Genomic DNA, 55,763 nt, shown 5'->3' with positions numbered 1-55,763 from the left:
CGTCGCAGGACGCCCCGGCGAGAACCGGCACGTCGCAGGGCACGGCGACACAGGTCACGCAGCAGGCCAGGGCGCTGTCCCGGGCCACCTCCGAGGCGACCGGGGACGCCACCCGGCTCGCCGACACCGGCAGCCCGGACACCACGCCGTACGTCGTCGCCGGCACCCTTTTCCTCGCGGTCGGCGCGGGCTTCGTGGTCTATTCGGTGCGCCGGGAGCGGCTGGAATTTTAAATCGCTTGACCCTTCTTTGACTCCGGTCCCAGAGTCCTGACCATGAAGAGATCCACGGGCGGGCGGGTCCGCGCCCTCGCCACCGGCGGCGCGCTGTCCCTCGCTCTCATCACGGGCTGTTCCGAAGGGAGTTCCCCGGACGCGGCCCCCGCCTCGGCCGCCGCCTCGGTGAAGGCGCTGAGCACCGGCCAGTTGCGGCAGCGGATCCTCACGCAGGGCGAGGTCGACGGCTACAAGGTCAACACGATCGGCGAGGCCGCCCCCGCCAGGAGCCGCGTCCGCAGCAGCGACGAGAGGTGCCGCCCGCTGGCCTACGTCCTCACCGGCCTCGCGCCGGCCGAGGCCGCCGCGGAGATCGGCCGCACGGTGACCGAGGCCAGGAAGGACCCCACCGACGACGCGACCTCCCTCGACGACCTGGCCGACGGCAGTTTCCAGGCCGCGCTCAAGGACTCGATGGACCTGGACGTCACCTCCCTCGACCTGTCGTCGTACGACGGGGACGGCGCGCGGCGGGCCATGAGGGCCCTGTCCACGGCGGTCGGGGCCTGCGCGTCCGGCTTCACGGGCGGCACGTCCGGCGACGAGCAGAAGGTCACGAAGGTGACGGCGGCCGAGCCGTCCGGCACCGGCGACGAGGCGGTCGCCTTCACCGCCGTCACCGCCACGGACGGCGACACGGCCCCCCTCCATGCCGAGGTCGTCCGCCACGGCAACACCCTCGCGACGTACTACACGATGAACATCGGCGCGATGATGGCCGACAAGACGTACACCGTGCCGACGGCGGTGATCGAGGCCCAGTCGGCGAAGCTGGGCTGAGCCCCCCTCAAACCGCGCACCCGGCCCACCCACCCGCACCGCACCCGCACCCGCACCCGCACCCGGCGCGCTACCGCAACGGCCCGGTCACCGTCTCCGCCGCGGTGACGACGGCACCGCTCCGCACGAACTCCTCCGCCGCGGCCAGGTCCGGCGCCAGGTACCGGTCCGGCCCGGCCCCCCGCACCCCCGCGGAGCGCGCCGCGCCGATCACGGCCAGCGAGGCCGGCGCCGGTGTCAGCCCCTCCCGCAGCTCGATCGCCCGGGTGGCCGCGTACAGCTCCACCGCGATGATCCGCGCCAGGTTCCCCACGGCCGTCCGCAGCTTGCGCGCGGCCGACCAGCCCATGGACACGTGGTCCTCCTGCATCGCCGAGGAGGGGATCGAGTCGGCGGACGCCGGAACGGCGAGCCGCTTCAGCTCGCTCACCAGCGCCGCCTGCGTGTACTGGGCGATCATCAGCCCGGAGTCGACACCGGCGTCGTCCGCGAGGAACGGCGGCAGCCCGTGGCTGCGGTTCTTGTCCAGCAGCCGGTCGGTCCGCCGCTCGGCGATGGAGCCGAGGTCGGCGGCGGCGATGGCGAGGAAGTCGAGGACGTAGGCGACCGGCGCGCCGTGGAAGTTGCCGTTGGACTCCACCCGTCCGTCGGGGAGCACCACGGGGTTGTCGACGGCCGAGGCCAGCTCCCGCTCGGCGACCAGCCGGGCGTGCGCGAGGGTGTCCCGGCCCGCCCCGGCGACCTGCGGGGCGCACCGCACCGAGTACGCGTCCTGGACGCGCGGCGCGTCGTCCTGGTGATGCCCGGTCAGCTGGGAGCCCTTGAGCACGGCGAGCATGTTGGCGGCGCTGTCGCCCTGCCCGGGGTGCGGCCGGATCGCGTGCAGTTCGGGCGCGAGGACCTTGTCCGTGCCGAGCAGCGCCTCCAGGCTCAGCGCGGCGGTGACGTCGGCCGACTTGTAGAGCGTGTCGAGGTCGGCCAGGGCCATGACCAGCATGCCGAGCATGCCGTCGGTGCCGTTGAGGAGCGCCAGCCCCTCCTTCTCGCGCAGTTCGACGGGCGTGATCCCGTGTTCGGCGAGCAGTTCGCCGGCGGGCCGGACCACCCCGTCCGGTCCCTGGGCGTCGCCCTCGCCCATGAGCGTCAGGGCGCAGTGCGACAGCGGGGCCAGGTCGCCGGAGCAGCCGAGCGAGCCGTACTCGTGGACGACCGGGGTGATGCCGGCGTTCAGCACGTCGGCCATGGTCCGGGCGACCTCGGGACGCACACCGGTGTGCCCGGAGCAGACGGTCTTCAGCCGCAGGAACATCAGGGCCCGTACGACCTCGCGCTCGACCCGCGGTCCCATGCCGGCCGCGTGCGAGCGGACGATGTTGCGCTGTAGCCGGGCCCGGAGCTCCTGGCTGATGTGGCGGGAGGCGAGGGCGCCGAAGCCGGTGCTGACGCCGTAGACGGGCTCCGGCTTGGCCGCCAGGGCGTCCACGATCTCGCGGGCCGCCGCGAGCGCCGTGACCGCCTCTCCCGACAGTTCGACGCGGGCGCCGCCGCGCGCCACGGCGAGGACGTCGGACGCGGTGACACCGGACGTCCCCACCACCACAGTGTGCATATCCATATTCAGGAGCGTACGCATTGAATGCAGCCGCTGTCACTACTGGGGTGCGGGTCCGCCCCTTACTTCTCCGTCACACACCCCCCGCGTCACAGGCCCCGGCGCCCGCGGAAGCTGCGCCGCTCGGCCCGTTCCGGCGGGGGCGCGTCGGCCAGCCGCACGACCGGGTCGTCGGGCCCCTCCCGCCCCGCCACCACGGGCCGGTCCGCGCGCAGCGCCTTCGCCCGGTACTGGGCCGCGTCGGCGAGCCGGAACAGCCGCCGGGCCGAGCGCACCGGACCGATCGGGTCGGCGGTGGAGGCGACCCCGCACGCGACCCCCTCCCCCAGCTCCAACTCGGCCGCCCGGCGGCAGAGTTCACCGGCCGCGCCGACCACCTCGTCGGCCGGCGGACCGACCGCCAGCAGACAGAACTCGTCCCCGCCGAGCCGGGCGGCGAGCGCGCCCGGCAGCATCGCGCCGCACAGCGACAGCACGGAGCCGAAGCGTTCGAGGAGCCGGTCGCCGACGGCGTGGCCCCGGGTGTCGTTCACCTTCTTCAGCCCGTTGAGGTCGCAGACGACGAGGCTCACCACGGCCCCGTCGGCGCGATGCCGCTCGATCGCCTCGTCGAGCCGTACGTCGACGGCACGGCGGTTGGCGAGCCCGGTGAGCGCGTCGGTGTACGCGAGCCGCCGGGCCTCCTCCAGCCGCTCGGTCTGGGCGATCCCGGCGGCGACCACCGAGGCGAGGACGGTGGCGAAGTCGGCGTCGGCGCGGCCGAAGACGGGGGCGTGCACGGCGCGGGCCACGTACAGCTCGCCCCAGGCCCTGCCGTGCAGCACCACCGGGGCGACCAGGCAGCAGCCGCGGCCCCGGCGGCGCAGGGCGTCCACCCGCCGGTGCGAGTAGCCGGGGCGCCCGGCGCCCGGCCCCTCGGCCGTCTCCACCCAGGCGTTGGGGCCGCCGCCGCCGGCCCAGCGCTCGTGCAGGAACTCGGTGATCTCCGGGAACTGGTGCACCGGGTAGGCCTCGGCGTCCGGGAACTCCTCCTCGTCCGGGGCGCGCTCGCCGACGTTCACGAGGACCCGCAGCCGGCCGAGCTCGCGCTCCCAGACGGAGAGCGCGGCGAAGCTGCCGTCCAGCGCGCGGCAGGCACCGGCCGCGGCGGCCTGCCAGCACTCGTGTGAGGTGTGAGCCGCAGCCATGCCCTGTGCCAGCGCCACGACGGCGGCCAGCCGGTTGTCCTCACCCATTACTCCAGGTTAGGGATGATTCAACCGATTCGGGACGTTGGTGCGGCGAACAGGTGTTGCGGCGGCGAGGCCGGCCGCGGCGCGCTTCACTCCCCGGGCCACCGCGGGCTCCGCTTCTCGTTGAAGGCCGCGACGCCCTCGGCCCGGTCCCCGGAGAAGGCCACCGTGCGCCACGCCGCGTCCTCGACCTCCAGGCCGGTCCTCAGGTCGAGTCCGTGCCCGAGCCGCAGCGCCCGCTTCGCCGCCCGCAGCCCGACCGGCGAGTTCGCCGCCATCCGCTCCGCGAGCGCCAGCGCGGCCTCCCGGTCCCGGCCCGGTTCCACCAGCTCGTCGACCAGGCCCAGCTCGCGCGCCTCCACCGCCTCCACCCGGCGCGCCGAGAAGATCAGCTCCGCCGCCCGGGCCGACCCCACCCGGCGCGGCAGCAGCTGGGTGCCCCCGCCGCCCGGGATCACGCCCACCGACACCTCCGGCAGCCCCACCACGGCCGTCCCGTCGGCGACGATCACATCGCAGGACAGGGCCAGTTCGAAGCCGCCGCCCAGCGCGAACCCGTGCACGGCGGCGATCGTCGGCATCGGCAGCTCCAGCACACCGGTGTAGGTGCCGCGCGACAGCGGCCGCGAGCCGAGCAGCTCCGCGTCGCTCATCGAGTTGCGTTCCTTGAGGTCGGCGCCGACGCAGAAGGCCCGCTCGTGCGACGAGGTCAGCACCACCACGCGCGCGTCCCGGTCGGCGCCGAGCGCGGCGCACGCGGCGATGACCGAGCGGGCCATCGCCACCGACACCGCGTTCATGGCCTTGGGGCGGTCCAGTACGAGTTCCGCGACGTGACCGTGCCTGCGTACCAGCACGAACTCCCCGTACCGCTCCTCGCTCATGTCACCCTCCGCTCGACGTGCCCATGCGTTAACGATGGTTAACCCTGCCGCCCCGATCATCGCAGCAGGGCCGGGCAGGGGAAAGGGGGGCACCGCCGTCCCCGGCCACACTCGTTCGAGTGACAACCCGGGAGACTCCGGGCGCACGCCGCACAGCAGCGCATACCGTGCGCTCGCCGTGGCGCACCGGGGGCGCGCGGCGGGGAGGGAGGCGCGTCATGACGGGAAGGGCCGGGATTCCGTCGCTGGGCGGCCGGGGACGGCACCGCAAGCCCCGGCTCCGCAGGGTGCTGCTCGCCACCGGGGGGCTCGCGCTGGCCGCCGGTGTGCTGAGCCTCGTCCGGATGACCCCGGAGGGCGGGACCGGCGCGCCCGGCACGGCGGAGGCGGAGCCCCGGCTCGATCCGACCGCGCACGCGACCGGCCTCCCGGCGCACACGCCCGCCAGCGCCGGCCCGCCCGCCACGACCACACCGTCGGCCCCCACCGCGACGGGCGGCGGGACCACGGCACCGCCCGCGGCCGCGCCGGCGCCGTCCGCCTCGCCGACCGCGCTGCCCGGCCGGACCACCGTCCCCGTCCCGACCACGATCCCGACGGACCGCACCCGCCGGACCACCACCGCCCCGGTCGCACCCGCCGCCACCACGCCCCCGCCGGCCACCGCACCCGCGGCCCCCGCCACCCACGAGCCCGGCCCTGGCGTCTGCCTGCCCGTCGTCGGCCTCTGCGTGGACCCGCTGTCGGCGGCCGGAGGCTAGGGCGCTTCTGATGAATCTCCGTGGAAGAAGGAGCGGCGTTCGCTGCTTGCCCTCGGTGTGCGGTGCGGAGGGTCATGCGGCGGAGCCACCTGGCCTTGCGCGCCGTGCGGCGAGGGTGCGTGCCGGGCGCCGCGGGGAGCCGTCGCGGGCGCCCCGGGGCGCCCGCGAGCCGTGGCGGAAGGCGCGGCGTGGGGTGTGTGCCGGGCGTCGCGGGGTGCGGCGGCCGGCGTGCGGGGCGGGGCCCTACGACTCCGTGTCGCGGCGGGTGAGGAGCCAGGGTTCCACGACGCCCAGGCCGCGTACCGGGCGCTGCCACATCGGCTGGAGGGCGAAGCGGTAGACGGGGGGCTCCTCGCCCTCCTTCTCCGCCGCGGCGGCGGCCTCCGCGGCCTCCGCCTCCGAGGCGGGGGCCTCGCCGGAGCGGATCAGCTCCTCGGCGAAGGCGGAGTCGACGAGCACGGCGTCACGGGGAGCTATCGAGGTCAGACGGGAGGCGAGGTTGACCGTCGTACCGAAGACATCGCCCATCCGGGTGGTCACGGTGCCGAAGGCCATGCCCACGCGCAGCTCCGGCATCGTCTCGTCGTTCGCCATGGTCTCGACCAGACGCAGCGCGATGTCGGCGGCGACACCGGCGTCGTCGGCGGCGTACAGGACCTCGTCGCCGAGGGTCTTGACGAGCCGCCCGCCACGGGCCGCGACCAGGTCGGCGGCGGTGGTCTCGAACGCCTCCACCAGCTCGCCGAGCTCCTCCTCCTCCATCCGGCGGGTCAGCCGGGTGAACCCGACGAGGTCGGCGAAGCCGACGGCCAGCCGCCGGTCCACCATCTCCGCGTCGTCGGCGGCCTGCACGACCCGGCCCGCCGAGGCGGCGAGCTGGCGGCGCCAGACGTAGACGAGGAACTCCTCCAGTTCGGGGAGCAGCAGTTCGACGATGGGGTACGTGACCTCGGTCCGGGTCATGCCCGGCTCCGGGGGCTCGGTCAGGCCCTCCAGGAAGGAGTCGATCTGCCACTCGGCCAGACGGGCGGTGGTCTGCCCGGTCGACCGCGCGACCTGCACCGCCATCGCCTCGCTGAGCAGGCCCGCCTCGACGAGACCGGCGAGCCGGCGCAGGGCCAGCACGTCGGCCTCGGTGAGCGCCTTGGCCTGCCCGATGTCGGCGAAGCCCATGGCGCGCCAGAACCTCGACGCCAGCTCCATGGAGACACCGGCGCTGCGAGCCGCCTGGAATGGGGTGTAGCGGCGCTCGGCGCCGAGGATCAGGCCTTCGAGGCGCAGCGCGAGGGGGTCCTCGCCGGAGTCGGCGGCGTCCGCGCCCTCGCCGGAGCCCGTGTCGTCGACGGTCACGCCTGCTGCCCTTCCGATCTGCCGCGGTCACATACCGACCGGCCTCAACTCTACGGCAGCTGTGCGGTAGCTCACTTCGTGAGGTGGGCCGGAATCAGGGGGCGGGAGGAGGCGAAAGCCCCTCACGCCGGTCGCAGGTGGACGATGTCGCCCGCTCCCACCGGCTCCTGCACACCCTCCTTCGTCGCGATCACCAGGCGCCCGTCACCGTCGACGGCCACCGCCTCCCCGGCCAGCGACCGGTCCCCCGGCAGCTCCGCCCGCACCGACCGCCCCAGCGTGGCGCAGCCCGCCGCGTACGCCTCCTGGAGCCCGCTCGCGCCCGGATCGCCGCCCGCCGCGCGCCACCGGCCGTACCAGTCCTCCAGGGACCGCAGCACGGCCCGCAGCAGGGTCTCCCGGTCCGTGCTCACCGCCCCGGCCAGCGCCAGCGACCCCGCCAGGGGCACCGGCAGCTCCGCGGCGCGGAGCGTGACGTTGATACCGACGCCGACCACCACGGCGTCCGTACCGGCCCGCTCCGCGAGGATGCCGCCGGCCTTGCGCTCCTCGCCGTCCACGGTGACCAGGAGGTCGTTGGGCCACTTGAGCGCCGTGTCGACGCCCGCCGCCCGCGCCAGCCCCGTCGCCACCGCCACCCCCGTGAGCAGCGGCAGCCACCCCCAGCGGGCCACCGGCACCTCGGCCGGCTTCAGCAGCACCGAGAAGAACAGCCCCGAGCGCGCGGGCGCCGTCCACTGGCGGTCCAGCCGTCCCCGCCCCGCCGTCTGCTCCTCGGCGACCAGTACGACGCCCTCGTCGGCGTCCCCCGCGAGGGCCCGGGCCACGAGGTCGGAGTTGGTCGATCCGGTGCGCGCCACGACCACGACGTCGCGGTAGAGACCCCCGTGCCCCCCGTCCCGTACCAGGGCCCTGCGCAGCCCCGTCTCCTTGAGTGGTGGGCGGTCCAGGTCGGACCAAGGATTGTTGTTGCCGTCTGCTGCATCCCGGGGCGTCATGCAAGCCACCCTAGGTGTGTTGTACGCCGCACTGCCGTTTGGTAGGCGCCCCACTACTCTACGGATGAGTAACCGTCCCCCCTTTTGAGCAGGCAGGGAGCCGCATCCCGATGTCCGAGCCGGAAGAGATCGACATTCACACGACCGCGGGGAAGCTCGCGGATCTCCAGCGCCGTGTCCACGAAGCGACACACGCCGGTTCGGAGCGCGCCGTCGAGAAGCAGCACGCCAAGGGCAAGCTGACGGCCCGTGAGCGGATCGAGCTGCTGCTCGACGAGGACTCCTTCGTCGAACTGGACGAGTTCGCGCAGCACCGCTCCACCAACTTCGGGCTGGAGAAGAACCGGCCCTACGGCGACGGCGTGGTCAGCGGCTACGGAACCGTCGACGGCCGTCCGGTCGCGGTCTTCTCCCAGGACTTCACGGTCTTCGGCGGCGCCCTCGGCGAGGTCTACGGCCAGAAGATCGTCAAGGTGATGGACTTCGCGCTGAAGACCGGCTGTCCGGTCATCGGCATCAACGACTCCGGCGGCGCGCGCATCCAGGAGGGCGTGGCCTCGCTGGGCGCCTACGGCGAGATCTTCCGCCGCAACACCCACGCCTCCGGTGTGATCCCGCAGATCTCGCTCGTCGTCGGGCCGTGCGCCGGCGGCGCGGTCTACTCCCCGGCCATCACGGACTTCACGGTCATGGTCGACCAGACGTCCCACATGTTCATCACCGGCCCGGACGTCATCAAGACGGTCACCGGCGAGGACGTCGGCTTCGAGGAGCTGGGCGGCGCCCGCACCCACAACTCGGTCTCCGGCGTGGCCCATCACATGGCCGGCGACGAGAAGGACGCCGTCGAGTACGTCAAGCAGCTGCTGTCCTACCTGCCGTCCAACAACCTCTCCGAGCCCCCGGTCTTCCCGGAGGAGGCCGACCTCGCCGTGACCGGCGAGGACCTGGAGCTGGACACCCTGGTCCCGGACAGCGCCAACCAGCCGTACGACATCCACACGGTGATCGAACACGTCCTGGACGACAGCGAGTTCTTCGAGACGCAGTCCCTGTTCGCGCCGAACATCGTCACCGGCTTCGGCCGCGTCGAGGGCCACCCGGTCGGCATCGTGGCCAACCAGCCGATGCAGTTCGCCGGCTGTCTGGACATCAAGGCCAGCGAGAAGGCGGCCCGCTTCGTCCGCACCTGCGACGCCTTCAACGTCCCGGTCCTCACCTTCGTCGACGTCCCCGGCTTCCTGCCCGGCGTCGACCAGGAGCACGACGGCATCATCCGCCGCGGCGCCAAGCTGATCTACGCCTACGCCGAGGCCACCGTCCCGCTGATCACCGTCATCACCCGCAAGGCCTTCGGCGGCGCCTACGACGTCATGGGCTCCAAGCACCTGGGCGCCGACCTCAACCTCGCCTGGCCGACCGCCCAGATCGCCGTCATGGGCGCCCAGGGCGCGGTCAACATCCTGCACCGGCGCACGCTCGCCGAGGCCGCGGCGAACGGCGAGAACGCCGAGAGCGCCGAGGCGGTCCGGGCCCGGCTGATCCAGGAGTACGAGGACACCCTCCTCAACCCCTACACGGCCGCCGAGCGGGGCTACGTCGACGCGGTGATCATGCCGTCCGACACCCGCCGCCACGTCGTACGGGGCCTGCGCCAGCTGCGCACCAAGCGCGAGTCCCTGCCCCCGAAGAAGCACGGCAACATCCCCCTCTAAGGAGCCGCTGTGACGATCAAGGTCGTACGGGGCAACCCGACCCCGGAGGAGCTGGCCGCCGCGCTGGCGGTGGTCAGGGCGAGGGCGGCGGCCATGGCGGCGGCCGTCCCGGACCAGGCCCCGGGGACGAAGGACGCATGGTCCGACCCGGCCCGCATCGCCCGGCAGCGGGTCCCCCGGCCGGGCCGGAGCGCATGGACCCGCACCTACTGGCCGGGCTGAGCGGGAGGAACCCCGGGCGCCGATCTGAGTACGCCTACTCAGGCGCCGCACCCCGGCCGGGCCGCACGCTGGTGCCATGCTGTGGTCGGACCCCGAGGACGAGCCGCCGAAGGAACTGCGGGACATGCAGAACACCCTCCGGCGGCTCGGTGTGTTCCTGGCCGTGGTCATGCTGGTGCTGATGCTCGTGCTGGGCGTCCGATAGCCCGCAGCCACTACCCTGGCGCCATGCGCAGACTCGTCCTCGCCTCCCAGTCCCCCGCCCGGCTGAACCTCCTGCGTCAGGCGGGCCTCGCCCCCGAGGTGATCGTCAGCGGCGTAGACGAGGACGCCGTCACCGCCCCCACCCCGGCCGACCTCGCCCTCGCCCTCGCCGAGGCCAAGGCGTCCGTGGTCGCCGCCCGCCCGGAGGTGCAGGGCGCCCTCGTCATCGGCTGCGACTCCGTGCTGGACCTCGACGGCGAGGCCCTCGGCAAGCCCGCCGACGCCGAGGAGGCCACCGCCCGCTGGAAGTCGATGCGGGGCCGTGCCGGCACCCTGCAGACCGGGCACTGCGTCTGGGACACGGCGAGCAAGCGGTACGTGTCGGCGACCGCCTCCACCGTCGTCCGCTTCGGCGAGCCCACCGACGAGGAGATCGCCGCGTACGTCGCCTCGGGCGAACCCCTCTACGTCGCGGGCGCGTTCACCCTGGACGGCCGCAGCGCGCCGTTCATCGACGGCATCGACGGCGACCACGGCAACGTGATCGGCATCAGCATGCCCCTGGTCCGCCGCCTGCTCGCGGAGCTGGGCGTCGGCATCACGGAGCTGTGGGCGCCGGCGGAGTGACCGGCCCGACGCCGTCCCGCGGACCGGAACCGGCCTCGTCCGTCCCCTCCGGCCCTTCCGGCCCGTGGGCCCCGCCGGCCTCGTCCGGCCCTTCCGCCCCGTCCGTACCGCCGTCGGTACCGCCGTCGGTGTCGCCGGCCACGCCCGGGCCGTCCACCCGGTCGTACGTCATCAGCAGCAGGACGACGAGCGCGAGGACGACCACCATGCAGAGGAACGCGGTCCAGCCGATCAGGCCCCACGCCACGGCGCCCAGCAGGGCGTGCACGACCGCGGCGCTGATCAGCAGGACGCGCCCGAGACCGGCGGGCGGACGGTTGCGCACGGCCACCAGCAGGGCCACCAGGGCGCAGAGCGCGAAGTAGAGGCCGAAGACGACGGCCCCGATCTTCGCGGACAGCGACATCCCGTCAGGGTCCAGGCCGGCCAGGGACATGTCCTGCCGGTCGACGACCACCCCCATGAACCAGTTCAGTGCCGCGATCCCGAGCGCCTCGGCGAAGAGTACGACCGCCACGAGCCACGCCACCGGTCTGCGCACCACCGGTCCCCACCCACTCTCGTTCACGGCCGGAAGACCGCTGTCACCTGAAGTTCGTTCAAGACATCGCGAACGCTACTAACGGGTAAACCGCGGGACAAGGGGCCGGTCGGCAGCAAAGAAACGTTGGGCCATTCGTAGGGACTCGACAAAGAAACGGAGTGGGGCGCGGCACGCTCTCACAGAGACCTTGACCACATGACGGGGCTAGGGTTTTCCGAAGGAGTCCTGCGTACCGAGGTACGACAAGGGCTTTCGCGGGTCGGGCGAGCCTCGTATCACGCTCCGTGTGGGCAAGCTCACCATTGGGGACGGGTCGAAGTGCCTCGTCGGCAGTCCCTAAACTCGGCTTGTTTCAAGGAGGGAGCCTCAATCGTGCGCAAGGTGCTCATCGCCAACCGTGGCGAAATCGCTGTCCGTGTGGCCCGGGCCTGCCGGGACGCAGGGATCGCGAGCGTGGCCGTCTACGCGGACCCCGACCGGGACGCTCTGCATGTCCGCGCCGCGGATGAGGCGTTCGCCCTGGGCGGTGACACCCCGGCCACCAGTTACCTGGACATCGACAAGGTCCTGAACGCGGCCCGTGAGGCCGGCGCGGACGCCATCCACCCGGGCTACGGCTTCCTCTCGGAGAACGCCGAGTTCGCGCAGGCCGTGCTGGACGCGGGTCTGACCTGGATCGGCCCGCCGCCGCAGGCCATCCGCGACCTCGGCGACAAGGTGGCGGCCCGTCACATCGCCCAGCGGGCCGGTGCCCCGCTGGTCGCCGGCACGCCCGACCCGGTCTCCGGCGCCGACGAGGTCGTCGCCTTCGCCGAGGAACACGGCCTGCCCATCGCCATCAAGGCCGCCTTCGGCGGCGGCGGACGCGGCCTGAAGGTCGCCCGCACCCTCGAAGAGGTCCCCGAGCTCTACGACTCCGCCGTCCGCGAGGCGGTCGCCGCCTTCGGCCGCGGGGAGTGCTTCGTGGAGCGCTATCTGGACCGCCCCCGGCACGTGGAGACCCAGTGCCTGGCGGACTCCCACGGCAACGTGGTCGTCGTCTCCACCCGTGACTGCTCGCTCCAGCGCCGCCACCAGAAGCTCGTCGAGGAGGCCCCCGCGCCGTTCCTCTCCGAGGCCCAGGTCGCCGAGCTGTACCGCGCGTCCAAGGCCATCCTCAAGGAGGCCGGCTACGTCGGCGCCGGCACCTGCGAGTTCCTGGTCGGCCAGGACGGCACGATCTCCTTCCTGGAGGTCAACACCCGCCTCCAGGTCGAGCACCCGGTGACCGAGGAGGTCGCCGGCATCGACCTGGTCCGCGAGATGTTCCGCATCGCGGACGGCGAGGCGCTCGGCTACGACGACCCCGAGCTGCGCGGTCACTCCTTCGAGTTCCGCATCAACGGCGAGGACCCGGGCCGCAACTTCCTGCCCGCCCCCGGCACGGTCACCCGGTTCGACGCGCCCACCGGCCCGGGCGTCCGCCTGGACGCGGGCGTCGAGGCCGGCTCGGTCATCGGCCCCGCCTGGGACTCCCTGCTCGCCAAGCTGATCGTCACCGGCCGCACCCGCGCCGAGGCGCTCCAGCGGGCCGCCCGCGCGCTGGACGAGTTCCAGGTCGAGGGCATGGCCACCGCCGTCCCGTTCCACCGCGTCGTCGTCCGCGACCCGGCGTTCGCCCCCGAGCTCACCGGCTCCGAGGACCCCTTCACGGTCCACACCCGCTGGATCGAGACCGAGTTCGTCAACGAGATCAAGCCCTTCGCCGCCCCGGCCGACGCCGAGGCCGACGAGGACAGCGGCCGGGAGACGGTGGTCGTCGAGGTCGGCGGCAAGCGCCTGGAGGTCTCGCTGCCCGCGTCCCTGGGCATGACGCTGGCCCGCACCGGCCTCGCCGCCGGCGCCAAGCCCAAGCGCCGCGCCGCCAAGAAGTCCGGCCCCGTCGCCTCCGGCGACACCCTCGCCTCCCCGATGCAGGGCACCATCGTCAAGGTCGCCGTCGAGGAGGGCCAGGAGGTCAAGGAGGGCGACCTGATCGTCGTGCTCGAAGCGATGAAGATGGAGCAGCCGCTCAACGCGCACAAGACCGGCACCGTCAAGGGCCTGTCCGCCGAGGTCGGCGCCTCCCTCACCTCCGGCGCCGTGATCTGCGAGATCAAGGACTGACACCCGCCGCCCCGCACCGCCCGGCGAACACCGCACCGGTTCGCCGGGCGCCCGACTTCCCGGACCGTTTCATGCGCGCCGATGCCCGCCGGAATCACGACCGGCTGCTCGTGGAGGCACGTGCCCTGTTCGCCGAGCACGGGACGGACGCCTCGCTCGAGGACGTGGCCCGGCGGGCGGGTGTGGGCATCGGTACCCTCTACCGCCACTTCCCGAACCGGCACGCGCTGATGAGCGCGGTCTTCGAGGACGCGGTGAACGAACTCCTGACCCTGGCAAGGGGGTTGCTGACCGCTCCGGAGCCCTGTCGGGCCCTGCTGACCTGGCTCCACAAGGTGGTCACGCACGCGGCGGAGTACCGGGGCCTGTCGAAGGCGCTGATGTCGGCGTCGTCGGAGTCGGCCCTGTCCCGCTGCGGCACCCCGATGAGGGAGGCGGGCGCGGCGCTGCTGACGCGCGCCCAGGAGGCGGGTGCGGTGCGTACCGACGTACGCATCGGTGATCTGCTCCGACTCACACATGCCATCGCCCTGGCAAGTGAGGAGTCGCCCGAGGATCCGGGGCTGGCAGACAGACTGCTGGAACTGACGTTGCGTGGGATTACCTGAGGGGCGCGGCACCCGACCGCGCGCGGCTAGCGCCGCCGCATGTCGGCGACCCGCCCCCGCTGTTCGGCCCCCGCCGGCGGCTCGCCCAGCACCGACGCCGGGCGCAGTCCGTTGCCCGGCACCTGGCTCCTGCGGGGCCCCGGCAGAGAGACGTCCCGACGCTGTTGGTGCTGTTGTTGCCGCGCCGGGACCTGATCACCCCCCGGGCTTCCCGCCGCCCCGGCCACGGCGATCTGCACCCCCTGATCGGCCAGGGCCTGGAGCTCGGTGGCCGCACGGTCGTCATGGGCCGGCGGCTCGTCCGTGACCAGTCGGGTGATGAGGTCGGTCGGCACGGTCTGGAACATCGTGTCGGTGCCGAGCTTGGTGTGGTCGGCGAGGACCACGACCTCCGAGGCGGCCTGCACCAGCGCCCGGTCGACGGACGCCGACAGCATGTTGGACGTGGACAGCCCCCGCTCGGCCGTCAGGCCACTGCCCGACAGGAAGGCCTTCGAGACGCGCAGCCCCTGGAGGGACTGCTCGGCACCGGAGCCGACCAACGCGTAGTTGGAACCGCGCAGGGTGCCGCCGGTCATCACGACCTCGACCCGGTTGGCATGGGCCAACGCCTGCGCGACCAACAGTGAGTTGGTGACGACCGTGAGACCCGGGACTCTCGCCAGACGGCGGGCGAGTTCCTGGGTGGTGGTACCCGCCCCCACCACGATGGCCTCGCCCTCTTCGACGAGCCCCGCGGCGAGATCGGCGATGGCCGTCTTCTCGGCGGTCGCGAGATGAGACTTCTGCGGAAAGCCGGACTCCCGCGTGAAACCGCCCGGCAATACCGCACCGCCATGCCGGCGGTCGAGGAGTCCTTCTGCCTCCAGTGCGCGCACGTCCCGCCGTACGGTCACTTCGGAGGTCTGGACGACGCGGGCGAGCTCACGGAGCGACACGGCCCCGTTCGCTCGCACCATTTCGAGGATCAATTGGCGACGTTCTGCAGCGAACACGAAACTGACAGTAACCCCAACGACCGTCTGCTTTCAGCAGTTTGCGAGGAATAGCGGAAGTTGTTCGCACGGCAGGGGTGGAAGTGGTATAGGACCTACCCACCCCGCCTATGCCGTACGCATGCTCGACAACTCCCCGTGACCAGCGGGGAGTCGGATCCGGCCGTCAGAGTTCGCTGCCGGCCTTCCGGGTGTGCAGCTGCCGCGCGACCTCCGCGATCGACCCCGAAAGGGACGGATAGACGGTGAACGCGTTCGCGATCTGTTCGACCGTCAGATTGTTGTCAACGGCGATCGAGATCGGGTGGATCAGCTCCGAGGCGCGCGGCGAGACCACCACACCGCCCACCACGATCCCCGTGCCCGGCCGGCAGAACAGCTTCACGAAGCCGTCCCGGATGCCCTGCATCTTGGCGCGCGGGTTGCGCAGCAGCGGCAGCTTCACCACCCGCGCGTCGATCTTCCCGGCGTCCAGGTCGGCCTGCGTGCAGCCCACCGTCGCGATCTCCGGGTCGGTGAAGACGTTCGCCGAGACGGTCTTCAGGTTCAGCGGGGCCACCGCGTCGCCCAGGAAGTGGTACATGGCGATGCGCCCCTGCATGGCGGCCACCGAGGCGAGGGCGAAGACACCGGTCACGTCACCGGCGGCGTAGACGCCCGGCGCGCTCGTCCGGCTCACCCTGTCGGTCCAGATGTGCCCGGAGTCGCGCAGCCTGACGCCCGCCTCCTCCAGCCCGAGCCCCGCGCTGTTCGGAATGGCGCCCACGGCCATCAGGCAGTGCGACCCGCTGATGACCCGGCCGTCCGCGAGGGTGACCTCGACCCGGTCCCCCACCCGCTTGGCGGCGGCCGCCCGCGAGCGCGCCATGACGTTCATGCCGCGGCGCCGGAAGACGTCCTCCAGGACGGCGGCGGCGTCCGGGTCCTCGCCCGGCAGCACCCGGTCCCGCGACGACACCAGCGTCACCTTGGACCCCAGGGCCTGGTACGCGCCGGCGAACTCGGCACCGGTCACACCCGACCCGACCACGATCAGCTCTTCGGGCAGCTCGGTCAGGTCGTACACCTGGGTCCAGTTCAGGATGCGCTCGCCGTCGGGCAGCGCGTCCGGGACCTCCCGCGGGTGCCCGCCGGTGGCGATCAGCACCGCGTCGGCGACGAGGGTCTCCTCGCTCCCGTCCGCGGTGGTGACGACGACCTTGCGCGACCCGTCCAGGGCCTGCATGCCCTCCAGCCGCCCCCGCCCCCGCATGACCCGCGCGCCCGCACGCGTCACCGAGGCCGTGATGTCGTGCGACTGGGCCAGCGCCAGCCGCTTCACCCGCCGGTTGACCTTCCCCAGGTCGACCCCGACCACCCGGGCCGCCTGCTCCAGCGGCGGGGTGTCGTCGGCGACGATGATCCCCAGTTCCTCGTACGACGAGTCGAAGGTCGTCATGACCTCGGCCGTAGCGATAAGGGTCTTCGACGGCACGCAGTCGGTCAGCACCGACGCTCCGCCCAGACCGTCGCAGTCGACGACGGTCACCTCCGCGCCGAGCTGGGCGCCCACCAGCGCCGCTTCATAGCCGCCGGGTCCGCCACCGATGATCACGATCCGAGTCACGTACTCCATTGTCCCGCACGCTTCAAGGTGCTATTGCCCGGGTCCCTCCCCGGGACGGGAGTGACACACGTGACGGCTGCCGTACCCTCTCCCCATGTCGTCGCTCTACGCCGCGTACGCCGGCAATCTCGACGCGCGGCTGATGTCCCGCCGCGCCCCGCACTCACCGCTGCGCGCCACCGGCTGGCTGAACGGATGGCGGCTGACCTTCGGCGGCGAGCAGATGGGCTGGGAGGGCTCCCTGGCGACGATCGTCGAGGACCCCCTCGCCCAGGTCTTCGTCGGCCTCTACGACATCGCCGCGATGGACGAGGAGCCCCTGGACCGCTGGGAGGGCGTCGGCCTGGGCATCTACCGCCGGGCCCGGGTGCGGGTGCACACCCTGGAGGGCGAGGAGAGCGCCTGGCTCTACGTCCTCGACGGCTACGAGGGCGGCCTCCCCTCGGCCCGCTACCTCGGCGAGATCGCCGACGCGGCGGAGTCCGCGGGCGCCCCGCACGACTACGTGATGGAACTGCGCAAGCGCCCCTGCTGAACCGAACCCCGCAGACCACCCGCAGCCACCCCAAAAGTCACCGGGGTCACACCTCTCGTTGGAAACGACAAGACAACGATCGCCTTCCCGTGAGCTCTGTCATCTACGCGCGTAGGCCCAGACCGGCTACCCTCATCGGCGTGAACGCATCTCTTCTTCCGGACGACATCCAGGGCGACCCCCACGCCGCCGCCCGCGCGGCCGCCGAGCGCCTGCGCGGGCTCACGGGCGCCGAGACCCACGACGTCGCCCTCGTGATGGGCTCCGGCTGGGCTCCCGCCGTCGACGCCCTGGGCGCTCCCGACGCCGAGTTCCAGGTCACCGAGCTGCCCGGCTTCCCGCCGCCGGCCGTCGAGGGGCACGGCGGCACGATCCGCTCGTACTCCATCGGTGACAAGCGCGCACTGGTCTTCCTGGGCCGCACGCACTTCTACGAGGGCCGGGGCGTCGCCTCCGTCGCCCACGGCGTGCGCACCGCCGTGGCCGCCGGCTGCAAGACGATCATCCTCACCAACGGCTGCGGCGGCCTGCGCGAGGGCATGCGCCCCGGCCAGCCGGTCCTGATCAGCGACCACATCAACCTGACGGCGACGTCCCCCATCGTCGGCGCCAACTTCGTCGACCTCACCGACCTCTACTCCCCCCGCCTGCGCGCCCTGTGCAAGGAGGTCGACCCCAGCCTCGAAGAGGGCGTCTACGCCCAGTTCCCCGGCCCGCACTACGAGACCCCGGCCGAGATCCGCATGGCCCGCGTCATCGGCGCGGACCTGGTGGGCATGTCGACGGTCCTGGAGGCGATCGCCGCGCGCGAGGCGGGCGCCGAGGTCCTGGGCATCTCCCTGGTGACCAACCTCGCCGCCGGCATGACGGGCGAGCCCCTCAACCACGAGGAGGTCCTCCAGGCGGGCCGCGACAGCGCCGCGCGGATGGGTTCCCTGCTGGCGCAGGTGCTCGGCAGGCTCTGAGGGACCCGGCAGGGGGTGCCGCGCGCGGTCGCAGGGCGTCTGCGCGACCGTCGCGGCCGACCGCGCAGTTCCCCGCGCCCCCTCGGGGCGTTCCGCAGGCGCCGCGGGCGTCCGCGTCCACGCGAACCACACGACACCTGGAGACCGACCGTGCAAGACGATCTCACCGCCCGGGCCAGGACCTGGCTCGCCGAGGACCCGGACCCGGACACCCGCGACGAGCTGGCCAAGCTCATCGAGGCCGGTGACGTCGACGAACTGCGGGAGCGCTTCAGCGGCACCCTCCAGTTCGGCACCGCGGGCCTGCGCGGCGAGCTGGGCGCCGGCCCGATGCGCATGAACCGCTCCGTCGTGATCCGCGCCGCCGCGGGCCTCGCCGCGTACCTCGGGAAGCGGGGCCAGGGCACCGGCACCGTCGTCGTCGGCTACGACGCCCGCCACAAGTCCGCCGACTTCGCCCACGACACCGCCGCGGTCATGACCGGCGCCGGCCTCCGCGCCGTCGTGCTCCCCCGCCCCCTGCCCACCCCGGTCCTGGCGTTCGCCGTACGGCACCTGGGCGCGGTCGCCGGGGTGGAGGTCACCGCCAGCCACAACCCGCCCCGCGACAACGGGTACAAGGTGTACCTCGGCGACGGCTCCCAGATCGTGCCGCCCGCCGACGCCGAGATCGCCGCGGAGATCGACGCGATCGCCAGTCTCCACGACGTCCCCCGCCCCGACACCGGCTGGCAGACCCTCGACGACACCGTCCTGGAGGCCTACCTGGCCCGCACGGACGCCGTCCTGGCCCCCGGCTCCCCCCGCACGGCGCGCACGGTCTACACCGCCCTGCACGGCGTCGGCAAGGACACCCTCCTCGCCGCCTTCGCCCGCGCCGGGTTCCCCGCCCCCGTCCTCGTCGGGGAACAGGCCGACCCGGACCCGGACTTCCCGACCGTCGCCTTCCCCAACCCGGAGGAGCCCGGCGCGATGGACCTGGCCTTCGCGAAGGCCCGCGCCACCGACCCGGACCTGGTGATCGCCAACGACCCGGACGCCGACCGCTGCGCCGCCGCCGTCCGGCAGGACGGCCGGTGGCGCATGCTCCGCGGCGACGAGGTCGGCTCGCTGCTCGCCGCCCACCTGGTCCGCCGCGGCGCGACCGGTGTGTTCGCCGAGTCGATCGTCTCCTCCTCCCTCCTCGGCCGGATCGCCCGGAAGGCCGGGCTGCCGTACGAGGAGACCCTCACCGGCTTCAAGTGGATCGCCCGCGTCGACGGCCTGCGCTACGGCTACGAGGAGGCCCTCGGCTACTGCGTCGACCCGGAGGGCGTCCGGGACAAGGACGGCATCACCGCGGCCCTCCTGATCACCGAACTGGCCTCGGTCCTCAAGGAGGAGGGCCGCACCCTCCTCGACCTCCTCGACGACCTGGCCGTCGAACACGGCCTGCACGCCACCGACCAGCTCTCGGTCCGGGTCCAGGACCTCTCCGTCATCGCCGACGCGATGCGGCGCCTGCGCGAGCACCCCCCGACGGAACTCGCGGGCCTCGCCGTCACCGGCGCCGAGGACCTCACGCGGGGCACCGACACGCTGCCCCCCACCGACGGGCTGCGCTACACCCTCGACGGCGCCCGGGTCATCGTCCGTCCCAGCGGCACCGAGCCCAAACTGAAGTGCTACCTGGAGGTGGTCGTCCCGGTGTCGTCCCACGCCGGCCTCCCCACGGCCCACGCGACCGCCGCCCGGACCCTGGCCGCCCTCAAGCGGGACCTCTCGGCACGGGCGGGCATCTGACACCACGGCGCCCCCACCACCGCGCACCCGTAGGGGTGGCCCCCGTCCGGGGCCACCCCTACGGGTGATTTAGCGACGGCGACCGCCCCGCCCACCGCACCCCGCCCCGGCTCCCGGGGAACGGTGAACCGGTACCGCCCGCCGCAGCCGTCGTACTGGAGCCGCCGCCGTGTCCCCGACCGCCCCCGAAACCGCCCCCCACGGGCACATCCCGGGCACCCGACGACCCCACCCCCACCGCACGGCGACCGTCCCCCGCCCCGCCCTGCGCCGGGCGGCCCCGGCACTGGCCGGCTACCTCGCCGTACGGCTCACCGGTCTCGCCGTCCTCACCGGGTGGGCGCACCGGCGCCACCACGGCGTCCGGCCGATGCTGGCGACGCAGTGGGACTCGCGCTGGTACCTCGGGATCGCCGACCACGGGTACGCGCACGAGCTGGGCAGCGCCTTCGACCACAACAACCTCGCCTTCTTCCCGCTGTACCCGCTGCTGGTGAAGGCCGTCGCCGTCGTGACCCCCGGCACCCGGGCCAGTACCGGACTCGGCGTCGCGCTGCTCGCGTCGCTCGTCGCGGCCTGGGGCGTGTTCGCGGTCGGCGACCGCCTCGCCGGACGGCGCACCGGGGTGCTGCTCACCCTGCTGTGGGCCGCGTACCCGGTCGGACTCGTCCAGTGGATGGGCTACACCGAGTCGCTCTTCACGGCCTTCGCCGCGTGGACGCTGTACGCGGTGCTCGACGAACGCTGGCTGTGCGCGGCGACCGGCGCGGTCCTCGCCGGACTGACCCGGCCGACGGGCGTCGCGGTGGCCGCGGCGGTCACCCTGAGCGCGCTCCTCGCGCTGCGCGCCCGCTTCTCGCCCCGTGTCCTGGCGGCGGCGCTCGTGGCACCCCTCGGCTGGTGCGCGTACGTCGGCTGGGTGGGTCTGAGACTCGGCCGCTGGGACGGGTACTTCGCCGTGCAGCGGATGTGGCACAACGAACTGGACGGCGGCGCCGAGACCGTGCGCCGGCTGCGGCAGCTCTTCGGCCAGGTCTCGCGTCCGGAGCTGTTCCTGGTCGTGGTGAGCCTGACGATGCTGGCCTCGGTCGTGCTGCTGGGGCTCGCGGTCGCGGACCGGCAGCCGGCCCCGCTCCTGGTGTTCAGCGCGGTCCTGCTGGTGATCGTGCTGGCCAGCGGAGGCGTCTACTTCCCCCGCGCCCGCTTCCTCCTCCCCGGCTTCCCCCTCCTCCTGCCGGTCGCGGGGTACCTCGCCCGCGCCTCACGAAGGACGCGCGCGCTGGCCCTGACGACGGCCGTGCTGGGCTCGGCGTACCTCGGCGCGTACATGCTGCTGGTATGGCCGAGCGCACCGTGACCGAACCCGACCGGCGGAGGTCCGGGCACCGCGAAGAGGGCTCCGCCTGCTTCGGGACGGCCCCCGGCTCGCCCTCGGCCCCGGCGCCTGGTCCGCCCGGATCCGGCCCGCACCCACCGCGTCGAACGCGCACTCGGGAAAGCGGTCGCGGATCTCCTCGAACCCGGCCGCGGGCACCGCGATCTCCAGATCGCCGTGGGGCCGCGACCGCGCCCCGCGGAACAGGTCCAGCGCCCGCCCCGCCACGACGCACCAAGGCGTCCCGGCCCCGGCCAGCCGCTCGGCGGCCCGCTCCGGCCGCCAGGCGTCGGCCCAGCGGGCGGCGAGGTCGTCCGCGTCGGGGACCACACCGCCCGGCGGCGGGGAATCGGTCATCGGGGCGACCTGGCGCGGAACGCCCGTCCGACGCCCCGGAAGAACCCGGGCGTCGATGTCGATCCGGGCGCGGGCCGTTCGACATCCTGATGACAGGGGGCGTCGCCACACGTGGAGGAGGCAGGGAACGATGGGAAAAGACACGGGTCAGCTGCTGCGGGTGCAGAACTTCACCGTCTCGGGCGACGGTGTCGCCGCCGGTGAGGACCAGAGTCTGGAGCGGCCGTTCGGCCACGCGATCGATCCGGGGAAGCTCTTCGCCTGGGCCGGGGCCACGGCCAGCTGGCCCAACCGCAGCGAGCCCGGGGGAAGCCGGGGCATCGACGACTACTTCACCCGGGACTTCGGCCACAACATCGGCGCCGAGATCATGGGCCGCAACAAGTTCGGCCCCCAGCGCGGCCCGTGGCAGGACCACGAGTGGCGCGGCTGGTGGGGCGACGAGCCGCCGTTCCACACGCCGGTGTTCGTGCTGACCCACCACGAGCGGCCGTCGTTCACGCTCTCCGACACCACGTTCCATTTCGTGGACGGCGACCCCGCCACCGTCCTCGCACGGGCGCGGGAGGCCGCGCGGGGCAAGGACGTCCGGCTCGGCGGCGGTGTGACCACCGTCCGGGAGTTCCTCGACGCCGGCCTCGTCGACACCCTGCACGTGGCCGTCTCACCGGTGAGGCTCGGGGCCGGGCTGCGCCTGTGGGACTCGCCCGACGAACTGCTCGACCGCTACCACCTGGAGGTCGTGCCCAGCCCGAGCGGTGTGACGCACCACCTGTTCTGGCGCAGGTGACACCAGAATTCTGGACTTGCCAGTCCATTTTCCTCGGCGCACAGTGGTCCGCACCTGACGGGAAACCTAGTGACACGGAGGGCCGGCCATGGCCATGCGACTGGACGGCAGGAGCGCGCTCGTGACGGGCGCGACCAGCAACATCGGGCGGGCGATCGCGGAGGCGTTCGCCGCCGAGGGGGCGCACGTCGTCGTCTCGGGACGCAGCGCGGCGCGCGGCGCGGAGGTGGTGGAGGGCATCCGCGCCCGCGGCGGCCGCGCCGAATTCGTACCGGCCGACCTCGACGGCACCGCGGCCGCCTCCCGGGCGCTGGCCGAGCAGGCGACCCGCGTCCTGGGCGGCCGTATCGACGTCCTCGTCAACAACGCGGGCATCTACCCCGCCGGTACGACCCTCCCCACCGACGAGGAGACCTTCGACCGGCTGTACGCGGTCAACGTCAAGGCCCCGTTCTTCCTGACCGCGGCCGTCGCCCCCGCGATGGCGGAGGCCGGCGGCGGGGCCATCGTCAACCTGGGCTCGTGGATCTCCCGGCTGGGCATCCCGGTCGGCGCGCTGTACAGCTCCACCAAGGGCGCCATGGAGACCCTGACCCGGGCCTGGGCGGCGGAGTTCGGACCGCGCGGCGTGCGCGTGAACGCCGTCTCGCCGGGCGTGGTGCTGGCGCCGGACGCCGATCGGTCCGGCGCCGCCGCGACGATGATGAAGGGGACCCCGGCGGGCCGGATGGGCACGCCGGAGGAGATCGCGAGCGCCGTGGTGTACCTGGCCGCCGACGAGTCGTCGTTCGTGCACGGCGTCGTGCTCGACGTGGACGGCGGCCGGACGACCGCCGCGGTCATCGCCGCGTAGCCGCGCCGGCCGGCGCCAGGTCGCGGCGCAGGTCCGCGATCCCCTGGTCGAGCGCGGCCCGCAGATGGGCCGAGCGCCCGGTCGACAGCAGAATGGACACCCCGCCCTGGATCGCGGCGAGCAGCGCGGCGGCCCGCGCGTCGACGTCCACGTCGGCCGCGGAACCGCTGCTCGCCCGGACCGCCCGGATGCCGGCCGCCAGGCTCTCCTGCCACTGGCGCATCAGCTCGACCACGATCGCCCGGGCCCCCGGCGTCGACCGTCCGACCTGGAGGAACAGCGACCCGAGCGGACAGGTGTCGCCCTGCGACTCGTAGCGGGCGACCACGACGTCCCGCCACCGCTCCCAGTCCTCCCAGGACCCCAGGCGGCCGAGGTACGGCTGCTGGTCCGCCAGCACCTGCTCCGCCTCGAACTCCGCCACCGCGAGCAGCAGTTCGTCCTTGCCGCCCGGGAAGTAGTGGAAGAGCTGGCTCTTGCTGGTGCTGGTGCGCGCCATGACGTCGTCGAGGGTGACGGCGGCGACGCCGTTCTCCCGCAGCACCGCCGCGGCCCCCTCGACGATCCGGCGCCGGGTGGCCCTGCCCTTGGCCGTGAGTTCCCTGCCCATGGACCGGCCTCCGCGAAGTGGACTGTGCGGTCCACTGTACGTCCCGGCCCGGGCCTGGAGGTCACGATCGACGCGGGGGTCCACGCGCACGGCCTCAGGAGGGACGGCCGACCGGCGGCGCGGGGACCGGGGCCCGGTGCTGCTCCACCTCGGCGAGGTACTCGCTCATCGCGTCGCGGTTGCGGACGAGGACCTCGATCCGCGCGTCGAGCTTGTCCCGCTCCTCCGTCAGCAGCGCCAGCATCTCCGGCGTCGCGTCCGGGAAATGGATCGACCGGGGCTTGTCCAGGCAGGGCAGGATCTGCTTGATGATCCGGGTCGGCAGCCCGGCCGCCAGCAGCCCGCGGATCTGCCGGACCCGGTCCACGTACCGGTCGTCGTACTCCCGGTACCCGTTCGCGCCCCGGTCCGGGACGATCAGCTCCTGCTCCTCGTAGTAGCGCAGCAGCCGGCGCGACGCCCCGGTCCGCCGCGACAGCTCTCCGATCCTCATCCCGCCAACCTAGTCGCCGGAGCGCGCTTGACCATCACACCTGTGTGAAGGTTCGAGGATCCGTGCCATGACCACCATCACACGATCCCGGTCACGGCGAACCGCGCTGCCGTGGCCGGCGCTGCTGGCGCTGGGGACCGCCGTCTTCGTCACCAGCCTGACCGAGACGCTGCCCGCGGGAGTCCTGCCGGAGATGTCCGCCACGCTGTCCGTGAGCTCCGGTGCGGCCGGCCAGGCCGTGACCGTCTACGCGGCGGGCACCGCCCTGACCGCCATCCCGCTGGCGTCGGCCACCGCCTCCGTGCCGCGCAAGCCCCTGCTGCTCGGCGCCATGACGGTCTTCCTGGTCGCCAACACCCTCACCGCCGCCGCGCCGGGATACGCCGTGCTCCTCGCCGCCCGGTTCCTCGCCGGTGTCGCCGCCGGGCTCGCGTGGGCGATCCTCGCGGGGTACGCGCGGCGTATCGCCCCGGCCGGGCTGGAGGGGCGTGCCATCTCGGTCGCGATGACCGGCATCCCGCTGGCCCTGTCCCTGGGCGTGCCGGCCGGGACCCTGGCCGGGCAGCGCGTCGGATGGCAGCCGGCGTTCGCGGCCGTGTCGGTGCTCACGCTCGCCGTCATCGCCTGGATCGTCCGGTCCGTCCCCGCCGTGGACCACCCACGGACCACACAGGCACCCGAAGCCGCCGAGGCCACAGGGACGACCACCCGGCAGACCATGCGCGTCCCCGGCGTCACGCCGGTCATGGCCGTGGTCGTGACCTTCGTACTCGGCCACACGGTGGTCTACGCCTACATCGCGCCGTACCTGCGGACGGCCGGCCTCGGGGCGTCCACCGACACGGTCCTGCTCGCGTTCGGCGCCGCCTGCCTGGGCAGCCTCTGGTACGTCGGACACCGCATCGACCGGCGGCTGCGGCTGCTGGCGACGGCCTCGGCGGCGCTGTTCACCCTCGCGACCACGGCGTTCGCCGTCACGACCGCGCATCCGGTCGTCTGGGCCGCCGCCCTCACGTGGGGCCTGGGCTGGGGCGGCGTACCCACCCTGCTCCAGACGGCCGCGGGCCACGCGGGCCTGCGCGGCGGCCGGGCCGCGGCCGACACCGCCCAGGCCGTCCTGGTCACCCTGTGGAACGCGGCCATGGCACTCGGCGGGTTCATCGGCGGCGCCGCACTCCAGGCCTCCGGCACCACCGCGGTCACGACCACATCAGCGGCCCTGGGCGCGACCAGCCTCCTCATCATCACCCTCGCCCGCCGCCACGCCTTCCCCTCACGATGACCTGCGGCGCAGTCGAACGTCAGCGAACGGTGCCGCACACCCCTCGCCCCTGTCCTCAAACACCGTGCGCAGGTCACCCATCGCCTTGCCGGTGTCCGCCCGCACCGGCCCCACCCTCGACACAGCACAGCCCGACGCGGCACACGGCAGCGAACAGGGCTGCGCGTCGGTCACACCTGCCGGTGCACGGGCACGATCTGGCTCACGAGGCGCCACATGCCGGTCGCGGGATTCTTCTTGTGCTCCTCGCCCGGCTTCGCCAGCACCCGCGCCCTGTTCACCGCACTCGGCCACGTCTCCCGGAAGGGGGCGAAGTCGAACCCGCCCGATGCCTTGCTGTAGCCGGTTCGGTGCGGCAGGAGAAGCCGTTTCGCCTGATGAAAACCGTCGACCGAGGCGTTGCGGTCACCGAAGTGGAGCAGCACATGACGCGGAAGAAAACCGTTCAAGGACCGCCCCGGGCGCGTACGGACGGTATGCAGACACGACTCGCGCGAGCAGCGGCACGACAGCACGCTCCAAGATCTCACGCGAGGCCGGCACCCGCCCGCCCGTCGACGAACCGTCCCCCGCCCGGACGAACCGGTGTCCCGCTCAGCCCACCAGCAACAGCACCACCAGCAGCACCGCCCCCGCCACGGCCGGCGCCGCCACCTCGTACGCCCAGCGGACCGTGACCTCACCCTGTGCCGACTCCGCCTCGGCCCGGTTCTCCAGCATCGTGCGCAGGTCGTCCATGACCTTGTCGGTCTCCGCACGCATCGGCCCCGCGGCGTCGTCCTGACCCGGGAAGCCGCCGCCGAAACCGCCGGTGCCCACACCGAACCCGCCCAGCCCGCGCCCACCGGCCCCGGTCCGCCCGCGCCGCGCGTCCGACTCCGCCCGCGCCTGCCGCCGCGCCGCCTTCTTGCGGCCGCGCAGGGACACCGGGATCGCCCACAGCTGGTACTTCGTACCGGACTTGGTGACCACCTCGTTCGAGAACCCGGAACGCAGCGCGGCCACCTCCCCCCACGGCACCGTGATCACCCGGAACGGGTTGCGCACCCGCATCCGGTCCTCGCCCGCGAACACCGCCGGGCGCAGCGTGAACGCCACGGCCAGCGGCACGATGAGGATGAGCGCGGCGAGGGCCAGCCAGGGGGTGCGGCCGCTCCCCCGGAACAGCGCGTCGATGCCGAGCCAGCCGACGATGGCGAGCAGCAGCACACCGCCGATCAGCGCCTGCGGCGAGCGGTAGATGCGGTCCTTGACGAGGGGCGTGGTCATAGCGCCGATTCTGCCTCAGCCGTACGCCGGGGCGCCGTGGGGTGTGCGCTCCGCACACCCCCGACCCACTCCCGACCCGCACCCCGGCCCGCGCCCGACCCACCTCCGACCCGTACCCCGCCCCACTCCCCGACCCGCACCCCGGCCCACTCCCCAACCCGCACCCGACCTACCTCCGACCCGTATCCCGGCCCGCACCCGACCTGCCTCCGGCCCACCCCCCGACCTACCTCCGGCCCACCCCCCAACCCACCCCCGGCCGAACTCCGACCCACCCCGGCCCGCCCGGAGAAGAACCGCCCCCTCGGGGTGTACAGCCGCTACGCGCGTAGATATGCTCGGCTGGTGACCATGCCCACCACCGCACCCCACGCACTTGCCGACGTCACCGCGTCCGACAGCACGCTGCGCCGCTTCCTCCACGGGCTGCCCGGCGTCGACGCGGTCGGCCTGGAGGCACGTGCCGCCTCGCTCGGCACCCGTTCCATCAAGACCACCGCGAAGGCGTACGCCATCGACCTCGCCATCTCGATGGTCGACCTGACGACGCTGGAAGGCGCGGACACCCCGGGCAAGGTCCGGGCGCTCGGCGCCAAGGCGGTCCACCCGGACCCGACGGACCGTACGACGCCCGCCACGGCCGCCGTCTGCGTCTACCCCGACATGGTGGCCACCGCCAAGGCGGCCGTCGCCGGGTCGTCCGTCAAGGTCGCCTCGGTCGCCACCGCCTTCCCCGCGGGCCGCGCGGCCCTTCCGGTCAAGCTCGCCGACGTGCGGGACGCCGTCGCCGCGGGCGCCGACGAGATCGACATGGTCATCGACCGCGGCGCGTTCCTCGCGGGCGACTACCGCAAGGTGTTCGACGAGATCACCGCCGTGAAGGAGGCCTGCGGGACCGCCGCCCGCCTCAAGGTCATCTTCGAGACCGGCGAGCTGTCGACGTACGACAACATCCGCCGCGCCTCCTGGCTCGGCATGCTCGCGGGCGCCGACTTCATCAAGACGTCCACCGGCAAGGTCGCCGTCAACGCCACCCCCGCCAACACCCTGCTCATGCTGGAGGCCGTGCGCGACTTCCGCGCGCAGACCGGTGTCCAGGTCGGCGTGAAGCCGGCCGGCGGCATCCGGACCACCAAGGACGCGATCAAGTTCCTGGTCCTGGTCAACGAGACCGCGGGCGCGGACTGGCTGGACAACCACTGGTTCCGCTTCGGTGCCTCCTCGCTCCTGAACGACCTGCTGATGCAGCGTCAGAAGCTGTCCATCGGCCGCTACTCCGGCCCCGACTACGTGACGGTGGACTGATCACCATGGCCAAGGAAAAGATGACCACCGCATTCGAGTACGCACCGGCGCCCGAGTCCCGCTCCGTCGTCGACATCGCCCCCTCCTACGGCCTGTTCATCGACGGCGAGTTCACGGACGCCGCCGACGGCAAGGTCTTCAAGACCGTCAGCCCCAGCACCGAGGAGGTGCTGTCCGAGGTCGCGCGGGCCGGGGCCGAGGACGTCGAGCGGGCTGTGAAGGCCGCGCGCAAGGCGTTCGAGAAGTGGTCCGCGCTGCCCGGTTCCGAGCGCGCCAAGTACCTCTTCCGCATCGCCCGCATCGTCCAGGAGCGCAGCCGCGAACTGGCCGTCCTGGAGACGCTGGACAACGGCAAGCCGATCAAGGAGACCCGCGACGCCGACCTCCCGCTGGTCGCCGCGCACTTCTTCTACTACGCGGGCTGGGCCGACAAGCTCGGCCACGCGGGCTACGGCGCGGACCCGCGGCCGCTCGGCGTGGCCGGCCAGGTCATCCCCTGGAACTTCCCGCTCCTGATGCTGGCCTGGAAGATCGCCCCGGCGCTCGCCACCGGCAACACGGTGGTCCTCAAGCCCGCCGAGACGACCCCGCTCTCCGCCCTCTTCTTCGCGGACATCTGCCGCCAGGCGGGCCTGCCCAAGGGCGTCGTCAACATCCTCCCCGGCTACGGCGACGCGGGCGCCGCGCTGGTCGCGCACCCCGACGTGAACAAGGTCGCCTTCACCGGCTCCACCGCCGTCGGCAAGGAGATCGCCCGCACGGTCGCGGGCACCCGCAAGAAGCTCACGCTGGAACTGGGCGGCAAGGGCGCGAACATCGTCTTCGACGACGCTCCCGTCGACCAGGCGGTGGAGGGGATCGTCACCGGGATCTTCTTCAACCAGGGGCAGGTCTGCTGCGCGGGCTCCCGCCTCCTCGTCCAGGAGTCGATCCACGACGAGCTGCTCGACTCCCTCAAGCGCCGCCTGTCCACGCTCCGCCTCGGCGACCCGCTGGACAAGAACACCGACATCGGCGCGATCAACTCCGCCGAGCAGCTGGCCCGGATCACCGCGCTCGCCGACCAGGGCGAGACGGAGGGCGCCGAGCGCTGGTCCCCGGCCTGCGAACTCCCCTCCGCCGGCTACTGGTTCGCCCCGACGCTCTTCACGAACGTCACCCAGGCGCACACCATCGCCCGGGACGAGATCTTCGGCCCCGTCCTGTCGGTCCTCACCTTCCGCACCCCGGACGAGGCGGTGGCGAAGGCCAACAACACGCAGTACGGCCTCTCCGCCGGCATCTGGACGGAAAAGGGCTCCAGGATCCTGGCCGTCGCGAACAAGCTGCGCGCGGGCGTCGTCTGGTCCAACACGTTCAACAAGTTCGACCCGACCTCGCCGTTCGGCGGGTACAAGGAGTCGGGCTTCGGCCGCGAGGGCGGCCGCCACGGCCTGGAGGCATACCTCGATGTCTGATCGCCTGTCCGTCTTCAAGACCTACAAGCTGTACGTCGGCGGGAAGTTCCCGCGTTCCGAGAGCGGCCGGGTGTACGAGGTGACCGACTCCAAGGGCAACTGGCTGGCCAACGCGCCGCAGTCGAGCCGCAAGGACGCCCGGGACGCGGTGGTCGCCGCCCGCAAGGCGTTCGGCGGCTGGGCGGGCGCCACGGCCTACAACCGGGGCCAGGTCCTCTACCGCGTCGCGGAGATGCTGGAGGGCCGCCGGGACCAGTTCGTGCGCGAGGTCGCCGACGCGGAGGGCCTCGGCAAGTCCAAGGCGGCCGCGGTCGTGGACGCCACCGTCGACCGCTGGGTCTGGTACGCGGGCTGGACCGACAAGATCGCCCAGGTGGCCGGCGGCGGCAACCCGGTCGCGGGCCCGTTCTTCAACCTGTCCTCCCCCGAGCCGACCGGCGTCGTCGCCGTGCTGGCCCCGCAGGACTCGTCCTTCCTGGGCCTGGTGTCGGTGCTCGCCCCGGTGATCGCCACCGGCAACACGGCCGTCGTCGTCGCCGCCGAGAAGTCCCCGCTCCCGGCCCTCTCGCTCGCCGAGGTCCTCGCCACCTCCGACGTCCCCGGCGGGGTCGTCAACGTCCTCTCCGGCCGTACGGCGGAGATCGCGGCGCCGCTCGCCGCCCACCAGGACGTCAACGCGATCGACCTCGCGGGCGCGGACGAGGCGCTGGCGAAGGAGCTGGAGATCGCGGCGGCGGACAACCTGAAGCGGGTCCTTCGTCCACAGCCTGTGGACGACTGGTCGGCGACGCCCGGAACGGACCGCCTGACGGCGTTCCTGGAGACGAAGACGGTGTGGCACCCGACGGGGTCGCTTGGAGCATCGGGCTCTTCGTACTGATCCCGTCCCTGCGAGTGGGGAACTGCGCGCCGTCCGTGGCCGGTCGCGCAGTTCCTCCCCCAGTCCTCGGCCGGGGGCGCCCCCGGCGCCCGCACGGGGCACTCAGCCCCCGAGAACCTTCCCCACCACCGGAAGCGACCCGACCGACGGCGCCTGGGCCAGCGGTCCCGTCAGCATCTTCGACGTCAGCGGCTTGAAGTCGGCCAGCTGCGTCCCCACCCCGTTGTCCAGCGGGTCCACCCCGGTGCCCGCGAGGGGGTTGGGCTTGAGACCGGCCACCGCCCCCGTGACGTACGGCAGTGCGCCGGTCAGCGCCTGCATGCCCGCCTGCGGGTCGATATGACCGAGCGAGGTGGGGCGGGTGCGCATCACGTCCAGCACGGGCTGGGTGTCCGCGGCGGCCGTCGTGGCGCCCGCGCCGAGCGCCACCCCCGCCGTGGCGAGGGCGACCAGGGCGCGTTGGGCCGTCGGGTTCGGGGAGGACGCGTGTCGGGCCATGGCTGCCGCCTTCTGGTGCACAGGGTAATCAGGACGGCACATAGGGTAGTTGAGGTGTGACTCACGCTCCAAAGCCGACCCGCGGGGTCGGCAGGAGGCCCGCCATGCGTCAAACTGGTGTTCCGTGAGCATTCATCCCCCGTCCCCCGCCCGTGTCGTGCTGCTGTGCGGCCCCTCGGGCTCGGGCAAGTCCCTCGTCGCCGCCCGTTCCGGGCTGCCCGTCCTGCGTCTCGACGACTTCTACAAGGAGGGCGACGACCCGACGCTGCCACTGGTGGCGGGGAGTTCGGACATCGACTGGGACCACCCGGAGTCCTGGGACGCGCAGGTCGCGGTCGAGGCGATCGGCCGGCTGTGCGCCACGGGTTCGGCGCCGGTTCCGGTGTACGACATCTCGCTGAGCGCCCGCACCGGCGAGAAGCCCCTCCACATCGGCCGCACGCCGCTGTTCATCGCGGAGGGCATCTTCGCCGCCGAGATAGTGGAGCGCTGCCGCGAACTCGGCTACCTGGCGGACGCGCTCTGTCTGAGCCGGGGCCCGGTGAAGACCTTCCGCCGCCGCTTCCTGCGCGACCTCAGGGAGGGCCGCAAGTCGGTGCCGTTCCTGCTGCGCCGCGGCTGGCGGCTGATGCGCGCGGAGCGCACGATCGTGGCCCGCCAGGTGTCGCTGGGCGCGCACCCCTGCGACCGCGACGAGGCGCTGAGCCGGATGGCGGCGGCCGCGGTGGGCTGGCAGAGCCGCGACCGCACGGCGGCCTAGGCACGAAAAAAGCGGGACTGGATGGACCCCCCGGCCCCCCAGTCCCGCTTTCCCCCGTTGCTCCGCCGAACACCCCCGTGTCCCCCGTGGCGGAGCTTCCCCCGTGCTTTCCCCCCGGGTCCCCCCGGACCCGCTTCTCCCCCGTGTTCCCCCGTGTTCCCCCGTGTTCCCCCGTCAGGATCCCCCCGGATCCCGTTACCTTCAGGCGACGAGCTCCCCGAAGGCGTCTTCCTCGTCACGGCCGAAGCTGAGGACCTCGTCCTCGCGCAGCCGGCGGAGCGACCGCCAGATGCTGGACTTCACCGTGCCGACACTGATGTCGAGGATCTCCGCGATCTCCGGGTCCGTGCGGCCCTCGTAGTAGCGCAGGACCAGCATGGTGCGCTGGAGTTCGGGAAGCCGGGCGAGCGCCTGCCACAGGACCGCGCGCAGTTCGGTGCCGCGCATCGCGTCCGTGTCGGCCGGCGTCTCCGGCAGTTCCTCGGTCGGGTACTCGTTGAGCTTGCGGCGCCGCCAGGCGCTGATGTGCAGGTTGGTCATCGTCCGCCGCAGGTAACCGCCGACGGCCGCCTTGTCGCTGATCCGGTCCCACGCCTTGTACGTCGAGAACAGCGCGCTCTGGAGCAGGTCCTCGGCCTCGAAACGGTCACCGGTCAGGTGGTAGGCGGTCGCGTACAGGGAGGCGCGGCGCTCCTGGACGTAGGCGGTGAACTCCGCCTCCGTGAGCGAGCGGCGCTCCCCCGTGTCCTCCCTGTAGGCGGATCCCCCGTGCGACTCCCCCGTACGACTGTCAACCACCGTCATATAGGCGGTGTGCTGACGTCCGGCGCCGCGAGCGCACCCCCGCCCGCTCACGGCACCGGACTTCTCGGAACCCCGGTGCACGTCGTGCAGCCGCGTGATCACTGCGCCGGCGTTCTGGCTGTGCAGCGTGTTCATCTCGCGCCCCCCGTCGTGGACTTCCGGTAGTTCTGCCTGCCCAGGCTCTCCGGTCACCCGTCCGCCTGTGCCGAGAACTCTGCCGGGCCACCTTCACGGCCGTATCCGCCGACTGTCACAGACCTGTCACAGGGGTCCGGCACAGAGACGTGACAGGACATGCACAGGCGGTGACGCTATCGAGGTTTCCTGACGGCCGCAGACCGCACAGGTCGTACGACGGCCCCCGCATGGGCCAGAATGAGCCCGTGCCTTCCCTGTTGCTGATCGAGGACGACGACGCCATCCGCACGGCCCTGGAGCTCTCCCTGACGCGCCAGGGACACCGGGTGGCCACCGCTGCGACCGGTGAGGACGGTCTGAAGCTGTTGCGCGAGCAGCGGCCCGATCTGATCGTCCTCGACGTCATGCTGCCCGGCATCGACGGTTTCGAGGTGTGCCGGCGCATCCGGCGCACGGACCAGCTGCCGATCATCCTGCTGACCGCGCGCAGCGATGACATCGATGTAGTGGTGGGCCTGGAGTCCGGTGCCGACGACTACGTCGTCAAGCCCGTCCAGGGCCGGGTGCTGGACGCCCGGATCCGGGCCGTGCTGCGGCGCGGGGAGCGGGAGTCGACCGACTCGGCGACGTTCGGCAACGTGGTCATCGACCGTTCCGCGATGACCGTGACGAAGAACGGCGAGGACCTCCAGCTCACCCCGACCGAGCTGCGGCTGCTGCTCGAACTGAGCCGTCGCCCGGGACAGGCGCTGTCCCGGCAGCAACTGCTGCGGCTGGTCTGGGAACACGACTACCTCGGTGACTCCCGGCTGGTCGACGCCTGTGTGCAGCGGCTGCGCGCCAAGGTCGAGGACGTGCCCTCGTCCCCGACCCTGATCCGTACCGTGCGCGGTGTCGGCTACCGCCTGGACGCCCCTCAGTGACGGACCGGCAAGAGGGTTTCCGGGGCTGGGCCTCGGATCGCAGGGGAGCCGTGTCCCGGCTGCGCTTCACCAGCCTGCGGCTGCGGCTCGTGGTCGTGTTCGGCCTGGTGGCGCTGACCGCCGCCGTGTCCGCGTCCGGTATCGCGTACTGGCTCAACCGCGAGGCGGTGCTCACCCGTACCCAGGACGCGGTGCTGCGCGACTTCCGGCAGGAGATGCAGAACCGGGCCGGCGCGCTGCCCGTCCACCCCACCCAGGGCGAACTCCAGCGCACGGCCGGGCAGATGGCCAGCAGCAGCCAGCGCTTCAGCGTGCTCCTGGTCGGCGAGGACACGGGCGGCAAGGCGGTGTACGGCAACTCGGGCGGTCTCAGCGGGTTCGCGCTGGACGACGTGCCGAAGTCGCTGCGCACCGCGGTCGACAAGGAGCAGAGGACCGGCGACTCCGACAAGCCGGCGTACCGGCTGTACTGGCAGCGGGTCGTCGACCACGGCACGCCGTATCTCGTCGCCGGGACGCGGCTGGTCGGCGGCGGGCCGACCGGCTACATGATGAAGTCACTGGAGCCGGAGGCCAAGGACCTCAACTCCCTTGCCTGGTCGCTCGGTATCGCCACCGGGCTGGCGCTGATCGGCTCGGCGCTGCTCGCGCAGGCCGCCGCCACCACCGTGCTCAAGCCGGTGCACCGGCTGGGCGTGGCCGCCCGGCGGCTCGGCGAGGGCAAGCTGGACACCCGGCTGCGGGTCTCGGGCACGGACGAACTCGCCGATCTGTCAAGGACGTTCAACGACGCGGCCGAGGCGCTGGAGAAACGGGTCGACGACATGGCCGCGCGGGACGAGGCGTCCCGGCGGTTCGTCGCCGACATGAGCCACGAGCTGCGGACCCCGCTCACCGCGATCACCGCCGTCACGGAGATCCTGGAGGAGGAGCTGGAGGCGGAGTCGGGGTCGATGGACCCGATGATCGAGCCCGCCGTCCGGCTGGTCGTCAGCGAGACCCGCCGCCTCAACGACCTCGTGGAGAACCTGATGGAGGTCACCCGCTTCGACGCGGGTACGGCCCGGCTGGTCCTCGACGACGTCGACATCGCCGACCAGATCACCGCATGCATCGACGCCCGCGCCTGGCTGGACGCGGTCGAGCTGGACGCCGAGCGCGGGATCCACGCCCGTCTCGACCCGCGCCGCCTCGACGTCATCCTCGCCAACCTCATCGGCAACGCGCTCAAGCACGGCGGGTCGCCGGTGCGGGTGTCGGTGCGGATGGAGCAGGAGGAGGGCGGGGACCTGGTGATCGCGGTGCGCGACCACGGTCCGGGCATCCCCGAGGACGTGCTGCCGCATGTCTTCGACCGGTTCTACAAGGCCAGCGCCTCCCGGCCGCGCTCCGAGGGCAGCGGCCTGGGTCTGTCCATCGCGACGGAGAACGCCCGTATCCACGGCGGTTCGATCAGCGCCGCCAACTCCCCCGAGGGCGGTGCGGTGTTCACGCTGCGGCTGCCCCGGGACGCCTCGGCGCTGACCGAGGAGAGCAAGGACGCCGGGGACGGCGGGGACAGCGGGGATGCCGGGGATGCCGGGGGGAAGGGCGCCTGATGCACGTACGAAGACTCATGGCCGTCACCGGGCTGGCGCTCGCGCTCTCCGGGTGCGGGATCCGGGCCACCGAGGTGCCGACCGACTTCGGCGGGGCGCCGTCGCGGGTGCCGTGCTCCATGACGCAGCCGGATCTGTCGGCGCAGTCCTCGCAGGGGGTGCCGGTGCAGGTGTTCCTGCTGTGCGGTGCCTCGCTGGTGACGGTCGACCGGTCGGTGCGGGTCCCGGACGGCACGGTGGACGCCAGGCGCCGGGTGATCGTCGCCCAGGCGCTGCTCGACCAGCTCGCCGAGACGCCGTCGGCCGCCGAGAAGGAGGCGGGCTACACGACGTACGTGCGCGGCGGGATGAGCGTCGACGGGCCGCGGGCCGGGGACCCCGACGACACGCTGCGGCTGAGCACGTCGCCGCCGCAGCTGACGTCGTACGCGCTCGCCCAGATCGTGTGCACGCTCTCCGACTCGGCGGCGGCGGAGGGCGACGGGTCGGTGATCCTGGGCGGCCCGGGGACCGAGCCGCTGCGGCGGTACGAGTGCACGGACGCGGTGCGGAACGCGCCGAGCGGAAACCGGCCGCCGTCCACCGAGGTGGCCTCCGGGTGACGGGCGCCCGGGCGCGCGAGGGGGCGCTGCCCGGGATGGTGGGGCGCGTGGCGGAGGGCGGGAGCCGGTCACGCGGTTCCGGGCGCCCCCGAAGGGCCGCCTCAGTTGCCGCGCATCCGGAACCGATCGTGTGCACGGGTGCGTCTAGGGGGGCGTGCAGCGTCAAGGCTCCATCGGCGGCAGCGCCGCGATCCGCGTCCGTGTGACAGGGGGTGTCCTCCTCGTCGCACATCTCGTGTTCGTCGCCTGGCTGATGCTGCGGCCGCTGGACGTGCCGTGGGTGATGCCCGCCAACCTGCACCCGCTCGCCGGAATCCGCGCCGACCTGGCGCTCGGGTGGCGTGAGGCGGCGCACCGGCTCGGCGAGGGGCTCCTGCTGCTCGCGCCGCTGGGCGTGCTGCTGCCGATGGCGCACGGCAGGCTGTGCGGCTCCCCGCTCGGCTCCCTGATCCGTACGGCCGCCGCGGGCGCCCTGATCTCGACGGGCATCGCCCTGCTCCAGACCGGGGTGCCCGGCCGGGTGGTGGACGTCGACTCGGTCCTGCTGAACACGGCCGGGGTGATCGTCGCGCATCTGGCGGTGGTTCCGGCGGCCCGCGCCCGGCTGCGCCGGCAGCGCGAACGGGAGCGGGCACGGCCCGCCGCCGTGCTTCAGGAGGACGCGGCTCAGGGTCGTACCCCGACGATTCCCAGGGTCGGGATCGCCCCGTAGAGCGATGCTTCGACCTAATTCGTCTCCGTACCGTGAAGGGCAGATGAGGGGCCGCAAGGGCCGCCTCGGACGGACGCTCACGAAGGAGCCGCAGATGTCCAGCCTCGCCCGCCCCACCCACGGCCGCATGATCGGCGGAGTGTGCGCCGCGCTGGCCCGCCGCTTCGGCACCTCCGCGACGACGATGCGGGTGGTCTTCCTGCTGTCCTGCCTGCTGCCGGGCCCGCAGTTCCTGCTCTACATAGCGCTGTGGATCCTGTTCCCCTCGGAGGAGAGGGCCACCGCCTGGTAGGCCTCCCGCACGACGACGCCGTCGGGGCGCCCCGCGGGAGTGCGGGGCGCCCCGACGGCGTCGCGTCGGCGGGCGGGTCAGCCGAGCGGGATCCCGTTCACCGGCAGGCCGTGGGTGGGCAGGCCCTTCAGCGGCAGGCCGCCGAGGAGGCCGGCGACCGGCTTGGTCGGGCCGTTGGAGAGGAGCTGCCCGGCGGCCGGCTGGGCGGCGGCCAGTCCGGCACCGAGGGCGGTCTGCCCCTGCGACACGGCCTCACCGGCACCCGGCAGGGCCTTGGAGACGTTCTCGGCCGGCAGCGTCCTGGTGACGGTGTCCAGGGCCTGCGCGGCGTCCGGGACGGCCGGGGCCGCGTTGGCCGCGCCCGCGCCGACGGCGGCGAAGGCGGCACCGAGGGCGGCGACACCGAGGGTCTTGACGGCAGACTGCTTCATGGTGAATGCGTCCTTGAATGCGATGACGGGGAGTTAAGCGCTGAGCGGTCCCCGACCGTAAACACGGCAGCCCACCCGGGGCAAACACCGAAATGCGGACGGGTTGTGAACGCCCGTCCGCATCGGATGCCTCGCAAGGATGCCCGATCAGCCCTGCGGGTCGAGAGAACCGCTGGTGGAGGCCGTCTGCTGGAACAGCCATTCGGATTTCAGTTCCGCATAACCGGGCTTCACGACGTCATTGATCATGGCGAGTCGTTCATCGAAAGGAATGAACGCTGATTTCATCGCATTGACGGAGAACCACTGCAGGTCGTCGAGCGTGTAACCGAACGCCTCGACGAGGTGCTCGAATTCCCGGCTCATGCTGGTGCCGGACATCAGCCGGTTGTCGGTGTTCACGGTGGCCCGGAAGTGCATCCGGCGCAGCAGCCCGATGGGGTGTCCGGCGTAGGAGTCGGCGGCCCCGGTCTGGAGGTTGGAGCTGGGGCACAGCTCCAGCGGGATCCGCTTGTCGCGGACGTAGGAGGCGAGCCGGCCGAGCTTGACCGTGCCGTCCTCGTGGACCTGGATGTCGTCGATGATCCGCACACCGTGCCCGAGCCGGTCGGCGCCGCACCACTGGAGCGCCTGCCAGATGGACGGCAGCCCGAAGGCCTCGCCGGCGTGGATGGTGAAGTGGTTGTTCTCGCGCTTGAGGTACTCGAAGGCGTCGAGGTGGCGGGTGGGAGGGTAACCGGCCTCGGCCCCGGCGATGTCGAAGCCGACGACGCCCAGGTCCCGGTAGCGGTTGGCGAGTTCGGCGATCTCCAGGGAGCGGGCCGCGTGCCGCATGGCGGTGAGCAGGGCGCCGACCCTGATCCGCCGGCCGTTCTCCCGGGCGAGCGCCTCGCCCTGCCGGAAGCCCTCGTTGACGGCCTCGACGACCTCTTCGAGGGTCAGCCCGCGCTCCAGGTGCTGCTCGGGCGCGTACCGCACCTCGGCGTAGACGACACCGTCCTCGGCGAGGTCCTCGGCGCACTCGCGGGCGACCCGCACCAGCGCGTCCCGGGTCTGCATCACGCCGACGGTGTGCGAGAACGTCTCCAGGTACCGCTCCAGCGAACCGGAGTCGGCGGCCTCGCGGAACCAGAGGCCGAGCTTGTCCGGGTCGGTCTCGGGGAGCTGGGAGTACCCGGTCTCCCGGGCGAGGTCGGCGACGGTTCCGGGACGCAGACCGCCGTCGAGATGGTCGTGCAGCAGAACCTTGGGCGCCCGGCGGATCTGGTCCGGCGCCGGGGTGTTCGCGGTGCTCTGGCTCGTCATTCACGCACTCTAACTCCTACGCGCGTAGATCACCTGGCGCACCGGTCGTACACCCGTCCGTCGATACGCAACGGTGACCCCGCCGACGGGTCAGGTACACCAGGACTTCTGACACTGTTCTGTCATGGCACAGCAAGCGACGCCGGTCCGAACGGCCAGACTGGGCAGGGCAGTCGGCCAGGAGCCGACGACGGTGACCGGAGCGGTCCTGCTGCTCCCGGGCGGCGAGGAGCACTCCGCGCGCAAGCCGTCCCCCGTATGGGCGACGGCCCTCGTCCGCGCACTCGGACGCCGGCTGGCCCGGGACGGCCGCGAGGAGGGGCTGGCCGCGCACGTCGTCCACTACCGTTATCGCGGCTGGAACGGCGGCGAGGCGCACCTCGCGGCGGACGCCGAATGGGCGGCCGACGAGGTGGTACGGCGGTACGGCGATGTGCCCGTCTGTCTGCTGGGCGTCGGGATGGGCGGCCGGGCGGCGCTGCGGGCGGGCGGCCACGAGGCGGCCGACTCCGTCGTCGCCATCGCCCCTTGGCTGCCGGAGGCGGATGTGGCGGCACCCGAGGAACCGGTTCGGCAGCTGGTGGGGCGGCGGGTGCTGATCGTGCACGGCACGAACGACGAACGGACCGATCCGGAGCTGTCGTTCCGGCTGGCGGTGCGGGCGAAGAAGGCGAACCGGGAGGTGTGCCGGTTCGAGGTGCACTCGGACGGCCACGGGCTGCACCAGCACCGGGACGAAGTCCTCGCTCTCGCTTCGGACTTCGTCATGGGCGCGCTGTACGGGCGGACGGTGTCCCGGCCGGTGGAGGACGCGTTGGCCGCGCCGCCGCCGATCGGACTGCGGATGCCGCTGGCGGCGGGGTTCGGCAAGTCGTTGAGACGGTAGGAGCGGGGGCTCGTGTCGTCTTCGGGGTGCGAGCGGTTCGTGGTTGAGCGCGCCCGCGCGGCGGCGGCCGCAGAGCGGATACAGCCCCGCGCCCCTGACGGGCGCCGCGCCTAGGCGGGCAGCAGGCTGCCCCTTCTGGACAGCAGGAACTTCTTGAAGGCGGCGACCGGGGGTGTGTCCGGGTGGCCGTCCAGCCAGGCGACGCCGATCTCCCGTACCGCTCTCGGTGCGGTGACCGTGAGTTCGGCGACTCCCGGGCGGGGGAAGGCCGGCGGGGGCAGGAGGGCCACGCCCAGGCCGGCCGCGACCAGGCCCCGCAGGGTCTCCGCCTCCTCCCCCTCGAAGGCGATCCTCGGCCGGAAACCCGCCTCCTTGCACAGGTCGTCCGTGATGCGCCGCAGGCCGTAGCCCGGTTCCAGGGTCACGAAGGTCTCGTCGGCGGCCTCCGCCAGGCGGATCCGCCTGCGGGCGGCCAGGGGGTGGTCGGCCGGGACCACCAGGCGCAGCTTCTGTTCGTCGAGGCGGCGGGCCACCAGGTCCGGGGCGTCCGGGACCGGTGAGGTCAGGCACAGGTCCAGCTCGCCCGCCCGCAGCTTCTCGATCATCGCCTCGCCGTAGTTCTGGACGAGGCTGAAGCGGATGCGCGGGTGGTCGGCGCGGAAGGCGTGGAGGAGGCCGGGGACGGTCTCCGCGCCCATGGTGTGCAGGAAGCCGAAGGCGACCTTGCCGGTGGTGGGGTCGGCGTCGGCGCGGACCTCGTCGGCGGCGCGCTGGACCTCGGCGAGGGCGCGCTCGACCGAGGCGAGGAAGGTGCGGCCGGCCGGGGTGAGGGAGACGGTGCGGCCGTGGCGGGTGAAGAGGTCGACGCCGAGGTCCTGTTCCAGGCGGGCCATCGCGCGGGAGAGGGTGGACTGGGGGACGCCGAGTTCCTGCGCGGCCCGGGTGGCATGCTCCGTGCGGGCCACGCCGGCGAAGTACGCCAGGCGGGGAGCCAGCAACATCGTCATGTCTTCTGTGTCACTGGACGGTGACAGGCGCCCCACTGACCTCTGCTGATGCTCCATGGGAACGATTATGACGATTCCATGCATTGGACGGATCAGAACGGGGTCCGTACGTTCGAAGCATGTCTCCCGCCAGTACCGGGGCGTCCACCACCGTGGGCGCCGTTCCGTCCTCCGCCGCCTCCGACACCCGTCTGACCCCGGGCGGTCCCGGCTACCGCCGGATGAGCTTCGCGCTCTTCCTCGCCGGTGTCGCGACCTTCGCCCTCCTCTACTCCACCCAGGCCCTGCTCCCGCTGATCTCGGACGGCTTCGGGGTGAGCGCGGGCGACGCGAGCTGGACGGTGGCGGCGGCGACCGGCGGTCTGGCGCTGTTCGTCCTCCCCATGAGCGCGCTCTCCGAGCGCTTCGGGCGCCGTACGGTCATGACGGCCTCGCTGGCGGTCGCGGTGACGGTCGGCCTCCTGGTCCCCTTCGCCTCGTCCCTGGGCGTGCTGGTGCTGCTGCGCGGTGTGCAGGGCGCGGCGCTGGCCGGCCTGCCCGCCTCGGCGACGGCGTACCTGGCCGAGGAGGTCCGCCCGAAGGCGCTGGTCACGGCGATCGGACTGTTCGTCGCGGGCAACAGCGTCGGCGGGATGAGCGGCCGGGTCATCACCGGCTGGGTCGCGCAGGAGTGGGGCTGGCGGGTCGCCGTGGGCACGATCGGCCTGATCGCCGTCGGCTGCGCGGTGGCGTTCCGGCTGCTGCTGCCCGCGCCGAAGCACTTCAGGGCGGGCTCGCTGCACCCGCGCCGGCTGCTGGGCACGGTCCGCGACCACCTCGCGAACCCGCTGCTGCGCCGCCTGTACGCGATCGGCGCGCTGTTCATGACCGTCTTCGGCGGCGTCTACACGGTGATCGGCTACCGCCTGACCGAGGAGCCCTTCTCGCTCCCCCAGGGCCTCATCGGCTCGATCTTCCTGGTGTACCTGGTCGGTACGGTGTCGGCGTCCACCGCGGGCCGTCTGGTGGGCCGTCTCGGCCGCCGCGGCGCCCTCTACCTGGGCGGCGGCACGACGGCGGCCGGGCTGCTCCTCTCCCTGGCCGACTCGCTCCCGCTGGTCCTGCTGGGCCTGGTCCTGATCACCGCGGGCTTCTTCGCGGGCCACGCGGTGGCCTCCTCGGCGGTCAGCCACACCGCGGCCCACGGCCGCGCGCAGGCCTCGGCCCTCTACCAGTCCTCGTACTACATCGGCTCCAGCGCGGGCAGCACGATCGGCGCGATGGCCTTCCACGCCCAGGGCTGGTCGGGCACGGTCGGCGTCGGTCTGCTGGCGGTGCTGGGCGTCATGGCGATCACCGTCCTCGGCACGGTGGCGGCCCGCCGGGACGTGCTGGCGACCGCCCGCTGAAGCGCGCCCCCGGTTCGCGAGCAGCCCGCGCCACCTGCGGCTTCGCGCACTCCGGGGGCCGTTGTCGGTCCTCTGCGGTAGCTTCCAGGTGCTGGGGCGCGACGGAGCGCGGACAGAACCGCCACAGGGGGACGGTCATGAGTGACAGCACGGCGACAGCGGATCTCGACGTCGCACTGGAGAAGCACCGGACCGAGCTGACCGGGTACTGCTACCGCATGCTCGGTTCGTCCTTCGAGGCCGAGGACGCCGTGCAGGACACGCTGGTGCGGGCCTGGCGGAGCCACGAGAAGTTCGAGGGCCGCTCCAGCCTGCGGTCGTGGCTGTACCGGATCGCGACGAACGTGTGCCTGGACATGCTGAACGCGGGCAACAAACGGGCGCGGCCGATGGACCTCGGCGATTCGACGCCGCTGGCCCAGGCGGCGCTGTCGCCCCGGCCCGACAACACCTGGCTGGAGCCGGTGCCGGACGCGCGCGTGCTGCCCACGGTGGACGATCCGGCGGAGGCCGCGGTCGCCAGGGAGTCCGTCCGGCTCGCGTTCATGGCCGCGCTCCAGCAGCTGCCGCCCAAGCAGCGGGTGGTGCTGATCCTGCGCGAGGTGCTGGCCTGGAAGGCGAACGAGGTGGCCGAGCTGCTCGACACCTCGGTCGCGTCGGTCAACAGCGCGTTGCAGCGGGCCCGTTCCACACTGGCCGAGCAGCAGCAGTCGGGGGCCGGGGCCGATGTCCGCGATCCGCTCGACGAGGAGCAGCGCAAGCTCCTGGAGCGCTATGTCGCCGCCTTCGAGGGCTACGACATGGCGGCGCTGACGGCGCTCCTGCACGAGGACGCCATCATGACGATGCCGCCGTTCGACCTGTGGCTCACCGGCCACGACGACATCGCCGGCTTCATGACCACCATCGGCTCCGCCTGCGAGGGCTCGCGGCTCTTCCCGGTCCAGGTCAACGGCCTGCCCGGGTTCGCCCAGTACAAGCCGGACCCGGACACCGGCGGCTACAGCCCCTGGTCGATCCAGGTCCTGGAGATCTCAGACGGCCGGCTGACCGGGTTCCACTTCTTCCTCGACACCAAGCGCTGGTTCCCGCTCTTCGGTCTCCCCCTCCACCTGGAGGCGAAGGCCGACGAGCCGGAGGAGGGAGCGTAGGGCCGGGTCGGGGTCCCGCAGCCGTATCCGTCCGCCGGCCCGGCGGGCCGTCAGCTCCAGCCGGGCCAGCAGGTCGACCGTGCCGAGCCCGGGCGGTCCGAGCCCGCGCACGTCGCAGACGACGGCCCCGGCACCGGTGGCCCTGAGCAGCACGCGCACGTCGTCGCAGAGCCCCGGCACCTGGTTCCCGGTGACGGGGCCGGACAGCGCCAGTACGGCGGGGGTCGCGGCATCCACGAACCGGTAGACCTGCGCCGGGGCGGCAACTCATCGGCGGGCGGTGCGTTCGCGCAGGGTCGCGAAGATCACAAGGATCAGCACGTTGACCGCGCCTGGCCCGCACCCGAGGGTTAGGTGTATGCCCCACAGACCAGCACCCCGGTGGATACCCGACGGCCTGTCACGCCCCGAGGGGGTTCCGTGCAAGGGGTGCTGAGCGGTTTCGCGGTCATCGCGATCGTCATCGCCGTCGGCTACGCGCTCGGCCGCGGCGGCCACCTCGGGGCGAACGGCCGCGAGGTCCTCACCAGGCTGGCCTTCCACGTCGCCTCCCCCGCCCTCCTGTTCACCACCCTCGCCGGGGCGGACCTCGCGGTGGTCTTCTCCAGCCGCCTCCTGGTGACGGCCCTGAGCACGGCAGCGGCGGCGGGCGCCTTCGTGGTGGTGGGCGTCGTACGGCACTGGGGCGTCGGGCGTACGACGATCGGCGCGCTCTGCTCCAGCTACGTCAACGCCGGCAACCTGGGCATCCCGATCGCCGTGTACGTGCTGGGCGACGCCTCGCTGGTGGCGCCGGTCCTGCTCTTCCAGGTCGTCTTCCTGACCCCGGTCGCCCTCACCGTCCTCGACCTGGCGGGGATGGGCGAGAAGGGCCCGTGGTGGCGCCGGCTGCTCACGCCCCTGCGCAATCCGATCGCCGTCGGCTCGCTGTCCGGCGTCGCGGTCGCGGCGCTCGGAATCCATGTGCCCGGCCCGGTCATGGACCCCCTGACCCTGATCGGCAACATGTCCGTGCCGGCCGTCCTGCTCGCCTTCGGCATCTCGCTGCGCGGCAGCACGCCGCCCGGCCGGGGGCGCGACCGGCACCCCGTGTTCCTGTCCGTGGCCCTGAAGGCGGCGGGCCAGCCGCTCGCCGCCTGGGCCCTGGCCTCCGCCGTCTTCGACCTGCACGGCGCGGCCCTGCTCGACGTCACGGTGACCTCGGCGCTCCCGGCGGCCCAGAACCTCTACACCTACGCCAGCACCTACCGCACGGGCGAGGAACTGGCCCGGGACTCCATCCTCCTGTCGACCGTCCTGTCGGTGCCGGTGCTGGTCGTGGTCGCGGCGCTGCTGGGGTGAGGGGCGGTCAGCCGACGGGGAACGCCCTGGCGGACGGTGAGTGCGCTCACGGTGGTCTCCTTCGGTCGCGCCACCGATCCCAGCATGCCGAACGGGACCGGCGCAGGTCCGCCGGTCCCGTTCGTCCGATCGAGAGACGCCCTGGTCAGGCGATACGTTCCAGCACCACGGGAGACGTCGTGAACTCCGTGCCGGAGGCCGCGATGTCGTAGGAGCCCTCGATGGACCGCAGGGCGTAGTCGAAGCGTTCCGGGGTGTCCGTGTGGAGGGTGAGCAGGGGCTGGCCGGCGGTGACCCGGTCGCCGGGCTTGGCGTGCAGTTCGACGCCCGCGCCCGCCTGCACCGGGTCCTCCTTGCGGGCCCGGCCCGCGCCCAGGCGCCAGGCGGCGACGCCGACGCCGTAGGCGTCCAGGCGGGTCAGGACACCGGAGGCGGGGGCCGTCACCACGTGCTGCTCGCGGGCCACCGGCAGTTCCGCGTCCGGGTCACCGCCCTGGGCCGCGATCATCCGGCGCCAGACGTCCATCGCCGAGCCGTCGGCCAGCGCCTTCGCCGGGTCCGCGTCCTTCACACCGGCCGCGTCGAGCATCTCGCGGGCCAGGGCGAGGGTCAGCTCGACGACGTCCGCCGGGCCGCCGCCCGCCAGGACCTCCACGGACTCGCGGACCTCCAGCGCGTTGCCCGCGGTGCGGCCGAGCGGGGTGGACATGTCGGTGAGCAGCGCGACCGTCCGCACCCCGTGGTCGGTGCCGAGGCCGACCATCGTCGAGGCCAGCTCGCGGGCGTCGGCCAGGGTCTTCATGAAGGCACCGGTGCCGACCTTCACGTCCAGGACCAGCGAGCCGGTGCCCTCGGCGATCTTCTTCGACATGATCGAGGAGGCGATCAGCGGGATCGCCTCGACCGTGCCGGTGACGTCGCGCAGCGCGTAGAGCTTCTTGTCGGCGGGGGCCAGGCCGTCGCCGGCCGCGCAGATCACCGCGCCGGTGGTGTCGAGGACGTGCAGCATCTCCTCGTTGGAGAGCAGGGCGCGCCAGCCGGGGATCGACTCCAGCTTGTCGAGGGTGCCGCCGGTGTGGCCGAGGCCCCGCCCGGAGAGCTGGGGAACGGCCGCGCCGCAGGCGGCGACGAGCGGCGCGAGCGGCAGCGTGATCTTGTCGCCGACGCCGCCCGTCGAGTGCTTGTCGGCCGTCGGGCGGGACAGCGAGGAGAAGTCCATGCGCTCGCCGGACGCGATCATCGCGGCGGTCCACCGCGCGATCTCGCCTCGGTTCATGCCGTTGAGCAGGACGGCCATCGCGAGCGACGACATCTGCTCGTCGGCGACCTCGCCGCGCGTGTACGCGTCGATGACCCAGTCGATCTGCTCGTCGCTGAGCTCACCGCGGTCCCGCTTGGTGCGGATGACGGAGATGGCGTCCATGGCCATGACGTTCCCTTCGAAGCATTGCGAAGCGTACGGCCCCTCCCACCAGGAGGGGCCGTACGGGAGTTACTTGGCGAGATGGGCCGGACCGAAGGCCTGGGGGAGCATCTCGGAGAGGGGCAGGACGCCCTCGGGGGTGTCCAGGAGGAGGTCCGGTCCGCCGAACTCGTAGAGGAGCTGGCGACAGCGGCCGCACGGGACGAGCAGCCCGCCGGTGCCGTCCACGCACGTGAAGTGGGTCAGCCGGCCGCCGCCCGTGCGCTGGAGCTCGGAGACCAGTCCGCACTCGGCGCACAGGCCCAGGCCGTACGACGCGTTCTCCACGTTGCAGCCGGAGACCGTGCGGCCGTCGTCGACGAGGGCCGCGACCCCGACCGGGAAGCCGGAGTACGGGGCGTAGGCGTGGGACATGGCCTCCCTCGCCCGGTCCCGCAGGGCCTCCCAGTCGAAGCCGGCGGCGGTCGTCACTTGCCCTGTCCCTTCCGGTACGGCAGACCGTCCGCCTTCGGCATCCGCAGGGACTGCGCGGACAGCGAGAGCACCAGCAGCGTGACGATGTACGGGGTCGCGGTCACGAGCTGGCGCGGGACCTCGTTGGTGGAGGCGTACCAGACGAACATCAGGACCGAGATCACGACGGTGATCACCGCCGGGACGTACTTCCGGCGCCAGGCCAGGTAGACCGCGCCGGCCACCAGCAGGATCGCGAGCAGCAGGATCAGCGCGTGGACGTTCACCGTGCCGCCGCGCAGGTTGAGGCTGTCGGTGTAGCCGAACAGGCCGGCGCCGAGGGCGAGGCCGCCCGGCATCCAGTTGCCGAAGATCATCGCGGCGAGACCGATGTAACCGCGGCCGGCCGTCTGGCCGTCGAGGTAGACGTTGGAGGCGACGATCGAGAGGAAGGCGCCGCCGAGGCCGGCGAAGCCACCGCTGATGATCACGGCGATGTACTTGTACTTGTAGACGTTGACGCCGAGGGACTCGGCCGCGACCGGGTTCTCACCGCAGGAGCGCAGCCGCAGGCCGAAGGCGGTGCGCCACAGGACCCACCAGGTGACCGGGACGAGCGCCACGGCGATGACGGTCAGCGGGGAGAGGTCGGTCAGCAGACCGCCGACCAGGCCCGCGATGTCGGAGACCAGGAACCAGTGCTTGCCGTTGAGCGTGTTCAGCCAGTCCGACAGCCCCGGGACGCTGAACGTGCCGAGCGAGTCGATCGGCGGGGACTGCTTGGAGGAGCCGCCCTGCGCGTTCTCGAAGGTGAACTTGGAGAGGTAGCGGGTGGCGCCCAGGGCGAGGATGTTCAGGGCCACACCGGAGACGATGTGGTTGACGTTGAAGGTGACGGTGGCGACGGCGTGCAGGACGGCGCCGAGCGCGCCGCCGAGGATGCCGAACGCCACGCCGACCCAGGGACCCCACTGGTAGCCGGCCCAGGCGCCGAACCAGGTGCCGAGGATCATCATGCCTTCGAGGCCGATGTTGACGACGCCCGCGCGCTCGGCCCACAGACCGCCGAGACCGGCGAGGCCGATGGGCACGGCGAGGCGCAGCGCGGTGGACATCTGGCCGGTCGAGGTGATGCCGTCGGCGCCGGTGATCAGGCGCACGGCCGAGGTGAGGACCAGCACGCCGGCGATGACCAGCAGGAGTACCGGGAGCGACATTCGGCGGCCGCCCCTGCCGGGCTGCTTCGCCTGCGGCTTGGCGATGGTCGCGGTGGACATCAGGCCGCCACCTCCTTCTTGGTGTTCTTGGCGGCGGCCGCGGCGAGCTCCGCGCCGACCTGGCGCTGCTGGCGGCGCAGGCCCCACTGGCGTACGGCTTCGTAGGAGATGACGACGGAGAAGACGATCAGGCCCTGCATGATCGTGGCGATCTCCTTCTCGTACGCGACCGGGATCGCGTAGTCGAGGGCGGGCGAGGCCTTGTCGAGGAAGGCCCACAGGAGGGCGGCGAAGGCGATGCCGCCGGGGCTGTTGCGGCCGAGCAGGGCGATGCCGATGGCGGTGAAGCCGAGGCCGGCCGGGAAGCTCAGGCTGTAGGTGTGGGTGTCGCCGAGCAGCAGCGGAAGGCCCGCGAGGCCGGAGACGGCGCCGGAGATCAGCATGGTGACCAGCACCATGCGCTTGGCGTTGACGCCGGAGGCGGCCGCGGCGGACTCGGAGGCGCCGGTGGCCCGCAGGTCGAAGCCGAAGCGGGTGCGGTTGAGGACGACCCAGTAGGCGACGCCGAAGGCGATGGCGACGAAGACCATGCCGTAGATCTCGCCGACGTCGGAGCCGAGGTCGATGCCCGGGAACCAGCCGGACTTCTTCATGTCGCCGGTCGTCATGTTGTTGCCGACCTGGACGCCCCACACGTCGGCGAGGGTGACGTAGCCGATGACGCTGGTGGCGATGGCGTTCAGCATGATCGTGGAGACGACCTCGCTGACCCCCCGGGTGATCTTGAGGACGCCCGCGATGCCGGCCCAGAAGGCGCCGGTGAACATGGCGACCAGGAGCAGCAGCGGGATCTGGAGGAAGGCGGGCAGGCCGATGTGGGCGCCGGCCACGGCCGTCATCACGGCGGCGAGGCGGTACTGGCCGTCGACGCCGATGTTGAAGAGGTTCATGCGGAAGCCGATGGCGACCGCGATGGCCGCGATGTAGTACATCGCCGCCTGGTTGATGATCAGGACCTGGATGTCCGAGTACGGCAGCTGCTGGAGCATCAGCACGTACGGCTCGAACGGGTTGCGGTTCGAGGCCAGCAGCACGATCGAGGTGAGGGCGATCGCCAGGACGAGCGCGATGACCGGGCCGGCCACCGCGAGGAGCACCCGCTCCTTGTCGAACTTCTTCATCGGTCCTGGTCCTCCCCGGACACACCGTCGGAATCGTGATGCTCCAGGTGGCCGGTGGCGGCACCTGTCATGGCCGAGCCCAGTTCCTCGGGCGTGATGGTGGCCGGGTCGGCGTCGGCGACCAGCTTTCCGTCGAAGATCACGCGCAGGGTGTCCGACAGGCCGATCAGCTCGTCGAGGTCGGCGGAGATCAGCAGCACGGCCAGGCCCTCGCGGCGGGCCTCGCGGATGCGGTCCCAGATCTGCGCCTGGGCGCCGACGTCGACACCGCGGGTGGGGTGGGCGGCGATCAGGAACTTCGGCTGGTGGCTCATCTCGCGGCCGACGATCAGCTTCTGCTGGTTGCCGCCGGAGAGGGAGGCGGCGGTGACGTCGATGCCGGGGGTGCGGACGTCGTACTGCTCGACGATCCGGCGGGTGTCGGCCTGGGCGCCCTTGATGTCCAGCCAGAAGCCCTTGGCGTTGGGCTTCTCGGTGACGTGGCCGAGGATGCGGTTCTCCCAGAGCGGGGACTCCAGGAGCAGGCCCTGGCGGTGGCGGTCCTCGGGGATGTAGCCGACGCCGGACTCGCGGCGCTTGCGGGTCGGCCAGCCGGTGACGTCCTCGCCGAGGAACTCGACCGCGCCCGAGTCGGCGTGCCGGGTGCCGATGAGCGCGTCGATCAGCTCGGTCTGGCCGTTGCCCTCGACACCGGCGATGCCCATGACCTCGCCGGCGTGGATGGTGAAGGAGACGTCGTCCAGGACGCGCTTGGCGGCGCCGGGGCTGGTGGCCTCGGTGAGCACGTCGGCGCCGGGCGCGGCACCGGCCGAGCCGGCGACCGCGGTCTCGGGCTGGGCGCCGACCTCGCCGAGGGAGGCGCCGCTGGCGTAGACGGTGAGGTTCCTGACGGTGACGACCGCCCGGTCGGTGACCGTGGACTCGGCGGTCTCCGGGGTGGGCAGCTCGCTGCCGACCATCAGCTCGGCGAGCTGGCGGGGGGTGGTCGCGGAGGGGACCGCGGTGCCGACGGTCGTGCCGCGCCGGATGACGGTGATGTCGTCGGCGACGGACAGCACCTCGCCCAGCTTGTGGGAGATGAAGATGACCGACAGGCCCTCGGACTTCAGCTCGCGCAGGTTGTCGAAGAGCGCGTCGACCTCCTGCGGGACGAGGACGGCGGTGGGCTCGTCGAGGATCAGGGTCCTGGCGCCGCGGTAGAGGACCTTGAGGATCTCCACGCGCTGCCGGTCGGCGACGCCGAGGTCCTCCACGAGGGCGTCCGGGCGGATGCCGAGGCCGTACCGGTCGGAGATCTCGCGGATCTTCTTCCTGGCGCCCGCGCCGATGCCGTACAGCTTCTCGCTGCCGAGCGCGACGTTCTCCAGCACGGTCAGGTTGTCGGCCAGCATGAAGTGCTGGTGGACCATGCCGATGCCGCGTGCGATGGCGTCGGCCGGGGACGAGAAGGTGACCTGCTCGCCGTCGATCGTGATGGTGCCCTCGTCCGGCTTCTGCATGCCGTAGAGGATCTTCATCAGGGTCGACTTGCCGGCGCCGTTCTCCCCGACGAGGGCGTGGACGGTGCCCTTGCGGACGGACAGGTGGATGTCGTGGTTGGCTACGACACCCGGGAATCGTTTGGTGATCCCCGCCAGCTCGACCGCGGCTGTCGTCTCTGCGGTGAGCGGAGGGCTGCTGGACGCGTCGATGGCGCACTCTCCTAGGGAAAGGGGCCGCTCTACGCGCGTAGCGCCCCTGCTTTAAATAGTGCCCGGACCTGATCGAGCTTTTTCGGCTCCCGATCCGTTCCGAGCATTCTGCCGCGCGAACGCGGGTCCCCCCTGCCTCATCCACAGCAGGGGGCACGGGAAGGACATCCTTCCCGCACCCCGTTCCGTGGCCGTAACGCTGCCATTACAGCGTTCTTTTGGCCATGCCTACGACAACCTCATGACCCCTGGGTCAGGAGGTCTTGACCGTGATGGAGCCGTCCTTGATGGCCTCCTCGGCCTTCTTGATCGCGGCCTGCATGTCGGCGTCGTTCTTGAAGGTCGGGTTGGAGTCGGAGAGGCTCACACCGCCCGTGGCGAGGCTGGCGCGGATCTCACCGGTCTCCGGCTTGCCGTCGTGGACGGACTTGGCGAGGTTGTAGACCGCGCCGGAGACGTCCTTCATGGCCGAGGTGAGGATGTAGTCCTTGTACTTGGCCAGCGCGTCCTGCTTGTACTGGTCCGAGTCGACGCCGATCGCCCACACCTTGTGCTCGGCGGCGGACTGGATGACGCCCTGGCCGGACAGACCCGCGGCGGCGTAGACGACGTCGGCACCGGCGTCGATCTGGCCGTCGGCGGCGGTCTTGCCCTTGTCCGGGCTGGAGAAGCCGCCCTCGGCCGCGGTCTCGGTCAGGTACTGCGACTTGACCTTGACGCCCTTCTTGGTGTCCGCGACGCCCTGCTCGAAGCCGGCCTCGAACTTGTGGATCAGCGGCACGTCCACACCGCCGACGAAGCCCACGGTGTTGGTCTTGGTGGCCTTGGCGGCCGCGACACCGGCGAGGTAGGACGCCTGCTCCTCGTGGAAGACGAGGTCGGCGACGTTGTCGGCCTTGATGGTGTTGTCGTCGATGACACCGAAGGTGACCTTCGGGTACTTCGCGGCGACCTCCTTGACGGCCGGCGCGTAGGCGTAGCCGACGCCGATCACCGGGTTGTAGCCGGCCTTGGCCAGGGTCTCCAGGCGCTGCGCCTTGTCCGCGTCCGACTCGCCGTCCTGCGGCTCGACGGCGGTGGACTTGTAGCCGAACTCCTTGTCGGCCTTCTCCAGGCCGGTGGTGGCGGCGTCGTTGAAGGACTGGTCGCCCTTGCCGCCGACGTCGTAGGCGAGGGCCAGACCGAGGTCCTTGCCCTTGCTGGCGGAGGAGGACGAGGTGGACGAGCTGCCACAGGCGGAGACAGTGGCAGCAAGGGCTGCGGTTGCAACGCCCGCAACCGCGATACGGGACACCCGGCGCATGGAACGAAACTCCTTCGTGCAAGCGCCTCAACCAGGCGCTGGTTCCGCCGCAGCGTAACGCGCGTAGACCAGACGGAAAACCCCCAATGTCCGGTCCGTTATCTAGCTGTGGCCACAGTCACGGCCGAGGTTACGCACAGCAGCGCGCCCCTTGCGGGAGGCAAGGGGCGCGTGAACTGCGACGGCGCTCGGGCGGCGGTACGGACCGCCGCCCGGACGGCTGCCGGGACACGGCCGGTGATCACCCGGCCGTACCTGGAGAACGCGTCACTTGGTGTCGACGGTGACCTTGCCGTCGATGATGTCCTGCTTGGCCTTGTCGACGGCGGCGACGACCTTGGTCAGGGCCTGGTACTTCGGGTTGGAGTCCGCGAAGCCGACGCCACCGGTCTTCAGGGTGCCGTTGACGGTGCCGCTCTCCGGCTTGCCCTCGTAGACGGACTTGACCAGGTCGTAGACGGCCCCGCCGACGTTCTTCAGGGCCGAGCCGAGGATGTAGTCCTTGTACTTGGCGAGCGCGTCCTGCTTGTACTGGTCGGAGTCGACGCCGATCGCCCACACCTTGGCGGTGGCGGCGGCCTCGATGACGCCCTGGCCGGACAGACCGGCCGCGTGGTAGATGACGTCGGCACCGGCGTCGATCTGGCCCTGGGCGGCGGTCTTGCCCTTGTCCGGGCTGGAGAAGCCGCCCTCGGCCGCGGTCTGCGTGAGGTACTGCGACTCGATCTTGATCTTCGGGTTGACGGACTTGGCGCCCTGGTCGAAGCCGGCCTCGAAGGTGTGGATCAGCGGGATGTCCACGCCGCCGATGAACCCGATGTGGTCCTTCTTGGTCGCCGAGGCGGCCGCGACACCGGCGAGGTACGACGACTGCTCGGCCGCGAAGACCATGTCGACGACGTTCTTCGCGTTGATCGTCGAGTCGTCGATCATGCCGAAGGTGATCTTCGGGTACTTCGCGGCGACCTCCTTGACGGCGGGCGCGTAGGAGTAGCCGACCCCGATGATCGGGTTGTAACCGGCCTTGGCGAGCGTGTCGAGGCGCTGCACCTTGTCGGCGTCGGACTCGCCGTCCTGCGGCTCGATGTCCCGGCCGCCGATGCCGAACTCCTTCTCGGCCTGCTGGAAGCCGGCGAAGGCGGCGTCGTTGAAGGACTGGTCGCCCTTGCCGCCGATGTCGTAGGCGAGGCCTATGCCCTTGCCGTTGTACTTGCCGGACGAGTTGGTGGTGGTCTCACCACTGTCCTGGCTGGACTTACCGCACCCGGCGGCCGCGAGGGCGATGACGGCGACGGTCACCGCAGTTTTGGAGAACCTCGTCCTCCGAGAGACAGAACGCACAGCACGTACCCCTTCGTCCCCACGGCACCGTCCCCGGCCCGCTTCCCCAACCGGCCACCCGCGGTGGCGATTTCGGCGCACAGTAACGCGCGTAGAAGCGGAGGGGAACGGGGTTTCTCCGGGCCGTTATCGAACCGTGCCGACTCCGGGTTAAAAGTGGGGATCGCCGGTTACGACGGGGTGACACAAGGGGGCGAAGGGCACTGATCGGGCACCCTCCGCCCCGCGTCCAGCTGACCGTTTCTCCAGCGGTGCACCCGGGTGGGGCGCTCAGCGGGTGGCGTCGATGAGGGCGGCGGCCGTGAACAGCTCCACCCCGACGGTGATGGCCCGCTCGTCGGCGTCGAAGTCGCCCTGGTGCAGATCGCGCACGGTCCGCTCCCCCGGCGTCCGCACCCCGAGCCGGGCCAGCGCGCCGGGCACCCGCTCCAGGTACCAGGAGAAGTCCTCGCCGCCCAGGCTCTGCTCGGTGCTCTCGACGGAGTCGGCCCCGCGCCGGGCGGTCATCGCGTCCCGCAACAGCTCGGTGACCACCGGGTCGTTGACGACCGGCGGCACCCCGCGCACGTAGTTGATCTCGGACTTGGCACGGTGCAGGGTGGCGACCTCGTCGATGGCCGCGTGCACGATGTCCGGCGCCTGCCGCCAGGCCTCCAGGTCCAGGCAGCGCACGGTCCCGGACAGCTCGGCGTGCTGCGGGATCACGTTCGGCGCGTGACCGGACTCGATCCGTCCCCAGGTCACGGCGAGTCCGCTGCGGCTGTCCACGCGCCGCCCGACGATCGCGGGCACGTCGACGGCGACCCGGGCGGCGGCGGTGACCAGGTCGGTGGTCAGGTGCGGCCGGGCGGTGTGCCCGCCGGGGCCGTCCAGGGCCACCTCGATCCGGTCGCAGGCGCTGGTGATGGGCCCGCTGCGCAGGCCGATCCGCCCGGCGTCCACCCGGGGGTCGCAGTGCACGGCGATGATCCGCCCCACCCCGTCCAGCACCCCGCACTCGATGGCGTCGGCGGCGCCGCCGGGCAGCACCTCCTCGGCGGGCTGGAAGAGCAGCCGTACGGGCCGCGGCAGCAGCCCCCGGCGGTGCAGGTCGGCGAGGACCAGGCCGGCGCCGAGCACCACCGCCGTGTGCACGTCGTGCCCGCAGGCGTGCGCGCGGTCCGGGACGGTGGACCGGTAGGAGCACTCGGTCTTCATGTCCGGGATGGGCAGGCCGTCGATGTCGGCGCGCAGGGCGAGCACGGGCAGCCCGTCGCCGACCGGTCCGATGTCACAGATGAGCCCGGTTCCCATGGAGAGGACGCGGGGGCTGAGGCCCGCCCGCTCCAGCCGCTCCTTGATCGCGGCAGTGGTGCGGAACTCCTGGTTGCCGAGCTCGGGGTGCATGTGCAGGTCGCGCCGGAAGGCTACGAGTTCGGCGTGCAGCTCCTCGCTGAGCACGCCGGGGAGCACATCCCCGGGGAGGTCGGCCTCGGACTCTAGGGACATCAATTGGTTCACCCTCTGAAGGGTAGGACGCCCGGGTGGTCAACTGACCCGAGATCAACAAAAGTTCAGCCCGTTAGGGGAAGAAAATCTGACCGCGGACGCATGACCTCGGACGTGGCTGGGTAAAACCTATGTTTCCTCTTCCACGGATACCACGCCTCCCGACAGTCACGCCGACTCTGTCCACGGACCGGAACGGGACCGTGGCGGAACGGCGACTTCCCGCCCGGGCGGCGCCGGGGCCCGGTAGCGTGCGCGACCGTGACGGACCCCTTCCACGACGCCCCCGGCTTCATAGAGACCACCCGAACGTCCTACGACACGATCGCCCGGGACTACTCCGCCCGCTTCCCCGGCCTGCCCGACCGGCCGGTGGACATGTCCCTGATCGCCGCCTTCGCCGCGCTGGTGAAGGCGAACGGCACCGCGCCCGTGGCCGACCTGGGCAGCGGCCCCGGCCACATCACCGCGCACCTGAACGACCTGGGCGTCCCGGCCTTCGGCATCGACCTCTCCACCGCCATGGTCACCCTGGCCCGCGAGAGCCATCCCGCGCTGCGTTTCCACGTGGGCTCGATGACGTCCCTGGACCTGCCGGACGAGACCCTGGGCGGCATCCTCGCCCTCTACTCGATCATCCACGTCCCCGACGAGCACCTCCCGGCGACCTTCGCGGGCTTCCACCGGGCCCTGGTCCCCGGCGGCCATGTGCTCCTCGCCTTCCAGAAGGGCGAGTCGCCGGGCCTGCACGTCACCGAGCGCTTCGGCCACGAGATCGACCTCCACTACCACTGGCGCCCGGCGTACGCGGTCGGCGACATGCTCGCCAAGGCGGGCCTGGAGGTGGCGGCGACACTGATCCGGGAACCGCTCGGCGAGGAGAAGTGGCCCCGCGCCTTCGTCCTGGCCCGCAGGCCGGGGTAAGTGCCGCGGCCGGGGCCTGAGCCTGGCCGCAGGCTTCGGCCGGGGCGCCCGAGTGGACGAGTCCCCGGCCGCCCCGGCACTCACTCCGCCGCGAACAGCTCCGCGGCATCCCCGACGGTCACCGCACGCCGGGCCCACCCCTCGAGCCGGTCGAGTTCCGTACAGCCTTCCACCCGCTCCCGCACATCCTCACCGACGGGGATGCCACGCCACTCCAGCACACGCAGCACCATCTCGGCGCACTGCTGCACCCGGCCATCCTCCCGGCCCTCTTCCCTGCCCTCTTCCCGGCCTTCCTCGCGCACCTGTTCCGCGAGCGGGTGCCGCCAGAAGTACTGGATCGCCGTCATCAGGTCCCTCCACATCTGCTTCGCCCGGGGTTCGACCAGGCACGA

The 55,763-nt window shown here is 72.3% G+C and carries 56 protein-coding genes and 1 pseudogene (1 of these 57 running past the window's edge); 30 read left to right on the top strand and 27 right to left on the bottom strand.

The genetic code is table 11. The features are described 5' to 3' along the window. Positions 1-233: the 3' portion of a hypothetical protein gene (locus ACZ619_RS24090; RefSeq protein ID WP_469602440.1), read on the top strand. 85 nt of this gene lie to the left of the window's left edge; the window shows 233 of its 318 coding nt (coding positions 86-318); its start codon lies off the left edge, out of view; it ends in the stop codon at positions 231-233. Between the two features lie 42 nt (positions 234-275). Further along, positions 276-1,055: a hypothetical protein gene (locus ACZ619_RS24085; RefSeq protein WP_469602438.1), complete on the top strand. Its 780-nt coding sequence runs from the start codon at positions 276-278 to the stop codon at positions 1,053-1,055. Between the two features lie 70 nt (positions 1,056-1,125). Here the strand turns inward: ACZ619_RS24085 and hutH are convergent, their stop codons facing one another. From hutH to ACZ619_RS24070, 3 genes are all read right to left on the bottom strand, one after another. Beyond that, the gene (gene hutH / locus ACZ619_RS24080) at positions 1,126-2,664 is read right to left on the bottom strand and encodes a histidine ammonia-lyase (RefSeq protein ID WP_469602851.1); all 1,539 of its coding nucleotides are present in this window, start codon (positions 2,662-2,664) and stop codon (positions 1,126-1,128) included. A 92-nt stretch (positions 2,665-2,756) separates the two neighbouring features. Then, positions 2,757-3,902, bottom strand: a complete 1,146-nt coding sequence (locus ACZ619_RS24075; RefSeq protein ID WP_469602435.1) for a GGDEF domain-containing protein — start codon at positions 3,900-3,902, stop codon at positions 2,757-2,759. Between the two features lie 86 nt (positions 3,903-3,988). Beyond that, positions 3,989-4,783, bottom strand: coding sequence for an enoyl-CoA hydratase/isomerase family protein (locus tag ACZ619_RS24070; RefSeq protein ID WP_469602431.1), 795 nt, complete (start codon positions 4,781-4,783; stop codon positions 3,989-3,991). Positions 4,784-5,001: 218 nt separating this feature from the next. Between ACZ619_RS24070 and ACZ619_RS24065 the strand changes: the two genes are divergently transcribed. Then, complete coding sequence (locus ACZ619_RS24065; RefSeq protein WP_469602425.1) at positions 5,002-5,544, top strand: hypothetical protein; 543 nt, start codon at positions 5,002-5,004, stop codon at positions 5,542-5,544. A gap of 243 nt (positions 5,545-5,787) precedes the next feature. Here ACZ619_RS24065 and ACZ619_RS24060 read toward each other — a convergent pair whose 3' ends face one another. Next, positions 5,788-6,894 (bottom strand): adenylate/guanylate cyclase domain-containing protein, encoded by a 1,107-nt coding sequence (locus tag ACZ619_RS24060; RefSeq protein ID WP_469602422.1) that lies wholly within the window; start codon positions 6,892-6,894, stop codon positions 5,788-5,790. 122 nt (positions 6,895-7,016) lie between these two features. Then, positions 7,017-7,892, bottom strand: coding sequence for a biotin--[acetyl-CoA-carboxylase] ligase (locus tag ACZ619_RS24055; protein WP_469602419.1), 876 nt, complete (start codon positions 7,890-7,892; stop codon positions 7,017-7,019). Positions 7,893-8,002: 110 nt separating this feature from the next. On the opposite strand from ACZ619_RS24055, the gene ACZ619_RS24050 reads away from it, so the two are divergent. The 4 genes from ACZ619_RS24050 to ACZ619_RS24035 all read left to right on the top strand — a co-directional run bounded on the left by ACZ619_RS24050 (position 8,003) and on the right by ACZ619_RS24035 (position 10,660). Then, a complete protein-coding gene (locus ACZ619_RS24050; RefSeq protein ID WP_469602417.1) occupies positions 8,003-9,607 on the top strand; it encodes an acyl-CoA carboxylase subunit beta in 1,605 nt (534 codons plus the stop codon). A gap of 9 nt (positions 9,608-9,616) precedes the next feature. Continuing rightward, positions 9,617-9,829 (top strand): acyl-CoA carboxylase epsilon subunit, encoded by a 213-nt coding sequence (locus tag ACZ619_RS24045; RefSeq protein WP_469602414.1) that lies wholly within the window; start codon positions 9,617-9,619, stop codon positions 9,827-9,829. Between the two features lie 76 nt (positions 9,830-9,905). Next, a complete protein-coding gene (gene mmpB, locus ACZ619_RS24040) occupies positions 9,906-10,034 on the top strand; it encodes a morphogenic membrane protein MmpB (protein WP_469602412.1) in 129 nt (42 codons plus the stop codon). 23 nt (positions 10,035-10,057) lie between these two features. Further along, on the top strand, positions 10,058-10,660 hold the full coding sequence (locus ACZ619_RS24035; protein ID WP_469602409.1) for a Maf family protein: 603 nt from the start codon (positions 10,058-10,060) through the stop codon (positions 10,658-10,660). Here the strand turns inward: ACZ619_RS24035 and ACZ619_RS24030 are convergent. After that, the gene (locus ACZ619_RS24030) at positions 10,632-11,204 is read right to left on the bottom strand and encodes a hypothetical protein (RefSeq protein WP_469602848.1); all 573 of its coding nucleotides are present in this window, start codon (positions 11,202-11,204) and stop codon (positions 10,632-10,634) included. The two genes, ACZ619_RS24035 and ACZ619_RS24030, sit on opposite strands and share 29 nt — an antisense overlap. 372 nt (positions 11,205-11,576) lie before the next feature. Here ACZ619_RS24030 and ACZ619_RS24025 point away from each other — a divergent pair, with 372 nt between their 5' ends. Both ACZ619_RS24025 and ACZ619_RS24020 read left to right on the top strand, forming a co-directional pair. Next, the gene (locus ACZ619_RS24025; protein WP_469602408.1) at positions 11,577-13,349 is read left to right on the top strand and encodes an acetyl/propionyl/methylcrotonyl-CoA carboxylase subunit alpha; all 1,773 of its coding nucleotides are present in this window, start codon (positions 11,577-11,579) and stop codon (positions 13,347-13,349) included. A 71-nt stretch (positions 13,350-13,420) separates the two neighbouring features. After that, positions 13,421-13,957, top strand: a complete 537-nt coding sequence (locus tag ACZ619_RS24020; RefSeq protein WP_469602406.1) for a TetR/AcrR family transcriptional regulator — start codon at positions 13,421-13,423, stop codon at positions 13,955-13,957. 26 nt (positions 13,958-13,983) lie between these two features. Here the strand turns inward: ACZ619_RS24020 and ACZ619_RS24015 are convergent, their stop codons facing one another. Together ACZ619_RS24015 and ACZ619_RS24010 are read right to left on the bottom strand one after the other, a co-directional pair. Further along, positions 13,984-14,952: a DeoR/GlpR family DNA-binding transcription regulator gene (locus tag ACZ619_RS24015; protein ID WP_469602403.1), complete on the bottom strand. Its 969-nt coding sequence runs from the start codon at positions 14,950-14,952 to the stop codon at positions 13,984-13,986. Positions 14,953-15,118: 166 nt separating this feature from the next. Next, positions 15,119-16,567: an NAD(P)H-quinone dehydrogenase gene (locus tag ACZ619_RS24010; RefSeq protein ID WP_469602401.1), complete on the bottom strand. Its 1,449-nt coding sequence runs from the start codon at positions 16,565-16,567 to the stop codon at positions 15,119-15,121. Between the two features lie 85 nt (positions 16,568-16,652). On the opposite strand from ACZ619_RS24010, the gene ACZ619_RS24005 reads away from it, so the two are divergent. The 6 genes from ACZ619_RS24005 (at position 16,653) to ACZ619_RS23980 (ending at position 23,215) form a co-directional block, all read left to right on the top strand. Next, complete coding sequence (locus ACZ619_RS24005; protein WP_469602399.1) at positions 16,653-17,093, top strand: gamma-glutamylcyclotransferase family protein; 441 nt, start codon at positions 16,653-16,655, stop codon at positions 17,091-17,093. Between the two features lie 140 nt (positions 17,094-17,233). Next, positions 17,234-18,058: a purine-nucleoside phosphorylase gene (locus ACZ619_RS24000; protein WP_469602396.1), complete on the top strand. Its 825-nt coding sequence runs from the start codon at positions 17,234-17,236 to the stop codon at positions 18,056-18,058. A 150-nt stretch (positions 18,059-18,208) separates the two neighbouring features. Then, a complete protein-coding gene (locus ACZ619_RS23995) occupies positions 18,209-19,840 on the top strand; it encodes a phospho-sugar mutase (RefSeq protein WP_469602393.1) in 1,632 nt (543 codons plus the stop codon). A 169-nt stretch (positions 19,841-20,009) separates the two neighbouring features. Continuing rightward, on the top strand, positions 20,010-21,197 hold the full coding sequence (locus ACZ619_RS23990; RefSeq protein ID WP_469602391.1) for a hypothetical protein: 1,188 nt from the start codon (positions 20,010-20,012) through the stop codon (positions 21,195-21,197). 505 nt (positions 21,198-21,702) lie between these two features. Next, positions 21,703-22,362 (top strand): dihydrofolate reductase family protein, encoded by a 660-nt coding sequence (locus ACZ619_RS23985; protein ID WP_469602389.1) that lies wholly within the window; start codon positions 21,703-21,705, stop codon positions 22,360-22,362. 88 nt (positions 22,363-22,450) lie between these two features. Continuing rightward, the gene (locus ACZ619_RS23980) at positions 22,451-23,215 is read left to right on the top strand and encodes an SDR family NAD(P)-dependent oxidoreductase (protein ID WP_469602386.1); all 765 of its coding nucleotides are present in this window, start codon (positions 22,451-22,453) and stop codon (positions 23,213-23,215) included. Here the strand turns inward: ACZ619_RS23980 and ACZ619_RS23975 are convergent. Both ACZ619_RS23975 and ACZ619_RS23970 read right to left on the bottom strand, forming a co-directional pair. Further along, positions 23,202-23,825, bottom strand: coding sequence for a TetR/AcrR family transcriptional regulator (locus ACZ619_RS23975; protein WP_469602383.1), 624 nt, complete (start codon positions 23,823-23,825; stop codon positions 23,202-23,204). The genes ACZ619_RS23980 and ACZ619_RS23975 overlap by 14 nt on opposite strands. 94 nt (positions 23,826-23,919) lie before the next feature. Continuing rightward, positions 23,920-24,318 carry a MerR family transcriptional regulator gene (locus ACZ619_RS23970; protein ID WP_469602380.1) on the bottom strand — a complete coding sequence of 133 codons (399 nt, stop codon included), beginning with the start codon at positions 24,316-24,318 and terminating at the stop codon, positions 23,920-23,922. Between the two features lie 67 nt (positions 24,319-24,385). On the opposite strand from ACZ619_RS23970, the gene ACZ619_RS23965 reads away from it, so the two are divergent. Continuing rightward, entirely contained in the window at positions 24,386-25,600 is a 1,215-nt protein-coding gene (locus ACZ619_RS23965) for an MFS transporter (protein ID WP_469602377.1), read from the top strand. Positions 25,601-25,770: 170 nt separating this feature from the next. Here the strand turns inward: ACZ619_RS23965 and ACZ619_RS23960 are convergent, their stop codons facing one another. Continuing rightward, positions 25,771-26,025, bottom strand: a complete 255-nt coding sequence (locus ACZ619_RS23960; protein ID WP_469602375.1) for a hypothetical protein — start codon at positions 26,023-26,025, stop codon at positions 25,771-25,773. 169 nt (positions 26,026-26,194) lie between these two features. Further along, the gene (locus tag ACZ619_RS23955; protein ID WP_469602373.1) at positions 26,195-26,869 is read right to left on the bottom strand and encodes a PH domain-containing protein; all 675 of its coding nucleotides are present in this window, start codon (positions 26,867-26,869) and stop codon (positions 26,195-26,197) included. 351 nt (positions 26,870-27,220) lie between these two features. Here ACZ619_RS23955 and deoC point away from each other — a divergent pair, with 351 nt between their 5' ends. From deoC to ACZ619_RS23940, 3 genes are read left to right on the top strand one after another with little or no spacing between them, the layout of a single operon-like run. Then, the gene (deoC, locus tag ACZ619_RS23950; RefSeq protein WP_469602845.1) at positions 27,221-28,174 is read left to right on the top strand and encodes a deoxyribose-phosphate aldolase; all 954 of its coding nucleotides are present in this window, start codon (positions 27,221-27,223) and stop codon (positions 28,172-28,174) included. A 20-nt stretch (positions 28,175-28,194) separates the two neighbouring features. Further along, positions 28,195-29,631 (top strand): aldehyde dehydrogenase family protein, encoded by a 1,437-nt coding sequence (locus ACZ619_RS23945; protein ID WP_469602370.1) that lies wholly within the window; start codon positions 28,195-28,197, stop codon positions 29,629-29,631. After that, the gene (locus tag ACZ619_RS23940; RefSeq protein WP_469602367.1) at positions 29,624-30,511 is read left to right on the top strand and encodes an aldehyde dehydrogenase family protein; all 888 of its coding nucleotides are present in this window, start codon (positions 29,624-29,626) and stop codon (positions 30,509-30,511) included. Before ACZ619_RS23945 ends, ACZ619_RS23940 begins: the two co-directional genes overlap by 8 nt. 102 nt (positions 30,512-30,613) lie before the next feature. On the opposite strand, the gene ACZ619_RS23935 is transcribed toward ACZ619_RS23940, so the two are convergent. Continuing rightward, positions 30,614-31,009: a hypothetical protein gene (locus ACZ619_RS23935; protein ID WP_469602366.1), complete on the bottom strand. Its 396-nt coding sequence runs from the start codon at positions 31,007-31,009 to the stop codon at positions 30,614-30,616. Positions 31,010-31,133: 124 nt separating this feature from the next. Here ACZ619_RS23935 and ACZ619_RS23930 point away from each other — a divergent pair, with 124 nt between their 5' ends. Further along, the gene (locus ACZ619_RS23930) at positions 31,134-31,769 is read left to right on the top strand and encodes a uridine kinase family protein (RefSeq protein ID WP_469602363.1); all 636 of its coding nucleotides are present in this window, start codon (positions 31,134-31,136) and stop codon (positions 31,767-31,769) included. Positions 31,770-31,970: 201 nt separating this feature from the next. On the opposite strand, the gene ACZ619_RS23925 is transcribed toward ACZ619_RS23930, so the two are convergent. After that, on the bottom strand, positions 31,971-32,708 hold the full coding sequence (locus ACZ619_RS23925; RefSeq protein WP_469602360.1) for a SigE family RNA polymerase sigma factor: 738 nt from the start codon (positions 32,706-32,708) through the stop codon (positions 31,971-31,973). 248 nt (positions 32,709-32,956) lie between these two features. On the opposite strand from ACZ619_RS23925, the gene afsQ1 reads away from it, so the two are divergent. The 5 genes from afsQ1 (at position 32,957) to ACZ619_RS23900 (ending at position 36,838) form a co-directional block, all read left to right on the top strand. Further along, positions 32,957-33,634, top strand: a complete 678-nt coding sequence (gene afsQ1, locus ACZ619_RS23920) for a two-component system response regulator AfsQ1 (RefSeq protein ID WP_177232965.1) — start codon at positions 32,957-32,959, stop codon at positions 33,632-33,634. Then, positions 33,631-35,232 carry an ATP-binding protein gene (locus ACZ619_RS23915; RefSeq protein ID WP_469602353.1) on the top strand — a complete coding sequence of 534 codons (1,602 nt, stop codon included), beginning with the start codon at positions 33,631-33,633 and terminating at the stop codon, positions 35,230-35,232. Before afsQ1 ends, ACZ619_RS23915 begins: the two co-directional genes overlap by 4 nt. Continuing rightward, a complete protein-coding gene (locus tag ACZ619_RS23910) occupies positions 35,232-35,834 on the top strand; it encodes a hypothetical protein (RefSeq protein ID WP_469602350.1) in 603 nt (200 codons plus the stop codon). The genes ACZ619_RS23915 and ACZ619_RS23910 overlap by 1 nt, the downstream gene beginning before the upstream one ends. A 154-nt stretch (positions 35,835-35,988) precedes the next feature. Beyond that, complete coding sequence (locus ACZ619_RS23905) at positions 35,989-36,546, top strand: VanZ family protein (protein WP_469602347.1); 558 nt, start codon at positions 35,989-35,991, stop codon at positions 36,544-36,546. A gap of 94 nt (positions 36,547-36,640) precedes the next feature. Further along, positions 36,641-36,838 (top strand): PspC domain-containing protein, encoded by a 198-nt coding sequence (locus ACZ619_RS23900; RefSeq protein ID WP_469602344.1) that lies wholly within the window; start codon positions 36,641-36,643, stop codon positions 36,836-36,838. 77 nt (positions 36,839-36,915) lie between these two features. Here ACZ619_RS23900 and ACZ619_RS23895 read toward each other — a convergent pair whose 3' ends face one another. Both ACZ619_RS23895 and ACZ619_RS23890 read right to left on the bottom strand, forming a co-directional pair. Next, positions 36,916-37,269, bottom strand: coding sequence for an ATP-binding protein (locus ACZ619_RS23895; protein WP_469602342.1), 354 nt, complete (start codon positions 37,267-37,269; stop codon positions 36,916-36,918). 147 nt (positions 37,270-37,416) lie between these two features. After that, on the bottom strand, positions 37,417-38,574 hold the full coding sequence (locus tag ACZ619_RS23890) for an adenosine deaminase (RefSeq protein ID WP_469602339.1): 1,158 nt from the start codon (positions 38,572-38,574) through the stop codon (positions 37,417-37,419). Positions 38,575-38,698: 124 nt separating this feature from the next. Between ACZ619_RS23890 and ACZ619_RS23885 the strand changes: the two genes are divergently transcribed. Continuing rightward, positions 38,699-39,460: an alpha/beta hydrolase gene (locus ACZ619_RS23885; protein WP_469602336.1), complete on the top strand. Its 762-nt coding sequence runs from the start codon at positions 38,699-38,701 to the stop codon at positions 39,458-39,460. 110 nt (positions 39,461-39,570) lie between these two features. Here the strand turns inward: ACZ619_RS23885 and ACZ619_RS23880 are convergent, their stop codons facing one another. Continuing rightward, complete coding sequence (locus tag ACZ619_RS23880) at positions 39,571-40,524, bottom strand: LysR family transcriptional regulator (protein WP_469602334.1); 954 nt, start codon at positions 40,522-40,524, stop codon at positions 39,571-39,573. A gap of 62 nt (positions 40,525-40,586) precedes the next feature. Between ACZ619_RS23880 and ACZ619_RS23875 the strand changes: the two genes are divergently transcribed. Both ACZ619_RS23875 and ACZ619_RS23870 read left to right on the top strand, forming a co-directional pair. After that, positions 40,587-41,855: an MFS transporter gene (locus ACZ619_RS23875; protein ID WP_469602331.1), complete on the top strand. Its 1,269-nt coding sequence runs from the start codon at positions 40,587-40,589 to the stop codon at positions 41,853-41,855. Positions 41,856-41,992: 137 nt separating this feature from the next. Then, complete coding sequence (locus ACZ619_RS23870) at positions 41,993-43,006, top strand: sigma-70 family RNA polymerase sigma factor (RefSeq protein ID WP_469602328.1); 1,014 nt, start codon at positions 41,993-41,995, stop codon at positions 43,004-43,006. Here the strand turns inward: ACZ619_RS23870 and ACZ619_RS23865 are convergent. After that, entirely contained in the window at positions 42,890-43,243 is a 354-nt protein-coding gene (locus ACZ619_RS23865) for an STAS domain-containing protein (protein WP_469602325.1), read from the bottom strand. The genes ACZ619_RS23870 and ACZ619_RS23865 overlap by 117 nt on opposite strands. A gap of 183 nt (positions 43,244-43,426) precedes the next feature. Here ACZ619_RS23865 and ACZ619_RS23860 point away from each other — a divergent pair, with 183 nt between their 5' ends. Beyond that, entirely contained in the window at positions 43,427-44,347 is a 921-nt protein-coding gene (locus tag ACZ619_RS23860; RefSeq protein WP_469602322.1) for an AEC family transporter, read from the top strand. A 145-nt stretch (positions 44,348-44,492) separates the two neighbouring features. Here ACZ619_RS23860 and ACZ619_RS23855 read toward each other — a convergent pair whose 3' ends face one another. The 8 genes from ACZ619_RS23855 to ACZ619_RS23820 all read right to left on the bottom strand — a co-directional run bounded on the left by ACZ619_RS23855 (position 44,493) and on the right by ACZ619_RS23820 (position 54,444). Further along, entirely contained in the window at positions 44,493-45,776 is a 1,284-nt protein-coding gene (locus tag ACZ619_RS23855) for a thymidine phosphorylase (protein ID WP_469602319.1), read from the bottom strand. Positions 45,777-45,839: 63 nt separating this feature from the next. Next, complete coding sequence (locus ACZ619_RS23850; RefSeq protein ID WP_469602316.1) at positions 45,840-46,241, bottom strand: cytidine deaminase; 402 nt, start codon at positions 46,239-46,241, stop codon at positions 45,840-45,842. Then, positions 46,238-47,500: an ABC transporter permease gene (locus ACZ619_RS23845; RefSeq protein ID WP_469602314.1), complete on the bottom strand. Its 1,263-nt coding sequence runs from the start codon at positions 47,498-47,500 to the stop codon at positions 46,238-46,240. The genes ACZ619_RS23850 and ACZ619_RS23845 overlap by 4 nt, the downstream gene beginning before the upstream one ends. Further along, the gene (locus ACZ619_RS23840) at positions 47,500-48,621 is read right to left on the bottom strand and encodes an ABC transporter permease (protein WP_469602311.1); all 1,122 of its coding nucleotides are present in this window, start codon (positions 48,619-48,621) and stop codon (positions 47,500-47,502) included. The genes ACZ619_RS23845 and ACZ619_RS23840 overlap by 1 nt, the downstream gene beginning before the upstream one ends. Next, positions 48,618-50,312 (bottom strand): ABC transporter ATP-binding protein, encoded by a 1,695-nt coding sequence (locus ACZ619_RS23835; protein ID WP_469602842.1) that lies wholly within the window; start codon positions 50,310-50,312, stop codon positions 48,618-48,620. The genes ACZ619_RS23840 and ACZ619_RS23835 overlap by 4 nt, the downstream gene beginning before the upstream one ends. Positions 50,313-50,565: 253 nt before the next feature. Beyond that, positions 50,566-51,615 carry a BMP family lipoprotein gene (locus ACZ619_RS23830; RefSeq protein WP_469602308.1) on the bottom strand — a complete coding sequence of 350 codons (1,050 nt, stop codon included), beginning with the start codon at positions 51,613-51,615 and terminating at the stop codon, positions 50,566-50,568. A 267-nt stretch (positions 51,616-51,882) separates the two neighbouring features. Continuing rightward, positions 51,883-52,914, bottom strand: coding sequence for a BMP family lipoprotein (locus tag ACZ619_RS23825; RefSeq protein WP_469602305.1), 1,032 nt, complete (start codon positions 52,912-52,914; stop codon positions 51,883-51,885). 312 nt (positions 52,915-53,226) lie between these two features. Beyond that, positions 53,227-54,444 carry an amidohydrolase gene (locus ACZ619_RS23820; protein WP_469602303.1) on the bottom strand — a complete coding sequence of 406 codons (1,218 nt, stop codon included), beginning with the start codon at positions 54,442-54,444 and terminating at the stop codon, positions 53,227-53,229. Between the two features lie 261 nt (positions 54,445-54,705). Between ACZ619_RS23820 and ACZ619_RS23815 the strand changes: the two genes are divergently transcribed. Next, on the top strand, positions 54,706-55,368 hold the full coding sequence (locus ACZ619_RS23815; protein ID WP_469602300.1) for a class I SAM-dependent DNA methyltransferase: 663 nt from the start codon (positions 54,706-54,708) through the stop codon (positions 55,366-55,368). Positions 55,369-55,448: 80 nt separating this feature from the next. On the opposite strand, the pseudogene ACZ619_RS23810 reads toward ACZ619_RS23815, so the two are convergent. Then, positions 55,449-55,763: pseudogene (locus tag ACZ619_RS23810) on the bottom strand (hypothetical protein); the annotation flags it as partial.

Source organism: Streptomyces sp. NPDC104367, assembly GCF_055583825.1.
The sequence above is the reverse complement of the archived record's forward strand: the minus strand, read 5'-3'. Positions and strand labels throughout refer to the sequence as shown.

Bases quoted from the DNA above. Each gene is read 5' to 3' on its own strand.
- ACZ619_RS24075 (WP_469602435.1), bottom strand. From the start codon at position 3,902: ATGGGTGAGGACAACCGGCTGGCCGCCGTCGTGGCGCTGGCACAGGGC.
- ACZ619_RS23845 (WP_469602314.1), bottom strand. From the start codon at position 47,500: ATGTCCACCGCGACCATCGCCAAGCCGCAGGCGAAGCAGCCCGGCAGG.
- ACZ619_RS23895 (WP_469602342.1), bottom strand. From the start codon at position 37,269: ATGAAGCAGTCTGCCGTCAAGACCCTCGGTGTCGCCGCCCTCGGTGCC.
- ACZ619_RS24005 (WP_469602399.1), top strand. From the start codon at position 16,653: ATGTCGTCGCTCTACGCCGCGTACGCCGGCAATCTCGACGCGCGGCTG.
- ACZ619_RS24020 (WP_469602406.1), top strand. From the start codon at position 13,421: ATGCGCGCCGATGCCCGCCGGAATCACGACCGGCTGCTCGTGGAGGCA.
- ACZ619_RS24055 (WP_469602419.1), bottom strand. From the start codon at position 7,892: ATGACGCCCCGGGATGCAGCAGACGGCAACAACAATCCTTGGTCCGAC.
- ACZ619_RS23985 (WP_469602389.1), top strand. From the start codon at position 21,703: ATGGGAAAAGACACGGGTCAGCTGCTGCGGGTGCAGAACTTCACCGTC.
- ACZ619_RS23870 (WP_469602328.1), top strand. From the start codon at position 41,993: ATGAGTGACAGCACGGCGACAGCGGATCTCGACGTCGCACTGGAGAAG.
- ACZ619_RS23885 (WP_469602336.1), top strand. From the start codon at position 38,699: ATGGCACAGCAAGCGACGCCGGTCCGAACGGCCAGACTGGGCAGGGCA.
- hutH (WP_469602851.1), bottom strand. From the start codon at position 2,664: ATGCACACTGTGGTGGTGGGGACGTCCGGTGTCACCGCGTCCGACGTC.
- ACZ619_RS23955 (WP_469602373.1), bottom strand. From the start codon at position 26,869: ATGACCACGCCCCTCGTCAAGGACCGCATCTACCGCTCGCCGCAGGCG.
- ACZ619_RS24070 (WP_469602431.1), bottom strand. From the start codon at position 4,783: ATGAGCGAGGAGCGGTACGGGGAGTTCGTGCTGGTACGCAGGCACGGT.
- ACZ619_RS23940 (WP_469602367.1), top strand. From the start codon at position 29,624: ATGTCTGATCGCCTGTCCGTCTTCAAGACCTACAAGCTGTACGTCGGC.
- ACZ619_RS24035 (WP_469602409.1), top strand. From the start codon at position 10,058: ATGCGCAGACTCGTCCTCGCCTCCCAGTCCCCCGCCCGGCTGAACCTC.
- ACZ619_RS23840 (WP_469602311.1), bottom strand. From the start codon at position 48,621: ATGAAGAAGTTCGACAAGGAGCGGGTGCTCCTCGCGGTGGCCGGCCCG.
- ACZ619_RS23970 (WP_469602380.1), bottom strand. From the start codon at position 24,318: ATGAGGATCGGAGAGCTGTCGCGGCGGACCGGGGCGTCGCGCCGGCTG.
- deoC (WP_469602845.1), top strand. From the start codon at position 27,221: ATGCCCACCACCGCACCCCACGCACTTGCCGACGTCACCGCGTCCGAC.
- ACZ619_RS24010 (WP_469602401.1), bottom strand. From the start codon at position 16,567: ATGGAGTACGTGACTCGGATCGTGATCATCGGTGGCGGACCCGGCGGC.
- ACZ619_RS24050 (WP_469602417.1), top strand. From the start codon at position 8,003: ATGTCCGAGCCGGAAGAGATCGACATTCACACGACCGCGGGGAAGCTC.
- ACZ619_RS23935 (WP_469602366.1), bottom strand. From the start codon at position 31,009: ATGGCCCGACACGCGTCCTCCCCGAACCCGACGGCCCAACGCGCCCTG.
- ACZ619_RS23965 (WP_469602377.1), top strand. From the start codon at position 24,386: ATGACCACCATCACACGATCCCGGTCACGGCGAACCGCGCTGCCGTGG.
- ACZ619_RS23880 (WP_469602334.1), bottom strand. From the start codon at position 40,524: ATGGAGCATCAGCAGAGGTCAGTGGGGCGCCTGTCACCGTCCAGTGAC.
- ACZ619_RS23820 (WP_469602303.1), bottom strand. From the start codon at position 54,444: ATGTCCCTAGAGTCCGAGGCCGACCTCCCCGGGGATGTGCTCCCCGGC.
- mmpB (WP_469602412.1), top strand. From the start codon at position 9,906: ATGCTGTGGTCGGACCCCGAGGACGAGCCGCCGAAGGAACTGCGGGAC.
- ACZ619_RS23830 (WP_469602308.1), bottom strand. From the start codon at position 51,615: ATGCGCCGGGTGTCCCGTATCGCGGTTGCGGGCGTTGCAACCGCAGCC.
- ACZ619_RS23855 (WP_469602319.1), bottom strand. From the start codon at position 45,776: ATGGCCATGGACGCCATCTCCGTCATCCGCACCAAGCGGGACCGCGGT.
- ACZ619_RS23875 (WP_469602331.1), top strand. From the start codon at position 40,587: ATGTCTCCCGCCAGTACCGGGGCGTCCACCACCGTGGGCGCCGTTCCG.
- ACZ619_RS23925 (WP_469602360.1), bottom strand. From the start codon at position 32,708: ATGAACACGCTGCACAGCCAGAACGCCGGCGCAGTGATCACGCGGCTG.
- ACZ619_RS23975 (WP_469602383.1), bottom strand. From the start codon at position 23,825: ATGGGCAGGGAACTCACGGCCAAGGGCAGGGCCACCCGGCGCCGGATC.
- ACZ619_RS23890 (WP_469602339.1), bottom strand. From the start codon at position 38,574: ATGACGAGCCAGAGCACCGCGAACACCCCGGCGCCGGACCAGATCCGC.
- ACZ619_RS23910 (WP_469602350.1), top strand. From the start codon at position 35,232: ATGCACGTACGAAGACTCATGGCCGTCACCGGGCTGGCGCTCGCGCTC.
- ACZ619_RS24065 (WP_469602425.1), top strand. From the start codon at position 5,002: ATGACGGGAAGGGCCGGGATTCCGTCGCTGGGCGGCCGGGGACGGCAC.
- ACZ619_RS23900 (WP_469602344.1), top strand. From the start codon at position 36,641: ATGTCCAGCCTCGCCCGCCCCACCCACGGCCGCATGATCGGCGGAGTG.
- ACZ619_RS24085 (WP_469602438.1), top strand. From the start codon at position 276: ATGAAGAGATCCACGGGCGGGCGGGTCCGCGCCCTCGCCACCGGCGGC.
- ACZ619_RS23980 (WP_469602386.1), top strand. From the start codon at position 22,451: ATGGCCATGCGACTGGACGGCAGGAGCGCGCTCGTGACGGGCGCGACC.
- ACZ619_RS23945 (WP_469602370.1), top strand. From the start codon at position 28,195: ATGACCACCGCATTCGAGTACGCACCGGCGCCCGAGTCCCGCTCCGTC.